Below are 57,671 nucleotides of genomic sequence, written 5' to 3'. Positions count from 1 at the left end.
CACCATTGAATACACCCTGATTGATCAGCTCAATGACCGGCCCGAGCACGCGCACGAACTGGTGCAGCTACTTAAAGACGTGCCGGTCAAGATTAACTTGATTCCGTTCAACCCCTTTTCTCTGTCGAACTACAAACGTGTCAGCAACAATAGCTTGCGCCGTTTCCAGACCATTTTGATCGACGCCGGTTTCACCACGACAGTGCGTACAACAAGGGGTGATGATATTGATGCGGCCTGCGGTCAGTTGGCGGGGCAGGTAAATGACCGAACCCGCCGAGCCGAGCGCTACAAGCTTGATGCGGCTGCAATGATGGCGTCAAACAGCGATGTGATACCGGTAAAACTGGTCCAAGATTAATAAAACAATAATAAGGAACATAAATGAACTATCTGCACCGATGTACGGTATTGCTGTTCGCTATCTTGCTTGCCGGCTGTGTATCGACCATTGATAACGGCCCCAAGCTCGACAAGCAAAAAGCGGTAGAGGCGAATGTCAAACTGGGCATGAACTACCTGCAGAAAAATGAGCGCGATCGGGCGCTTAGGGCTTTTTCTACCGCTCAGGACATGGATGCAAAATCGGCCGAAGCGATGGCCGGTATTGCCATGGTTCACCAGCTCAACGGCGAGACCGAGCTTGCCGACCAGAAATTCCGGCGGGCGATGAAGCTCAGAGCCGATTTTAGTATGTCGAGCATCGAACTTAGTTATTCGCGCTTTTTATTTGAAAACGGGCGCTGCGCCGACGCGCGTCCGTATCTTGAAAAAGCCAGCGCCGATATCACCTACCCGAGCCGGGGCAATGCACTTTATTTACTCGGGCTTTGCTCACTTGCTCTCGGCGATAGCAAGCGCGCACGCGGTGCCTTTGAACACGCCTTAAATATCAGCAAGAGCAATGCGCCGGCGGCGCTTGAACTGGCCGAAATGCAATTTGATGATGGCGAGTATTCAGAGGCCAAGCGCAATCTTGACTTATACAGTGCTTATGCTCAGGCGAGCGCACGAAGTCTGTGGCTGGGCATTCGCATCGAACGTATTTTTGGCAACAAAGACAAAGAGGCCAGCTACGCCCTGGCGCTTAAGAACTTACACCCGTATTCGCAGGAATACCTCGATTACAAAAACTCGTTGAAATAGGAACGCTTGCTGTGGAGTCGTCGCAAGATACTGAGATCCAGCACCACACTAGTTCGGGGCCCGGTCCCGGAGCCAAGTTAAAAGCACTGCGCGAGGCGCAGGGGCTGAGCCTCGACGAGGCGTGGCGCCAGAGCCGCATTCCCGAAAAAAAGCTGCCGTTGTTAGAGGCGGACGACTACGAGGCCATAGGCAACCCGGTATTTGTATCCGGTTACTTGCGCAGTTATGCCAAGCTGCTCGGCGCCGATGGTGCGGCTTTGGTCAATGAATTTCACGCCTTGCAACGCGCGGCTCAAAGTGACAATGAATCACTTGACGATGCTGTTGAGGCCGGCGGTGGCATGAATGTGCCGATGGTGATCGGTGCCGCCGCGGTGCTGTTTTTGGTGGTGTTGGTGTTTGTCTTGAGTTCGGGGGGTGAAGCTAAACACAAGCAGAAAAATCTGGCGCCGATTGAGGCCGATATTGCCGAGGCCGATATTGTAGAGGCTTTGGTGCTCGATCAGAGTAACCCGGTGCTGGCGCAAGACAGCCAGCTTGAGCCGGGCGCCGAGCTTGAGCAAACATCGGGGCCAGAGCGTGCCGAGCCAACTCAAAATGGCGATGCTTCTGAGCCTCGCTATCAGGGTGGCGGCGTTGGTGATGACGTCGGTGATGATGTTGGTGACAGGGCCGACAATCGTGCTGATAACAGTAGCAGTGACAGCGCCGAGTTATCGGCAGAGCAGCAGGCTGCGCCGCAGTTAGCGCCTCGGGGGCAAGTGTCTCAAGCCAGTAACACCGGCCCGGCTGCGCAGTCGGCGCCCGCAGAGCAAGGGGATAGCGCCAACGGCGCTTTGGCAGCAGAGCTTGCCGAGCAGGGCGCAGCGATGCAGCGACAGCTTGAGCTCAGTTTTACAGATGACTGCTGGGTAGAGGTAAAAGATGGCAGTGGGAAGTTGTTATTTGCAGATATTCAGCGCAGCGGCGATAATCTGCGCCTTTTTGGCCAGGCGCCACTGAACTTGATGCTCGGCAATGCGAGGGCAGTCTCACTGGTCGTTGACGGTGAGTCAGTTGATGTACCCGTGCGCAGCGGCCGGGATACGGCCCGTTTTACTCTGCCCTAAGTTTGAAAGCCAGGGTCTGAGCGGGGCGCGAGCTTGCGAGCGCAACCGGCAAGCGTGAACACCGGGCGCCAATGAACAGCGGGCGTCAATGAACAGCGGGCGCCAATATAGTTGCGCCGCTATTTAATGAATGGAGCCAGCCTGCGGTTGGCTAACTAGGTAAATCTTTGAAAAAAATACAGGCCATTACTGGCATGAAGGACCTGCTGCCCGGCGACAGCCCGGTGTGGCAGTATCTCGAGTCGAGCATTCGCAGTGTTTTATTGAGCTACGGCTATCGCGAAATGCGCTTTCCGCTTTTGGAGCAGACCGAACTGTTTAAGCGCGGCATCGGCGAGGCGACGGACATCGTCGAAAAAGAGATGTACACCTTTGAAGACAGAAACGGTGACATGTTGACCCTCAGGCCCGAGGGCACCGCCAGCTGTGTGCGCGCGTGTGAGCAGCATCAAATGCTGTTTGATCGCGGCACTTTGACTCAGAAGTTGTGGTACAGCGGGCCGATGTTCCGCCACGAAAAACCGCAAAAGGGGCGCTTGCGCCAGTTTCATCAATTTGGGGTTGAGGCCTTTGGTTTTGCCGGCCCCGATATCGATGCTGAGCTTCTGCAAATGACGGCCAGCCTGTGGCGCAAATTGGGGCTGCTTGAGCACGTTACGCTGCAAATAAATAGCCTCGGCAACGCCGATGCGCGCAAGGCGCATCGCCAGGCATTGATCAGCTATTTTGAGGCGCACAAAGACAAGCTCGACGAGGATAGCCAGCGCCGCCTGCACACTAATCCTCTGCGTATTTTTGACTCCAAGGTCGATAGCACGCGTGCGCTGTTTGCGCAGGCGCCGATGCTCAGCGACTTTCTCGATGACGACAGTCGCGAGCACTTTGCTGCACTTTTGAAACTTCTCGACCAACTCGGCGTCAATTACGAGGTCAATCCGCTGTTGGTGCGCGGGCTCGACTACTACAGCAAAACCGTTTTTGAGTGGGTGACCGACAAGCTCGGTGCCCAGGGTACGATATGTGGTGGCGGCCGCTACGACGGTTTAGTGGAGCAGTTAGGCGGCAAACAAACACCGGCCATTGGTTTTGGCATGGGCGTTGAGCGCCTGGTGCTAATGCTCACCGAGCTGGACTTGGTGCCGGCGCAGCTCGCCCAGCAGCTCGATGTCTATATTGTTGCCGTTGGCGATGTCAAAGCCGAAGCGATGAGTCTGGCCGACAAGCTGCGCGATCAGCACTCGGGTTTGCGTGTACAAGTACATTGTGGGGGTGGCAACTTTCGCGCCCAGATGAAAAAAGCCGACAAAAGCGGCGCCTCGGTAGCCTTGGTGCTCGGTGAGGACGAAGTCGCTCGCAATGAGGTCGGCATTAAATATCTGCGCGAAGAGCGCGAACAACAAACCGTGAGCACTGATGCGCTCGCGGCGGTTTTTAATCAGGAGTAATAACGTGGCTGATCATCTGACAGAAGAAGAACAAATTGAAGCGATCAAACGCTGGTGGGATAACAATTGGTTGAGTGTGGTGGTTCCGATCGTCGCCGCCGCACTGCTTTATACCGGTTGGAACTTTTACGGTGATCACAAAAAGGCGCAAGCTGAAAAAGCCTCGGATGAATACCAGGCTTTAATTGAGTTAATTCAGCCGGTTGGCGAAGCCGCTTTCAGTGATGAATTAAAAGCCGAGGCCGGAGCGCTGGCGGCAGACATTCAGAAGCAATACGCCGGCTCTATGTACGCCGATTTGGCGGCGATGGTGAGCGCGCGCATTGCTGTGCAAGACAACAATTACGCTGCCGCCAGTGAGGCTTTGCAAGCCGTTGTCGACAACGGCTCCAATGAGGCGGTGATCGCGGTAGCGAAGGCGCGTTTGGCGCGAGTAGAAATTGCCGCAGGTGATTACGACGCTGCGCTGGCACTGGTGGCGCCTAGCCAATCTGAATCGGTTCAAGCGCTGTACGCTGAAATACGTGGCGATGCCTATGTTGCCAAGGCCGAGCCGCAAAACGCACGCACGGCCTATCAGCAAGCGCTCGGAGCGCTGACGCCTCAGCAGTTTGCCCAGCGCGGCATTATTCAGTTTAAGCTCGACGGTCTGGCACCAGCTGAGTCCCTTGAGCCTGCTCTTCCCAGCGAAAGCGAAGGTTAATTAATGAAATTGCGTTCAGTTCTCGCCCTGTGTTTGCTCTTTGCCGTTGCGGCGTGCTCGTCAAATAAAAACAAAGATGAGCTCAAGCGTTCGGGCCTTGCCGATTTTGATGCGACGGTAAAAATCAAGCGCGACTGGGGCAAGGGTTTTGGTTCCGGTCGCGATAAGCGCGCGTCCAATTTGATGGCGGCACTTGACGAGCAACGCCTGTTTGTCGCCGATGCCAAGGGGCGCGTTTACGCCTACGATCTTGAACGCAAAAAAAATCTCTGGAAAAGCAATGTTGATAGCGACATTGCCGCCGGGGTGGGCCTTGGGCGGCAAAATGTTTACGTCGGTACCTTTAAAGGCGAGCTAATCGCTCTGGATGCCGAAACTGGCGAGCAAAAGTGGTTGGCTGAGACCTCCAGCGAGATTCTCAGTGTGCCCGCAACAAGCTCGACCGTTGTGGTTGCGCAAACCATCGACGGTCGCCTCTACGGCTTTTCGACACGCGATGGTAAGCAGCTGTGGCGTTACGATCACGCTGTGCCCGCTTTGACGCTGCGCGGAACGGCAAACCCTGTGGTGCAGCGCAATCAGGTGATTGCCGCTTTTGCCAACGGCCAGATTGTTGCGCTGAATGTGCGCGACGGAGCGCTGCTGTGGAGCGGTCGGGTCAGTTCACCCAAGGGGCGCCACGACCTTGAGAAAATGATTGATATAGACGGCAGCCCGATTATCGATGGCGGCATGGTCTACGCTGCGACCTATCAAGGCGCTCTGGCGAGCTTTAGTAAAGCTAAGGGTCAGGTGCTGTGGAAGCAGGATTTAAGCAGCTATCGCAATCTGGCGGTCGACGGTGCTCATGTTTATGCCGTTACCGATGAGAGCCATGTTGTCGCCTTTAACGCAGCCAATGGCAGCATACTCTGGACCAACGAGCAGATGCAGATGCGTGGTCTCGATTCACCTCTGCTGCTCGATAACTACGTATTGGTTATTGACGACGACGACTATTTGCATGTGCTTAACAAGGCCGACGGCAGTTTTGCCGGGCGCCGCAAGTTAAGTGGCGACGGTTTCAGTGCGCCGATGCTGTTTGTCGACGGTGGTTTTTTGGCCCTTAGCGATGATGGCAAGGTGTCGATCTACTCCCTTAAACCCTAGTTTTGTTGTTGCTTGAGCGCCGGTGCCAAGGCGCTCTACAATTTACCTCCATACTCATCAGCCTTTAGGCCTGCCATGTTAGCTACAGTCGCTCTGGTCGGACGCCCAAATGTGGGCAAGTCGACGCTGTTTAATCGCCTTACCAAAACCCGCGATGCGCTCGTGGCCAACCACGCCGGCCTGACCCGCGATCGCAAATACGGCGAGCTCGAAATTGGCGAGCGCCGCTACCTTGCCATCGATACCGGTGGTTTAAGTGGGGAAGAAGAGGGCATCGACCTTGAGATGGCCGGGCAAAGTTATCAGGCTATTGAAGAGGCCGACCTGGTTTTATTTTTGGTCGACTGTAAAGACGGCATTACCAGCGCCGATGAAGAGATCGCCGAGCACTTGCGTCGCAACAGTAAAAAAGTTGTGCTGGTTGCAAACAAGGTTGATGGTCAGAATGAAGATGTCGTGGTCAGCCAATTTTATGAGCTCGGTTTTAGCCATATCGTCGGCACAGCCGCAGCCCAGGGGCGCGGCTTAAAAAGCTTGCAGCAGGCCATCGTCGAAGCCCAGCCCGATACCGTCGTTGTTGATGAGGCCGTAAGCGAAGCGGCCGACCCGGCTTCAAAAGGCATTCGTATCGCCGTTGTCGGGCGGCCAAATGTCGGCAAAAGCACCCTGGTTAACCGCATGCTCGGTGAAGATCGCGTCGTGGTATTTGATATGCCGGGCACAACGCGCGACAGCGTTTATATTCCCTATGAACGAGAAGGCGAGGCCTATACCCTGATTGATACTGCGGGGGTTCGGCGCAGGAAAAACATCAAACTTTCGGTTGAGAAGTTTTCAATAGTTAAAACCCTGCAAGCCATTGATGACGCCAATGTTGTTATTTTGGTTGTCGATGCGCAAGAGGGCATCGTTGAGCAGGATTTGCACCTGCTTGGCCATGTTATTGATACCGGTAAGGCACTGGTGATAGCGCTAAATAAATGGGATGGGCTCGACAGCGAACATAAAGCTTATGTGAAAACCGAGCTTGAGCGTCGCCTGCGTTTTGTCGACTTTGCTGATATGCATTTTATTTCGGCATTGCATGGCACTGGCGTTGGACATTTATATCAGAGCATTAAACGAAGCTATCAAAGCGCGACTGAAAAATTTTCAACCAGCTTTTTAACCAAAGTGCTTGAGCATGCGGTAAGTGAGCACCAGCCTCCGCTGGTTCAGGGGCGGCGAATAAAGTTGCGCTATGCGCACAGCGGTGGCCACAATCCACCGATTATTGTGATTCACGGCAATCAGACGCGCAGCGTGCCCGGTCACTACCATCGTTATTTGGAGAAAACCTTTCGCCGGGCACTCGACTTACACGGCACACCTGTTCGCATCGAATTTAAAACCGCCGACAATCCCTTTGAAGGTAAAAAAGCAAAAATAAAAAGTAATCGCCAACAAAAATTGCGCGAACAAAGCCAGCAGAAAAAAGGCGGAAGAAATACCGCTCCGAATCGCGGCAAACGGTAGCGCTAGCTCTAAGGCCTGTTTGTTAAGGTTTAATGCAGTCTGGGTGTTAGATAGATATGGCCGTTTTTGTTCGTATATGTGTTGCCAGTATATTTTTCTCGGCTTTTTTTTCTAAACAAGCTGCTGTCGCGTCAACACTTGTTCCATTTACCAGCGATGGCTGCAGTGCCTTTCCCGATGGTACTTCCGAGCAGGAAAAGCTGTGGCTCGAATGTTGTACGGCCCATGATTTTGCCTATTGGCAAGGCGGCAGTTATCTGCAGCGCATAGAGGCGGATGTCGCTTTGCAACAGTGTGTATCCGGCTTAGGTGAGCACAGTGTTGCGCTTATTATGCTTGCCGGTGTACGCATTGGTGGTTCGCCATATTTTCCAACTCAATTTCGCTGGGGTTACGGTTGGCCCTATCCGCGCAATTACGGCCCGTTAACCGACGACGAACAAAAACAAGTGTTGCAGTTAAGCCCCGGTTTTTAGTTGTCCAGCCCCAATTTAAGGCCGCCTTTAGTTGTGCTTCCGATCCCTTCTGTTTCTCATACTTAAAAAAAATATCGCAAAATATTGCTTCTTTAGTTTGGGTTTCTGCCAACCGCCTGTCGGCATAGTGTTCATTAATTATACGTAAGTGACCGTATTAACATTTTCTAGTTCGGGGCAATTTTATACTTCGGCGCTCTGGGAGATGGAGAATTGAGATGCTTAATTACGTATTGGGGCGCAAATGTTTTTATTTGCTCAGCCTCGTTTTTTTAATATCTTGTGGCGGAGCGGTCGATGTTGATAGCCCGCTTGATGAAGATGAACAGTCTGGCGGTGGCGAGCAGACGCCGGCGCCGGTAATACCGGGGCAAAATAATAAACCTTTTGCGTTTTTTAAATTTGAGCTTGTTGATGGCCAATTGCAATTTGATGCGTCTGAGAGTTTTGATGTCGATGGCAATGAAATTACATATCGCTGGGGGGGCGATATTGATGGTGACTGGCAAAGCGCTTCACCAAGCATGCTATACGATGACAGCAAAACTTACCGTATAGAACTTACTGTTAGTGACGGTGAGCTCGAGCATTCCTATGTTGATGTTATTGATGAAAAAGCGGTGCTCGAAAGGGGAGATGTTGAACGGGGCAAGCAGGAGTATTCAAATCGCCAGTGTTTCGGCTGTCACGGAGATGATGGTGACGGTCTCAATAAACTGGACCCGAAGAAAAAGCTCTATCGCCATTCGGAAGCTGGCTTTGATGAAAGCTTGAGTACTTATACTGCTAAGCGTATGCCCGGCGGGTGTACTGGCCAGTGTGCACTGGATGTTAGTGCTTATATACGCAGCTGGAATGCGCAAGCTCAACTTGCGGCAAAACCTCAGCCTCTGCCTTCTGGCCAGCCAAGTGTAAATCCGGAGCCTCAGCCGACGCCAGATACGCAGCCGAGCACTCAGCCAACGGTTTTACCTACGGCTCAGCCAAGCGATGAGCCGGGTGGGCTGCCTCAGCCTGAGCCCAGCTCGGCACCAAAGGGCAATGCTGAAAAAGGTGCGCAACTTGCCGGCGGAGCTATGTGTGTGGGTTGCCATGCGGACAACAAAGACGGCAGCTTTGGCGGGCCTTACCCCTATACGCTTGCTGAGTTGAAGTATCCGAGCAATACAAACTATCGTGCCGATACAGTTGAGCAGCTGGCTCAGTATCTTGCTGAGACCATGCCAAAAGCTGGCGCAGAAGCTTGTATTGACGACTGCGCGCGCGATATTGCGGCCTATCTTTGGACTTATATTGAGGCTGCGCCTGAGCCTGTGCCAACGATGATGCCACCAGTATTACCAAGCCCGCTGCCGACAGCTCAGCCGACTGTCGCGCCGACGGCTCGTCCAACGGTTGCCCCGACGGCTAAGCCGACTGTAGCGCCGACATCTACACCGACGCCTACACCAACGCCGACGCCTACACCAACGCCGACGCCTACACCTACACCAACGCCGACGCCTACACCAACGCCGACGCCTACACCAACGCCTACACCAACGCCTACACCAACGCCGACGCCTACACCTACACCAACGCCGACGCCTACACCAACGCCGACGCCGACGCCTACACCAACGCCGACGCCTACACCAACGCCGACGCCGACGCCGACGCCGGAAGCCACGCCGGATGCAGTCAATGGTGAGATTTTAATGGGCAGTACTATGTGCTCAATCTGTCACCAGGATAATATGGATGGTACCTATGGCGGTTTCGCTGCATTTGATATGAACGACTTGAAGTACCCTGATAAGAGTATGTATTCCGCCGATAGTGAAGCTGACCTTGTTGTGTATATCGAGGAAACGATGCCTCAGGGCGGAGTGGCAAACTGTGTTGGCCAATGTGCTGAGGATATTGCAGCCTACTTGTGGAGCTATGTGGGCACTATGCCGGATCCCGAGCCAAATCCACTGCCATTTACCCCGGATGTTGCTCAAGGTGAGTTGGACTATCAGATGTATTGCTCTCACTGTCACGGCCCGAAGGGGGATGTGGGCAATGCTGGCAAGCAGATCGTTGGTGCGAATTGCACTTCCTGTAATCAAGGTGCGCTGGCGCTGTATGAGAAGATTTTAAATACCATGCCGCCGACCAACCCGGGTGCGTGTGGCGGTCAGTGTTCTGCGAATACAACCCAATATATTCTCGAAAAATTAAATTAGCGTAAAAAACGCGGTGTCTAACACTGCGTTTTTATCTGCTTAATTTGCAGTGGTGCATATTCGGGCAGAGATCGTTAGTTAATTTCTGAGCCGCTTTGGGTAATTAATTTACTGAGTTAATTCTCAATAACGTAGCTATCATATAAGGCGCTGAGTGGTCTTTGATTCAGCGCCTTTTTTGTGTCTGCCTTTCTTTGCCGTTTGTCGCGTTGATGTTATTCCGTACTTTGCTTGTTCTTGGCTTCATTTTTCCCGTCTTATATAGCTAGCTTGACCGCTAAAAAATTTTTATTTAAGTGAGTGTAAGCGACGAAACAATGGTTTTGTCTGGGCTCTGTGCTATCGGACAAAAATATCGGACAGGTGTTTTTTATATTTCAAGATCATTTTTATATATAAATTTATATGCGGCTTTAACAAAAAGCGATGGCCTCTTCTATTCGTGCCAGATAGTTTTGTGTAAGTAATATTTTAAATTTGCTCTTTTTTGTTCTCTGTATGCTCTTCTGTGTTTTTTATGCATTTTTGTTCCGTTTGCCTGTATTTAAAAGTCTTTTAGGTTAGAAAACGATTACATTCACATTTGCAATTTTTATTGCTAAGTAAACTGCGGCCCATTGGGAGATGGAGAGTTTGTTATGGGTCGTTATCGCTGGGGGCACTTGTGTTTTTACTTGTCCGCCCTTGTTTTTCTTATATCGTGTGGGGCCGGGCCTGAAGTTGCGAGTCCGGAGGATAATGTGCTGCCCGGAGCCGGGGCCTCATCGACGCCTCAACCTATTGTCAGCCCGAAGCCTTTGCCCAGCGGTTCGCCGGGTGGCCAGCCGACAGTTGCTCCTAGTGCGCAGCCGACCGTTCAGCCGACAACACAGCCAACGGTCGCGCCTACGTTTATGCCGACGTTTGCACCAAGCGCTGCCCCCAGTGCTCAACCGAGCCCGCTGCCATCGGCTAAGCCAAGCCCAGTACCAAGCCCAGTACCAAGCAGTGCTGCCAGCCCGTTACCGAGCCCTGAGCCCAGTGTTTTACCGAGCGTTGAGCCTTCCGTTGAGCCCAGTTCCGAGCCTGAGCCCGAGGCCGATCCGGTGAATGGCGAAATTTTAATGGGCAGCGCGATGTGCGGCAGCTGTCATATCGATAATCTCGATGGTACTTTTGCAGGTTTTGCCGACTTTGATGTTAATGATCTCAAATATCCGCAAGACACCAACTATACAGCGGACAGCGAAGCGAACTTAGCGCTTTATATCGAGGCGTTAATGCCTAAAGGCCCGGCGGAAAATTGTGTGGGACAGTGCGCTAAAGACATTGCTGCGTATTTGTGGAGCTATGTCGGGACTATGCCTGAGCCCGAGCCTTCTTCCAGCGCCGCGCCAACCCCGAAACCGAGCGCTATGCCAAGCCCAATGCCAAGTGATGAGCCGTTGCTCGGCAATTTAGTTCAGGGTGAAAAAGACTACGCACAGTTTTGTGAAGGTTGCCACGGCCCTGCGGGCGATGCCGGCAGCACTGAGGCCGAGAAAAATCTTTACAGTTTAATTGGCCAGTACTGCGAAACCTGTGCTGACGGCGACGCTGCATTGTTCGAAAAAATTGTCTCGACCATGCCGCCGGGCAATGAAGCGAATTGTAACGGCCAATGCGCCGCCGATACCGCCAAATTTATAATGGAGGTTTTTTACAAACCGAACCTTGAAGACGATGTCATTGTCAGTTGTGATGATGGCAGTATTAATGTCGGCGAAAGTGTGATGAAGCGTTTAAATAAGCGCGAGTACATTAACACTGTCGAGGACTTGCTTGGCTTAGATGCCGCTCTGTTTGCCGACTTAGTTCAGGGCGAGACCGGTACCGGCTTCGACACCGCTGAAAGTTCACACAATGTATCGTTAATTCATATTCAAGGTTTTCAAAGTGCGGCTGAAAAAATTGCTGCGGTTTATACCTCGGCCTTGCAGTTGAGCTCTGGGGCCGCTCTGGGTGGCGATCAATGTAATAGCACGGCGCAGTGTAAAACGAGCTTTGGCGACAGCGCTTTTGATTGCCAGAACAGCGCCTCGGCGAGCAGTGTCTGCCTGTGTGATACAGGCATTGGCTCTCAGCGCTGTGACGTGCTGTTCCCTCCGGCCGATACGGGCGATGGCGAGGCGCTATTTAACTGTTCCGCGTTTGATGATAATTGTGCAAGCAGTTTTATTGCCAAGTTAGGTGAGCGCGCATTTCGCCGGCCGATTAAAAGTGATGAGCTGAATTATTTAACGGCAATTTACCGCGATAACAAAGACGACCTTGGTTTTAAACCGGCTTTGCAGATGGTTGTTGAAGCAGTTCTGCAAGCGCCAGAGTTTTTATATCGCCCAGAACACGGCATCGCCGACAACAATAATGACGGGGTCTTGCAGCTGAGTTCATGGGAGGTTGCCAATCGCCTGTCGTATTTATTTTGGGGTACTGCACCCGATGCCACGCTGCGCGAGTTAGCGGCGATGGACAAACTTCGCGACCGTGCGGTGATAAAAACCCAGGCAGAGCGCCTGCTAAACGATCATAAAGCTAAAGCTGTTTTACACAACTATTTTACCGGCTGGATGGGGCTCGATAGCCTGCAGGGCTTAATGCGAAACGCCGAGGTGTATCCGGATTTTGACGAGGAGATACCGGGGCTTTTGTGGCAAGAGACTCAGTCATTTATTAATCATGTTTTTGATCAGCACGACGGTAGCTTTGATGAGCTAATGACGGCGAATTATTCCTTTGCAAATAACAAGCTCGCCTCGTTCTACGGAATTGATGCACCGGCAAGCAATGAATTTGCAATGGTCTACGACGGCACTAAAAAGAAAAATCACGGTATTTTAACGCACGCGAGTTTTATGGCGACTCACGCGCACGACGTCGAGTCTGCGCCAATACTTCGCGGTGCTTTTCTTTATGGCAAGGTAATGTGTAAGCCAATCTCGGCGCCGGCCGATAGTGATGCACTGCCCATTGAGCCGCCCCTGCCAGACCCTACAAAGTCGACGCGCGAGCGCTGGGTGGCGCAGACCAGTATTAATTCCGAGTGCAGCGCCTGCCACCGTTTAATTAATCCGCCGGGTTTTGTTTTTGAAAATTACGACGCCAGTGGTCGCTGGCGCGAGCAGGAAGTCACCAAAGACGATGCCACGGGTAAGAGTTATACCCACGCCATTGATGCAACTGCCGAGGTGCTTGGGGCAGGGGAGTTGTCGGGTTATTACCCGGGGCCTGCGGAGTTTGTCAGTGCGCTTGCTGCAAGTGAAACGGTGACGGCCTGTGCAGTGAAAAACTGGGGGCACTATAGCTACGGGCGTGTATTGGATAACAAAGCCTATGACAAGTGCTCAGTGGATCAGGCTTATAAAAGTTTTGTCGACAGTGGTAAAAGCATAAAGGCACTACTGGTCGCTTTTACTCAAACCGATGCTTTCCTCTATCGAACACAGGTGCAGTAACATGAAAAGAATGAGTCGACGTCGCCTGCTTGGCACCAGTGGTTTGGCTTTGGGTTTGCCTTGGCTGGAGTACTTTGCGCCAACACTTGCTCACGCAAACACCGGCCCCGGTTTTACCGCCGATGGCATGCCGCAGCGTTTATTTGTTGTATTTAATGGTTTGGGCTCTATGCGCAAAGCCTGGCTTGATGCCAGCGATCAAAATCGCGCCCCGGGTAGCTACAATCTCGAGCAAATAGGCTTTGGTGATATTTTAAAACCGCTTGAAAGTAAAAAGCGTTTGATGACGGTTATTAAAGGTGCAACTACGGCTTCGCGAGACAATACCCACGAATCCGCCGAAGTGGCCATTCTTACCGGGCAGCCCTATGTCGGGCCGGGCACAAATGAAAATCGACAGCAAAATGTGCAGTCGGTTGACGGTATCAGCCTCGACCGACATATTGCCAATACCATCGGTGCACAAACTGCATTTCGAACCATCAATACCACCGTGCAGGGCAACGACACCTACAAGGCGATTAGTCACAAAGGCAACTTTCAACCTGATTTTCCAATTCGCAATCCTTACCAGGCCTTTGATACCTATTTGGGGGGCAATGCAGGTAACGATATTCAGCAGCTAATGGCCCAGCGTCGCATTGAGGTGCTGGATCAGACTTATGAGCGCTATCAGCTTCTGAAGGGCAAGGTCGGCGCCGCCGATCAGCAGCGCTTAGATCAGCATTTAAATAGTTTGGCTGAACTGATTGACGGCATGAAAAAACTGCACAATGGCAGTGATATGGCCGGAGCTTGTGCGGCCCCGGGTTTGTTGCAGCGCCATGAACTCTTGCCCGAGCGCGGCGCCGATGCTCGCCACTTTACCGACGGTATCTACGCAAACTTTCGCAATAACACCACAACTACGTCACGTGCGGTTATTCGAACCCATATGGATATTGCGCTGCAGAGTTTGCAGTGTGGTTTATCGCGTGTATCTGTGTTTGATTCCGGTCATTTTCACGGTCACGGTAGTCAAAGCCACAATGCGCCTGAAAATCTTTATACCTACGACCTGTTAAATAAAAACAATCGCAGCGCCAATGAAAATAACGTTGTGGCAATCGTAAATTCCGGCGTTCGCACTGCCGAAAATTTAAACTACTTGGTGGATCGCCTAAGCTCAATCAGCGAAGGCAATGGCACAATGATGGATAATTCACTGATCTTGTGGATTTATTCTCACGCCGATGGCAATTCTCACGGCCGCGATGACTCAACCCAGGTGCTGATTGGCAATGCCGGTGGCAAGTTTGATATGGGGCGCTATATCAAACTGAATACGGCCGACAAGATTTATCACACTGAGTTGCTGACCTCGATTGCCAACTGTTACGGCCTGCAAGATCAGTCCTTTGGTGACAGCAAGTGGGCAGGTCGCGGCCGCTTTGCTGAGCTCGGGGTGCGTATTTAGCCACCCTAAATAAGGGTCGCTGGCATAGCTTTAACAATAAACTCCGCCGCTTTATGTGGCGGCGTGTTTGTTTGGCACTCGGCTTTTAGGCCTTGATTAACGGTATTTCATATACGTTTGTCGGGGATCTTGCTCTTATCCAAGTGTCTGGTAGATTATTTAGATGCTTGAAACTCCTTCTGATTAGCCCTTGAAAACTGTCGCGAACCTGCGATAATGCGCCTCCTTCGAGCCAGACTCGATTTCTGTGGTGGCCCAATTTGGTCCTCTCGCAACATGAAGCTGTAAACTCCGCCAGGTCCGGAAGGAAGCAACGGTAGCAGTTGAATTGTGTGCCGGGATGTGGCTGGATTGGGTCGCTTCCAAGCTTTGCCTGCAAGTCTTATCTCTAATTAAGCCCCTTTGCTTTTCAGTCCGTTCCCCCGCTTATAGTCACGCCTGCTTTTGTCAGACTTTGTGCGTATAATCCCCGTTTTTGCACTGCTGACAGGAATAGAGCCTGCCCATGAGTTATCAGGTCCTCGCGCGAAAATGGCGACCGCGCATCTTTAGTGAAATGGTCGGCCAGGAGCATGTGCTCAAGGCATTGATCAACGCGCTGGACCACAATCGCCTGCACCATGCCTACCTGTTTACCGGTACGCGCGGGGTTGGTAAAACCACGGTCGCACGAATTTTGGCGCGTTGTCTAAACTGCGAAACTGGTATTGGCAGTTCTCCGTGCGGTGTTTGTCAGACCTGTGTTGAAATAAACGAGGGGCGCTTTGTCGATTTGATTGAAGTCGATGCGGCGTCGCGCACCAAAGTTGAAGATACGCGTGAACTGCTCGATAACGTGCAATACGCACCGACCAGCGGCCGCTTTAAGATCTATCTGATTGACGAAGTGCACATGCTCTCAAACTCGAGCTTTAATGCACTTTTAAAAACCCTTGAAGAGCCACCCGAGCACGTTAAGTTTTTACTGGCGACGACAGACCCGCAAAAGTTGCCGGCGACAATATTGAGTCGCTGCCTGCAATTTAACCTGAAAAACATGAGCCCAGAGAAAATTGTGGCTCACCTGCAGAATATTCTCGCCGAAGAAATGGTGCCGTTTGACGCGGGCGCCCTTTGGCAGCTTGCGCGCGCGGCCGATGGTTCGATGCGCGACGCGCTGAGTCTGACCGATCAGGCCATCGCCTTTGGCAACGGCAAACTGCAAGATGCCGATGTAGCGGCCATGCTCGGCAGCATCGATCACAAGTTTACCCAGACCTTAGTTGAGGCCTTAATCAATGAAGACGGTGCTGCGTTGCTCGCTGCGGTGGCTCAATTTGCTGAGCACGCACCGGATTACAGCGCAGCACTGGCCGATTTACAGACGGTTTTGCACCGCATTGCCATCGCCCAGGCGCTGCCCGCAGCGCTCGATAACAGCTATGGCGACAGGGATTTAATGCTCAGTTTTGCCAGCCGTTTGGCCGCCGAAGACGTGCAGCTGTTTTATCAGACAGCACTTATGGGCCAGCGCGATTTACAGCACAGTGTTGTGCCGCGCACCGGCTTTGAAATGACCTTGCTGCGCATGTTGGCCTTCAAACCCCAAGGGCTTGTTGATGTGCCGACTCAGAACTTGAGCGCTGACGCAGCAAAAGTACTTGCCGATCAGCAGCCGGCAGCGCTTCAAACTAGCGCAGCCCAGCAAGCGTCAGCGCCATCTGTACCCGATGCAGCAGAGGCTGCGGCGACCGCAGCACCGTCACACAGTGGCGCGCCGGTGGCCAGTGACAGCGATATACCGCCGTGGCATCAATCGCAGCACTTAGCGCCTAGCGAGCCAGCGCCGAAGCCCAGCGGGGCAGCTGGACAAGAGACTGTAAGTCCGGAAGCGGTGCTGGAGGGCAGTGGCTCAAAAAAGCCTGAAGCCCTCACGGGCGAGCTTGCACAAGGAGGCACACCGGCAGCGCTCAACTCGACAGTGACGCCACTTCAGCCGGGCGCAGCGGCACAAACAGCTGCGCCGCAAGCACCCTTGGAAGAACCAAGCAAAGCGCCCTTAGCTTCGCTGGAAGAGTCTTCAGCGCAGGAGGAGTCTTCAGCGCAGGAGGAGCCTTCAGCGCATCAAGAGCCCTCAGCGTATGAACACAAGCCCTCAGCGTACGAACACAAGCCCTCAGTGCATCAGCAAAAGCCTGAGCTGCCAGAGCCAGAGTCGGCTAAGCAGCAACGGCAAAGCAGGCCCCCTGAGCCCTCCGCTCAAGCGCTCGCCCAGCCAAATGCGGATATAGCTGCCGCTCACGTGCAGCGCGCTGTGGCAGCGTTGTCTTCTACTGAGCAAAGCGGTGAGCACACAGCGCCGAGCGAACAGGTGGCGAAGGTTGCGTTGGCGGAATTTGGTTGCGATACCTGGATCAGTGTCTATCGCCAGTTGCCAATTGGCGGTGTGTTAAAAATGACGGCATCCAATCTGGTTTGCATGGGGCTTGAAGATGGTCGGGCGCTATTTTTACAGGATGAACTCTCCGGCGGGCTGTTAAATAAAGAGCATGCGCTGAGCCTTGGGCGTGCGCTCAGTGAATATTTTGGCGCTGAGATCAGCGTTGATATTGAAGCCGGTCAGCAACCAGAGCACATGGAAACACCTGCTCAGTGGCGACTTAGAAAACAGCAGGAGCGAAGAGCCAACGCACTGGCTTCTCTTAAGGCCGATGCAGTGGTAAAAACACTGGAACAACATTTTTCGGCAGTGATGGATGACAGCTCACTGCAAGTGATTGACGAATAACAGGAGCAAAGACAGGTGATGAAAGGTCTTGGTGACATGATGAAACAGGCCCAGCAAATGCAAGAGAACATGCAGAAAATGCAGCAGGAGCTGGCCAATGTAGAAGTGGAAGGGCAGGCCGGTGCCGGCTTGGTGAAAGTGGTCATGACTGGCCGCCACGATGTCAAACAGGTTAAGGTTGATCCGGATGTATTGAGCGAAGATGTGTCCATGCTCGAGGATTTACTTGCCGCCGCAGTGAACGACGCTGTGCGCCGTGTCGAAGAAAAAAATCAGGCGAGCCTCGCCGAGCTCACCGGCGGTATGAGCATGCCTCCTGGCTTTAAAATGCCGTTTTAACCCGGAGCTGGTTGCCGTTTAGATTTATGTTTTCGCCGTTAATTGATGAGCTCATTCGCTCGCTGAAAGTTTTGCCCGGGGTCGGACCCAAAAGCGCCCAGCGTATGGCTTTGCACCTGTTGGAGCACGAGCGCGAGGCGGCCTCAAGGCTCGCACTCGCCTTAAATAACTGTGTTGAAAAAGTGCAGCGCTGTCAGGGATGTCGAACCTTAAGCGAAGAGCCTTTGTGCTTTTTATGCAATAACCCGCGCCGCGACAAAAAGTTAATTTGTGTGGTGGAAAGCCCGGCAGATGTTTTGGCACTCGAGCAGAGTGCAAGCTTTGGCGGTCATTATTTTGTTCTGCACGGGCGCCTGTCACCGATAGATGGCATAGGCCCGGCGGACATTGGCTTAGATGTGTTGACTGCGCGCATGCGCGATGATGAGCTTGAAGAAATTATTGTCGCCACCAATCCGAGTATGGAAGGTGAGGCGACCGCTCACTACATTGCCGAAAAGGCCCGCGCAGCGGGTGTCAAAGTTAGCCGCATCGCCCACGGCGTGCCGATTGGCGGTGAGCTTGAATATATTGATGGCGGTACGCTTGCCCATGCACTTAGCTCGAGAAGGCAGCTCTGATGTCCGATAGTCTATTAAAACAGCCCGTGCACTGGGTCGATAGTGACGCCGAACTTGAGCGCCTGTGCGACAGCTGGCAAAACACCAAACTGCTGGCGCTTGATACTGAGTTTATCCGCACCTCGACCTATTATCCGATCGCCGGTTTACTGCAGCTCAACGATGGTCAGGCGACGTATTTAGTCGATCCAACATGCATAGATGATTGGTATCCACTGATCGAGCTGCTCGATGATAAACAGCGAATTATTGCTATGCATGCCTGCAGCGAAGACCTGGAGGTCCTTCAGCAGTGCCTCGGTTGTATACCGGCGCAAATTTTTGATACTCAGGTGGCCATTGCCTTTGCCGGCGGTGCTGCATCAATGGGTTATGCTGCGCTGGTTGAGCAGGAGCTCGGGCTTGCGCTGCCGAAAGCTGAAACGCGCTCGGACTGGCTGCAAAGGCCCTTAAGCAAAGCCCAATTGATGTACGCGGCACTCGATGTTGAATACTTGTTTGAGCTGGCGCAGTTGCTCTTTGCTCGGCTTGAGCAGCAGCACAAGCTCGACTGGGTGCTCGAAGACGCCCGTCGCCAATATCGTCAGTTTAAAGCGAACCAGCAGGGCCGCCAGGCCGTCGATCGCATTAAAAATTCCTGGAAACTGATACCGCGCAAGCTCGCTGCGCTGCAGCGCTTGGCCGATTGGCGGGAAAACCTTGCCCAGATGGACGATGTGCCGCGCAACCGGGTCATAAAAGAAGGCGCCTTGTACGAGCTGGCGCTGAGTATGCCCAAGCACATCAGTCAGTTGCGTAAGATCGAGGGCATCAGTGATCGCATCGTGCGCAAGCACGGCGAACATATCGTCGAGCTGATTGCCGGCGTCGAAGCGCTGCCTGACGATCAACTGCCCGAGCCGTTACCTAAGCCCTTGAATAAAAGTGAGCGTGAAAAATTGCAGGCGCTCAGGGCGTTTATCAATGCGCAGGCTGACAATTTAGCCGTGGCGCCGGAACTGATATTTCGCAAAAAAGACTGCGAGCGCATATTGCGCTTGGCCGCAGCTGAATCCTGGCAGCCGCTTGAGGCGATGTTACAGGGCTGGCGCGAACAGCAACTGGGTTCGGCCTTAAGACAATTTTTAAAAGAATTATGAAAAAACTTGTAGAAATATATCGCTGCAGTAAAAAAGAGGGTTTGTACCTCTATGTTAACCGAGGGCAAAAGCTTGAAGATTTGCCCGAAAGCTTGCTGCAAAGCCTTGGTAAAACCGAGCTGGCCATGAGCTTAAGCCTCGATAAACAGCGCAAGTTGGCGCAGGTAGACGTTGTCAAAGTGCTTGAAGCGCTCGAAGATGCGGGCTATTTTCTGCAGCTGCCGCCGTCGGTTTCTGTTGAAGAGCAGCTCGGCAGCAGCACGTAGGGCAAATATGGCAATGCGCGATCAATTCTGGCAGCACTACAGTCTCGATGAGCTGAGTCGGGAAGAGTGGGAGGCGCTCTGCGATGGCTGCGCGCTGTGTTGCCTGCACAAACTCGAAGATGAAGACAGCGGTGCAATTGCGGTGACGGATTTAAGCTGTCGTTATCTGGATCTTGATAGCTGCCGCTGCAGTGATTACCCGCGGCGTCATATCAACGTTCCCGACTGTGTGCCGTTTGATGTACAAAGTGCGCGCAGCTTTTACTGGCTGCCTGATACCTGTGCCTATCGGCGCTTAGCTCAGGGCAGGGCGCTGCCAGATTGGCACTGGCTGTTAAGCGGTGACAAAAACCTTGTGCACACGCTGCAAGTATCGGCGCAGAATCAGAGTATATCTGAGACTTTAGTGCCCGAAGATTTGTGGCAGGAGCGCGTTGTGCGCTGGGTAGAGAGCGACAGCGATCAAAAGGCTTGATCAACACGAGCAACAACGATGACAGAACATGAATATTTTTGGGCCTGGACGTATTACCTCGGTGCGGCCGGCGTGTTTTACCTGTGCTTTTGGTATGCCAGCCGCAAGTGGTGGCGCGATGTAAAGCATATAGCGCGCGCGCTGCTCGCGGCGGTGTTATTCACCCCCTGGTACAGCGACGGCGGTTATCACCTTCTGGCGCCGGCCTGGTTAAGCTCGGTGGCCGATATGTTACTCGAGCGCGATGGCGGTTTTTTCCGTGCCGGCACGCCGCTGCTGGCTGCACTGTGCCTGGCCATGCTTATCGCAACCGCGCTTGCGTTTATCAAACGCAAGAAAAAGCCCGAGCCTCGGCGCGGCGCAACCGAGCGCAAGGCTGCCTGATATTTCAGTGCGGGCCCCACTAAACCCCAGTGTTGTTCACTTAAGTGCAAGCTTTGCTCCTAGCATCTCGTTACATTATTAAGTGAACAGTGTTGCCCGCTAAGCCCCGCTACTTAAAGTCTTGCCTGTGTGTTTATCCGCTGTTAGCGCTGACTTGAGCTTTAAAGCAGCTCCGAACAAAGCCTGCTATAACTAATCAGTAGTTATAACTTCTTTTTATAGGTTCGCTTCTTCACGTTGGGGCGGGTTTTGTGATGTTTTGGGTGCTGCTTTGAACACTAGGACAAACACCGGAGTGCTGGCTCCAGCTCGAGTACCTGTTTTTCTTCTTTGCCTATGGCTTGCACTGTGTGCCGCTGCTGCGTCGGCGCAAGAGTCACAAGCGAGCGGTGCTGTTCAGGCCGACACTGACCCCGATGTACGCCTTGTGATTGATGTCAGTGGCAGCATGAAGCGCAACGATCCCAATAATCTGCGCCAACCGGCGGTTGAGCTTTTAGTCGAACTGTTGCCGGAACAAGCAAGCGCTGGTGTCTGGACCTTCGGCAAGTGGGTCAATATGTTGGTCAAACATCAAAAAGTCGACGACAAGTGGCGAGAGTCCGCGCGCAGCCTTGCCCCGAAAATTAATTCCGCTGGCCTTTATACCAATATCGGCGAAGCACTGGAAAAAGCCGCCTACGACATCAGCTACACCGATGCCGATAAAAACAAGCAAATTATATTATTGACCGATGGCATGGTTGATATCGATAAACAGTCGCAACTGAATCAAAAAGAGTGGCGGCGTATTGTCGATGAATTAATTCCGAAACTAAAAGCAGGTGGGTATCGCATCCACACCATTGCGCTGTCGAATAATGCCGATAGAGATTTAATGAATAAATTATCGGTGGCCACCGATGGTCTGGCTGAGCTGGCAGAAGACGCCGATCAATTAATGCAGATATTCCTTAAGGCTTTTGATGCTGCAGCGCCGGCCGAGCAGGTTGAACTCAGTGACAATCAGTTTGTTATTGACTCAAGTGTTGAAGAGTTTACGGCGCTGATTTTTCGCAAAAAAGCCAGCGGTACGGTTGCACTCGCGAGCCCAGATCAGCAGCGCTTGAGCGCCTCGACGAACGACAGTGATTTGCGCTGGCACCGGGCGCACAACTACGACCTTATCACCGTAAAGCGGCCACTCGAAGGCACTTGGTATATTGACGGAGAGATTGCCGAGCAGAGTCGCGTCACCGTAGTCAGCAACTTAAATCTGCGCTTAAAACCGCTGCCAACCAATATTATCAGTGGCGATAAACTCGCGCTGGAAGCTCTGTTGCAAGAAGACGGGCAAATTATTGCGAACCCGGATTTTTTGGCGTTAATGGATGTTGAAGCCGAATTAAGCGGCGGCCATAGTTTTGACAGCTTGGTTTCAGTGTGGAAGCAGGCTCTGAAACAAGATGGCGCCTACGGTCGCTATCGCGCTGCGCTACCGGAGCTTACTAACGAGGGCGTTTACGAGCTTAAAATCAGTGTTGATGGCAAGACCTTCCAGCGTCAGCTCAAGCATCAAATGACACTGCGCCGGCCCTTTAGCGCGGAATTAAGGCAGGCATTTGTCGATGGCAGCGTACGTTATTTATTGACGGTCAACGCGTTTCATTCCGAGCTTGATTACAACAGTGTCTCAATTGTCGCCAGTATTGCCGGGCCCAATAACAGCAACTTTACCCGCTCGCTGAGTTTTACTGAAGCCGATAACTGGCAAGCGGAATTTATGCCGGACCTGGAAGGCGACTATGTCGCCAAGTTACGAGTTAAGGCGCGCAGTAAAAACGGCGCGCAACTTGATAATGAATTACAAGCTCTTAAGTTTTCTTATTCCGCCGATTCGGGTTTAAGCCAGTCGGAAAAACCCTTTGCCGAGGCCAGCGTTGAAAACGAAGAGCCGGTTGAAGAGCTGGAAACTGCTGAACCTGTTGAGGCGCAAGAGTCGGTTGAGCCCGCGCAAGAGGACGCCGCCCAAACGGAGGGGCCTCCGGCGTGGATGCTTTATGCCGCACTCGGAGTCGGTAACTTATTGCTTCTTGGTCTTGGGTATTTTGCCTTTAGAAAAATAATGGGTGGGCCTAAAAAAGATATTCTCGATGAAATCGAAGCGGAAGAAAAAGCACTTGAAGAGCAAAGTGACGCCGCTGCGCTTGATGACGAGCCCGAGCCGGAAGAAGATGAGCCGCCGATGGAAGATCTCGATCCGGACGCTGCCGAGCCAGAGGCGGCGATGAGCATGGACAACGATGAGCAGCTGCTCGCCGAACCCGACTCAAGCACAGATGAGCCCGAGCCTGAAAATGCGCCTGCAGATGAGCCGGCGATGGACGATCTCGACGGCAGTGCTGACGAAGCCTTCGATGCTTTAGAAACTATGGCTGACGAGGCTGAGCAGGCCGAGGACAGCGCCGATTCCGATTTGGCCGCTGAGCTTGAGGGTTTTGACGAGCTCGATGATCTCGATGCGATGACCATGGAGCAAGAAATGACCGCGGAACAGGGCGCGGCCGAGGGCAGCGATGCGCAAAATCAGGCGGAGCAGAGTTCCGAGGAGGCCTCAGATGACGATATGGTGCAGGCCATGCTGGAAGCTCAGGGGCTGGATTTGGCAGAAGAAGAGCTCGACGATGCAATTTCGTCGCTTATTGACGACTTGGAAGATGACGACGATGAAAATAAATGAGTCAGTCGTTACACATTGAGCGTTTGCGATGGTGCTCTGCGGCGCAGGGCCTGCACCTATATCGTTTGATAGCAGGCGCTTAGCTTTTTTACCTTAATTTTCTTTGCTTTCAGTATCCCGGCTGGTGACGTAATCGACAGCGTCGTTGACGGCGTGGGCCACCTTGTCGACCATGTTTTCAATTTCGTCCGGCGTTAGAAAAAAAGTCATATCGACATCGTGGCGTACGTAGCGCGGCGGCAGGCGATTGAGCGCGACGCAGGCCACGTCGGCGAGGAAATCACTGTCGGAGTTTGCCCGGTCACTCGCGCGCAAAACTTGGTCGATAACCATTTGTTCAAAGTAGTTGTGAATGCTATCGCGCTGAGAAAGCGCTTCATAACGGCGGCGGCCGACACTGAGCAACATGGGGAGGCCCTTAAGATTTGAAAACGTGTTATTAGTTTAGACCTTAGTCTTAACGTGCCCTAGTTTTTTTGTTTTGTATTAAGTTTCGTATTTCAAAGCGCATAGGGTGCAAGGCCGCGTAGAGCGTGCGGCGAACGGGCAGGTGGCGGCCGAGGATTAAATCGCAGATAAGCCTCGCGGCCAGAGGGCTGTAGGCCAAGCCGCGCGAGCCAAAAGCCAGGGCGCAGTAGAGCCCGGGGTAGGGGGCGCCGAGTTCGGCGATATCGGCATTGGCTTTGTGCCGCAGTGCAGCAAAGCGTTCGAGGCTCAGTTTGATATTATTTACTGGCCCAAGCAAAGGCAGGTAGTCGGGGCTCGTTGTGCGAAAAGCCACCCGGCCCTGTAAATGTTTGTCGCTGCCGTCAAAGCCCGGTAAAAAACTGCTAAGTGCGTCTAAGTTTTTTTGGTGATCGTGCTGAGTTAATTCACAACTGGTATCGCTGAGTGAAAAAGTTGCTCCGGCGCAGTGTTGTGGTCCGCTGGGTGTTTGCTGAGCCGGCGTGAGATAACCTTCGCCGCAGATCACGGCCCTTAATGTTTTTAGTTGTTCGTCGCTGTCTAAAAAGCTCACTTGGCCGCGTATACGTTTTAACGTCAGGTGCTTAAGCTCTGGAAATTGCTGCGCCTCATAGGCGCTGGCGACAATAACGTGGCTTGCGAAAAATTCACGGTTTTGGCATATCACCCGCCAATTTGCGCCGCTTTGTTCAAGGCTGAGCGCCTCGCAGTTTTCGTGCACGTCGATAAGTGAGTGTTCTAATAATTGTCGGCACAGGCGAGGCGGGCTCAGCCAGCCGGATTGTTTTAACCACAGGCCACCTGTATTTAATTCGATGCCGCATTGGAGGCTCGCCTGTTGGCGATCGAGTAAAGCAAATTGCTCGCCGCGATAGTGCTTAATTAAATCTAGGTGGCGCTTGTGATTTTTGTTGTTGCTTAGGTGTAATACGCCACAGGCCTGTCCGCAGTTTTGATAATAATTGCCCTGCTGATAAAACTGATCGGCGTACATCTGCGCGGCGAGATTAAATTCACTGAGCGTGTCGTTGCCGAGGCCAAGACGGGTGTAAACCGCGCCGGCTGGGTTGCCCGACGCCTGGCTGGCGATGTGATTTTTTTCGAGTACGGTGCAGGGCAGGCCCTGTTCTGCGAGCCGCCTTGCAATCTGTGCACCGGCCATGCCCGCACCGATAATAAGCGCCCGAGCCTGTGTTGTGTTCGGCATTTTGCGCTCGGGTATTAACAACCAATTTGCCTGGCGGCTAGTTTTTAAGCGGCGTTTGTTTATTGCATGTGCCGCTGCTGTATTTGTTTGGTTGTGTTTTGAAGGATTGTTTAGATGGTTTTTTTTTGCGCTGTTGGCGCTGCTGCCCTGCATACTGTGATCGGCGTTTTCACAAGCTGTATCCCCCGTAAATGATGCGATCAGCATTTCCCGTTTTCGGCCGAAGCCGGGGATTTTTTGTATCGAAAAGCCGTGTGCTTTGAGGCCGCGTTTAACGGTGCCTGCGCAGGTGAACGTGGCGACGCTGGTACCGGCTTGACTATTGGCCTGCATCGCTTGAAAAAGCTCGCTTTGCCACATTTCGGGGTTTTTAGCCGGTGCAAAACCGTCGAGAAACCAGGCGTCTACCTTGTTTTGTCGCTCGCCAAAAGCCGGTCGTTTTTCGGCAAGTTCAGGCTGTGCTTGAATCAGCGTGCTAAGCTCGGGCCAGGCGTCATTGCTGTCGCCAAAATAAAGTAACAGCCGTATTGTTTTAATTGGCGCTGTGTTTTGTTGCTGTTTTTGATCGCTTGCGCCAGCGGCTTTTAGTTCAATGTTTTGCAAACCCTGCCACGGCTGCGGCGGATAGTTTTGTAGTAGCAGTGCGGCGAGTTCGGCGAGCTGTGGCCAGGCGCCAAGCGCGCGTTTTAAGGCTTCCGGGCTCAGCGGATATTTTTCAACGCTGATGTAGGTCAGCTCGGCATTTTGGGTATCGCACTGATTCCAAAGCTGCCAGGTAGCGAGAAAGTTTAAGCCGGTGCCAAAGCCTGTTTCTGCGATGCAAAAAGTATTGCCGCTTAACTGTTGCCAGCGCGCCTGGAGTTGATTGCCCCTTAAAAACACATAGCGGCTTTCATCCAGGCCGTTGTCTTTGGAGAAGTAGACATCGTCAAATTCACTGCTGCTTGGCTCATTATTGGCATCCCAGGTGAGTTCGGCGCAGCGGGTTTTTTGAGGTGCTTTATTTGAACTGTCAGTCACGAGTTTGCTCAATGCGTAAAGTAAATAGCTTGGTTAGAGAGCGTGTTGTGTGGCCGCTCGGCGCTTTAAGCGCTGTTTGGTGAGGGCTAAAGCGCGCCTGTAGCTTTATTTATCAAAGCTTGACAGCAGCGTTTGAGTCCACTGTTTAATGCGCTGCTCTGTGAGTTCAAATTCATTTTCTTCGTCGAGGGCGAGGCCAACAAACATGCTGCCGTCTTGCGTTAACGCTTTGCTCTGTTCAAATTCATAGCCCTCTGCGGGCCAGTATGCAACGGCGGTCGCGCCAAGGCCGACGATTTTATCGTGCAGATAACCCAGGGCGTCCTGGAACCACTGCGGATAGCCAACTTGGTCACCCAGGCCAAATAAGCCGATGCGCTTGCCGCTAAGATCCAGTTCGTCGAGCTCGTCCCAGCAGTTTTCCCAGTCCTCTTGCAGCTCGCCGTAGTCCCAGGTTGGAATGCCTAGAATAAGTAAGTCGTAAGCGAGCATCGTCTCGATATTTTCGTCGGCAATATTAAATAGCTCGACACGGTCGGCGCCGATCGCCGCCTGGATTTTTTCCGCAGCCATTTCGGTGTAGCAGGTCGAGCTGCCGTAAAATAGAGCAATGCTTTTAGTCACGCAGCCGAGCCCTCCGAAAGTTGATTGAGCAGCTGATCGAGCCAGTTTTGAAGCTGCTGTGCTCGGTCCTCGTCGCCTTGTGCGTCGAGCACAAGCAATTCACCGCTGCGCTGGGCACCTAGCTTTTGCAGGCTTTCGTCGAGGCGAAAACCCGCCGCAGCAAAGTTGGGGTAGTTGCTGTCGCCGAGGCATATAAGGTGGTAGGGTTTTTCACGGAGGTTTGGGGGGCTCAGGCGCAGATCTTCGTCGAGGCTGCGGATATTTGCCGGCAGATCACCCATACCGGTGGTTGAACTGATAATAATTAAATGCCGGTCGAGCTCGCTTGCCAGTTGGCCGCGCTGATAGTTCAGCTCGAGCAAAACATCGTGACCACACTCAGCTAGCTTTTCGCTCATCGCGGTTGCAAGCTGTTCAGCCGTGCCCATCACGGAGCCGACAATAAGGTAAAAACTGGCCATATACCCTCGAAAATAAAAAAGCCATGTATAGTAGTGGCTTCGAATGTTTAGGTCTAATTGTTTGCTTGTTGCGCGACAAGCAGCGTTGCATAAGTGGGAGTTTCGGTGAGTGATATGAGTCAGGCGCGGCCTGCGTTGGGGATTTACGAACACTATAAAGGCCAGCGCTATCAACTGCTTGGTTTTTGTCGGCACAGTGAAAGCGAAGAGGAGCTGGCGCTGTACCGCTGCCTCTACGGCAATTTTGATTTATGGGTGCGCCCGCTGACAATGTTTACTGAGTACATTGAGCGAGACGGCCAGTGCTTGGCCCGTTTTCGTTTTGTTGAAGCCGCTGAGCCCAGCCTGTGAGCTACGCGTGAGCAAAAAGATACATGAAGCGGATCAGCAGGCTGTTACGCAAGCGCAGCTGCTTGAGCAGGATCAGCGTTTTATGAGCCGGGCACTGGAGCTTGCCAAAGAAGCGGCCGAGCTTGGCGAGGTGCCGGTTGGCGCGCTTGTTGTGCGCGATGGTCAGATTCTAGCGGAGGCCGGCAACAGGCCGATCTCTGACTGCGATGCCAGTGCCCACGCTGAGGTGTTGGCGATACGTAAAGCCTGCCGGGCAACAAAAAATTATCGCCTGCCCGGTGCCACGCTCTATGTCACCATCGAGCCCTGTGCGATGTGCCTGGGCACTTTGGTTCACGCGCGTATTGAGCGCCTGGTGTACGGTGCAGCTGAGCCCAAAGCCGGGGTTGTGCACAGCAATACCGGCCTGCTGCAAGATGCTTGTTTTAATCATCAGTTTAGTGTCGAAGCTGGGGTGATGGCTGAGCAGTGCAGCGAGGTGATTTCGCACTTTTTTAAGCGCAGGCGGGAGCAAATTAAAGCTCTAAAGCGGGCGTCGACAGCGTGCGCACAGCATCGGTCACCGCCGGGCTGACCTTTGAATAGTTGATTTCTTCGTCGAGTTTAGCCAGTTGGCGCTGCTCGTTTACTTTCTCGTGCCAGGCGATGATATTGTAGAAATTGCGGATATTTTGCACGTAGTCGACCGCTTCCCAGCCGCGGGCGTAGCCGTGCTTGGTGTATTTATAGTATTTGGCCTTGGCCAGTAGCGGCAGGTAGCGACGCACGTCGGACCACTTATCTGGGTTGGCGCCGTGGCCCTCGGTTAATTTGCGCGCATCTTCAAGGTGGCCCATGCCGATGTTGTAGGCCGCCAGTGCCAACCAGCTGCGGTCGGGTTCGGCGATGCGCTCGGGAATGCGCTTGTGAATGGAGCGAAAGTAGCGCGCACCGCCGCCAATGGATTGTTTAGCGTTGGCGCGGTTTTTCACTCCAACTTGCTTGGCCGTGTCCATGGTCAGCATCATAAAACCTTTGACGCCGGTATAGGAGACCGCTTTGGGGTTCCAGTGACTCTCTTGGTAGCTAAGTGCCGCCAGCAGTTGCCAGTCGAGTTCTTGTTCTTGCGCGGCTTCTTGCAGGTGTGCCTTCCACTTAGGCAGGCGCGATTGCATGCGTTTGGTGAACAGCAGGGAGCCGGCAAAGTCAATTTTTTCAACGTGGCCGTAAAAGACCTCGGTCAGGTCTTCGATCATCGTTTGGGTTTGCGCTTCGGCAAAAAACTTCTCGGCCTGTTTAATCAAACTGCGGTCGACTTTTTTGGCAAAAGCCCAGGCCAGGGGTTGGGCTTCGCTGATATCAAAGGCGCGGCGAGCTTTGGGGTAGAGTGCGGCGTTGATGTCATAGGCATTGGAGTCGACCACGGTGTAGTCAATTTCGCCGAGCTGCACAAGCTCCATAAGCTCCATCATTTCTAAGTCGTGGCGCACTTCCCACTCGAGCTCGGGGTGCTGGAGTTTGAGCTTGTGCAGGTTCTCTTCATGCGAGCTGTCGGCAATGACAACTAAGCGGCCGTCTTGCAGGTCGGCGAAGGTTTTCGGGCGCTTGCTGCCGCTGCGATACAGCAGAACCTGAGTAACGGAGGCGTAAGACGGGGCAAAATCGACGTGATTTTCACGCGCGGGGGTTACCGTCAAACCGGCTGCGGCAAATTGCCCGGGCGAGCGGTCGAGGTTCGCGAGCATGGTGCCCAGGTCGTATTCATCAACCAGTTCGAGCTCAAGGCCCAGATAGTCGGCAAACGCTGAGGCAAGCAGGTATTCAAAGCCCGAGTAGCCGTTGGCGGCTTCAAAGTAGGTGGTCGGCCCGTTGCGCGACACCATGGTCAGCTTGCCTTTGGCCATGACTCGCTCGAGCTCGTTGGGCTCTCTGTCGTTTTGAAGGCCGGCACTGACTACAACCAGAATGGCGCTAAACAAGCACAGCTTGACCAGACGCAAAGTCGCCGCGGCCAGTTTATGTGCTTGTTTTTTTGTCATTAACGTCTTCCGTCTGCTCAAAAGTTGCGCGATTTTACACGTGCTTAATGTGATCGGCCACTCATTTTATTGTTCTTGGCTAAGGATTTTAGTGTCTTGGCACGAATTTTCACGCGATTTTCATATTGAAAATATCTATGAGGAAGATGAAAGCACCGGCAAGCTCAAGTACAATGCCGCCCATCTCTCCAACAGCTGTTATTGCCTTTATTGTTATCGCCCTATTAATAGGAACTAGTTAGGAACCTCCATGCTGATACTTCGCGGCTCTTCCGCTCTTTCTGAATTCCGTCTGACCAAACTTAAGCAACGCATCAAAGAGGCTGGCATAGGCTTAACCTCGATACAAGCGGAGTTTGTTCATTTTGTGGATGTAAGCGAATCCTTGAGTGACGAGCAGCTGGCGGTGTTAAAGCAGTTACTGCACTACGGCCCCAAAGCCGAGGCCGTTAAGCACGAAGGCCAGCAACTGTGCGTGATTCCGCGTTTTGGCACGATTAGCCCGTGGTCCTCAAAGGCCACCGATATCGCCTTAAACGCCGGCCTGGATAGCGTTAAGCGCATTGAGCGCGGCGTGAGTTACTACGTAGAAGGCTGCGCGGACAGCGGTGCTCTGAAGGCGCTGTTGCACGACCGTATGGTCGAGCTTGTATTGGACAACGAACAGCAGGCCGAGCAAATCTTTGTTCAGCAGCAACCCAAAGAGCACGGCAGTGTCGCGGTTGTCGCGCGCGGCCGCGAAGCCTTGGTTGAGGCCAATGTCAGCCTTGGCCTTGCGCTGGCGGAAGACGAAATCGACTACCTGACAGAGAGCTTCAGCGATTTGGGGCGCGACCCGAGTGATGTGGAGCTAATGATGTTTGCGCAGGCAAACTCTGAGCACTGTCGCCACAAGATCTTTAATGCCAGCTGGACCTTAGACGGCGCCGAGCAGCCGCGTTCGCTGTTTAAGATGATCAAAAACACCTACGAAAAGGGCGGTGAAGATGTGCTTTCGGCCTATGCCGACAACGCCTCGGTTGTGCGCGGCCCGGAGGCGGGGCGCTTTTACCCCGATCCGCAAAGCCAGGCTTACGCTTATGTCAACGAGCCTGTGCACCTGCTGATGAAAGTTGAGACGCACAACCATCCAACTGCCATTGCGCCGTTCCCAGGTGCTGGCACCGGTGCCGGTGGTGAAATTCGCGATGAGGGTGCCGTAGGCAAGGGCTCTAAACCGAAGGTTGGTTTGACCGGTTTTACCGTCAGTAACTTGCAGATTCCGGGTTATCGCCTGCCGTGGGAGCAGGATTACGGCAAACCCGAGCGCATTGTTACCGCACTCGATATTATGATTGACGGGCCCATTGGTGGCGCTGCGTTTAACAATGAGTTTGGCCGCCCGAATATTTGCGGTTATTTCCGAACCTTTGAGCAGGATTTCAGCGGCGAGCGCCGCGGCTATCACAAACCCATTATGCTCGCCGGTGGTTATGGCAATATCAAAGAAGAGCATATTGATCAAAACGAATTCGACGCCGGCCACAAGCTGGTTGTGCTCGGCGGCCCGGCGATGCTGATTGGCCTCGGTGGCGGCGCCGCCTCGTCGATGACCAGCGGTTCCTCGTCGGAGGATCTCGATTTTGCTTCGGTGCAGCGACAAAACCCTGAAATGGAGCGCCGCTGTCAGGAGGTTATCGACCAGTGCTGGCAGCGCGGCCCGCAGAACCCCATCGCGTTTATTCACGATGTTGGCGCCGGCGGTTTGAGCAACGCCTTTCCCGAGCTTGCCAAAGACGGCGGCTGTGGCGCGCTGTTTGAATTGCGCAACGTGCCCAATGACGAGCCGGGTATGAGCCCACTCGAGATCTGGTGCAACGAAAGCCAGGAGCGCTACGTTATGGCCGTGGCGCCAGAAAACCTGGCCGAGTTCGAGGCCATCTGTCAGCGCGAGCGCTGCCCGTACGCCGTGGTTGGCACGGCTTTGGATGAGCAGCGCCTGGTGTTAAACGACACCCACTTCGATGCCAAGCCGGTCGATCTGCCGATGAGCATCCTATTTGGCAAAGCGCCAAAAATGCACCGCAGCGCCGAGAAGCGAAACTACGATGTCAGCGCGTTTAATTACGCTGAGCTGCCGCTGGCTGAGGCCATCGAGCGCGTTATTCAGCATCCGGCGGTGGCCAGCAAAATGTTTCTGATCAGCATTGGTGATCGCTCGGTCACCGGCATGGTTGCCCGCGATCAGTTGGTGGGCCCGTGGCAGGTGCCAGTGGCCGACAACGCGGTGACAACTGTCGCCTACGATACCTACGCCGGTGAAGCGATGAGCATGGGTGAGCGCACGCCACTGGCGCTGCTCGACGCGCCGGCATCCGGGCGTATGGCCATCGGCGAAGCGCTGACCAATATCGCTTCAACCCGCATCGGCGATATTAAAGACATCAAACTCAGTGCCAACTGGATGTGTGCCGCCGGCCACCCGGGTGAAGATGAAAAACTCTATCGCACTGTTGAAACCGTTGGTATGGAACTGTGCCCAGAACTGGGCCTGACCATTCCTGTCGGCAAAGACTCGATGAGTATGCGCACCGCCTGGCAGCAAGACGGCGACGATAAAGCTGTGACCGCGCCGCTGTCGCTGGTTATTTCGGCATTTAGCCCAGTGTTAGATGTGCGCAAGACCATCACCCCTGAACTGGATGCCGGTGCCGACAGTCGCCTGCTGCTGATTGATCTCGGCCGCGGTAAAAACCGTATCGGCGCATCCATTTTTGCCCAGTGCTACGAAAACATGGGTGAGCAGGGGCCGGATCTCGACAACGCCACCGAATTCAAAGCGTTTTTTAACGCGCTGCAGCAGTGTTTGCAGGATGAATTGTTGTTGGCCTATCACGATCGCAGTGACGGCGGTTTATTGGCAACCCTGGCAGAGATGGCATTTGCCGGCCACTGCGGTGTGCAGCTTGATATTGAAGGCCTTGGCAGCGACGCCCATGCAGCGCTGTTTAACGAAGAGCTCGGCGCCGTTGTTCAAGTTAAAAACAACGAGCTTGGCAGAGTTGAAGAGATCTTTGCAGGTTTTGGCATCGCCGATTTGCTGGTTGATATCGGTGCCCCGCGCAGCGATGAAAGTTTTGTTGTGCAGGCCGGAAACAGCAGCTTGTATCAGAGCACGCGCAGCAGCCTGCAGGAGCTGTGGAGCAAAAATAGCTTCCACGTGCAGAGCCTGCGCGACAACCCGCTGTGTGCCGAGCAAGAGTTCGACCGCATTCGCCACAGCGATCCGGGTTTGAGTGTCAAACTCAGCTACGACGTCAACGACGACATTGCCGCGCCTTATATCGCCAAGGGTGTGCGCCCGCGTGTGGCTGTATTGCGCGAACAGGGCGTCAACGGCCATGTTGAGATGGCCGCGGCTTTTGATCGGGCGGGATTTGAGGCCGTCGATGTGCATATGAGCGACATTATTGCCGGGCGCCGTAGCCTCGAGGGCTTTAAAGGCCTGGCTGCGGCCGGCGGTTTCTCTTACGGTGATGTGCTTGGGGCCGGTGAGGGCTGGGCTAAAACGATCTTGTTTAACGGTCGCGCTCGCGATGAGTTTCAGGACTTTTTCCACCGCCTCGACACCTTTAGCCTCGGTGTGTGTAACGGCTGTCAGATGATGAGCAACTTAAAAAGCCTGATTCCCGGCGCTGAGCACTGGCCGCATTTTGTGCGCAACCTCAGCGAGCAATTTGAAGCGCGCTTTTCACTGGTGCGTATTGAAGACAGCCCGTCGGTGCTGTTTAACGGCATGGTTGGCTCGCACCTACCTGTCGCAGTGGCGCACGGTGAAGGCCGCGCTGAGTTCCGCGATGAGGCGCATTTGGCCGAGGTTGAAAAGGGCGCGACGGTGGCGATGCGCTACCTCAATAACGATTTGAGCATCGCCGAAACGTATCCGGCCAACCCCAATGGCTCGCCTGCGGGTATTACCAGTATTTCCAGCAACGACGGTCGCGCGACGATAATGATGCCGCACCCCGAGCGTATTTTCCGCGCGGTGTGCAACAGCTGGGCGCCGGCTGACTGGCAAGAGGATAGCGGCTGGATGCGCCTGTTCCGAAATGCCCGCGTTTTTGTTGATTAAGCTTTTGTTGACGAGATTCTGCTGGGCTATGGCGGGGCCGGGTTTAATACCCTGTGCCGGGGGCTGGTATTGATGCAGCCGGCCCTGTCTTTTCTCGGTGTTGGCGATGCCAGTCAGCAGGGGCTTGGCCACGCTTCGGCCTGTGTTGAGCTCGGCGATCGGCGCCTATTGATCGATTTGGGCCCCGGGGTGCTGCAGGCTTATATGGAGTCGTATGCGGCGCTGCCTGAAGCGCTGTTTATTACTCACTGCCACCTGGATCATATCGCTGATTTTGAAAAGCTGTTTATTAAAGCCTGGTTTGCCAAACTTGAACACGGCGCGGCATTCGAGCGGCCGCTGTTGTTTGTATCAGTGGCCATTGTTGCGCTGTTGCACGAGCGCGTAGCAAATTATCCGGGTGCCTTGGCTGAGGGCGGGGTTAATTTCTGGCAGGCTTTTCAGTTAATACCGGTTGCGCGAAGTTTTGAGTTTGGCGGCTGTGAATTTCAGCTTGTGCCCGCGCGCCACCACAAACCGGGTACGGCCTATGGCTTGTATTTACCCGGGCACTTTTTTTATACGGGCGATACCCGGCCCATTCCAGAAGTACTCGAACACACGATTGATGAGCACTGCTTGGTGTTTCACGATTGCAGTGTGCAGGGCAATCCATCGCACTCGGGCATTGATGATTTAAAGCGCGAATATTCTCAAGCTTTGTTGCAGAGGTTGTGGTGTTATCACTATAACAGCCCAGCTCAGCGCCAGGCTTTTAACGATGCCGGTTTAAAAAGTGTGCAGCCGGGGCAGCGCTTTACAGCTCTTGGTTTAAGCGGTCAAAGTGGCTAAATAAATCGTCGGGCAATTCCATTGCTTTTATTGCTGCGAGGGCTTTTTTGGGCTTTTGTTTGTAGATGCTCGCGTACAGCTCGGCGGCGTAATCGGCTTGGTAAAGCACGTGGGCAAAAGCACTTATATGTTCGCCTTCTTTAATGCGGCATTGATCGGCCAGAGCGTGCACAAGCTCATCTTCTAATTGCCAGTCTTTAGCTATCCAGTAAGTCAGCGCCGCTCCCATTTTTTTTAGCGCCGGCACAAAGGCATTGTACGCTGGGCTGACGTTTTCATTATTTAATTTAAATTGTTTGCTCAGCTCGCTAAATAAAGTGATTTTACCGATATCGTGCACAAGGCCGAGCACATAGACTTTAAATGCCTCAATTTTTCGGTGCTCGGCAATGCGCTCGCAGGCGACCGCACAACACAGGCTATGCTGCCAAATACGCTGGCCGCTCTGGCTAAAATAAGCACTCTCTCTTTGCAAAATCGGCTGCATAACCGCGGCGGATAAAACGCTGCGCAAACCGCGAATGCCGAGTTTGACAACGGCTTGTTCGATCTCGGCAATGCGCCGGCCGATGGGGTTAAAATACGCCGAGTTAGCCAACTTTAGCACGGCACTGGCCATAACCGGGTCTTTGTCGATGATGTCGACATAGTCTTTGGCGGAGCTGTCGGGGTCTCTTAGGCTTTTTAATAAACGCGGAATCACGTGGGGCAGGCGCGGCACGGCCTTGTCGCGCAGCTCTTGTTTTTGCAGGTTTTTCAGCGTGACATCAACAACAAGTTTTTGTGGCAGGCTCAGCTGCGCGCTGTCTTTTTGAAAAAGGTGGCGATAAAACGCTTCGCGGCTAACGGCCAGAGAAATATGTGCGTTGTCGTTTACTTGCCACTGATCTTGAGATTTGTGCTGCTGAAATACCTTGCTTAGGCTAAAGCCCATAAAGCCTTCCTTCTGCGGAGTCGGTCTGGCTTTAGTGTAGTTGTCTCAACTTGGCTTTGCTTGCAGCTTGGCCTGGATAAACTGGCTGTGGCCGAGGTGCAGCAAATCGGCAATGCGGCGAATGATATGCTCTTCGTATTTATCTAGCTGACCGTCGGCGTAGGCGATTTTCCACATATCGACCAACAGGCTAAATTTTTTTTCGTTAGAGCGGTGTTCGTTAATTAGGCGGGTAAATTGATGCAGCGAGGTTGCATCTTTGCGTTCGGCCTGCGCGTGCTGTTGCAGCTCGAGGCTCTCTTCAGTGCTGAGTTGGTAGCGTCGCTTCAGGGTTTCTACGAGCTTTTGCTGTTCCTGCTTGTCGAAATGGCCGTCGATACTGGCCACCTCGACAAGCAAGGCTGCACAGGCGAGCTGGATGGCATGCTCGTCCGGTACAGGGTCGGCGCCGTCGGCAAACAGGGCTTTGAGCGCCGTAAACATCTTAGGCCTTTTGGGCTTTCAGGTAGTTTTCGAGGTTGATCTGATCGGCAACAAAACCGCGAATACCTTCGCTGAGTTTTTCAGTGGCCATCTGATCTTCATTAAATGAAAAGCGGAACGCCGCTTCGTTTTCAAGCAGCTTTTCAGTATTCATGGTGATGTTCTCAGGGCTCAGAATACGCTCAAGGCTGCCGGTGTCGGCTTCGAGCTCGCCGAGCAGCTGAGGGCTGATAGTCAGGCGGTCACAGCCGGCCAGTGCTTCGAGCTCGCCGGTGTTGCGGAAGCTCGCGCCCATAACAACGGTGTTGTAGCCGTGCTGTTTGTAGTAGTTGTAGATCTTGGTGACTGACTGAACGCCCGGGTCTTCAAACTTGTCGTATTCGGTTTTGCCGGTGGCTTTTTTGTACCAGTCGAGGATACGGCCAACAAACGGAGAGATCAGAAACGCGCCGGCGTCGGCACAGGCAGCGGCCTGGCTGAAGCTAAACAGCAGAGTCAGGTTACAGTTGATGCCTTCTTTTTCGAGAACTTCAGCGGCTTTAATGCCTTCCCAGGTAGAGGCCAGCTTGATCAGAACACGGTCTTTGCTGATGCCTGCGGCTTCGTACAGGCCGATCAGTTTGTGGGCTTTTTCGATCGAGGCTTTGGTGTCGAAAGACAGTCGCGCATCAACTTCAGTAGAAATGCGGCCGGGAACAACGGTCAGGATCTCGGCGCCGATGGCAACGGCCAGCTTGTCAGAGGCATCTTCAACATTGTCGGAAGTCGCCAGAGCGTCTTGAACAAGGCCAGAATACTGTTCCATCTGTGCAGCTTTATAAAGCAGGGAAGGGTTGGTGGTTGCGTCGAGCGGCTTAAATTTCTTGATCGCTTCGATGTCGCCGGTATCGGCAACGACGTCTGAAAACTGCTTCAGTTGTTCCAGTTTATTGCTCATGGTTTTCCCCATAGTGTTGGTGCGCTTTATTGCAAGGAAATAGGCGGCTGCACAAGAGGCTTCCTTTAAACCGCCGAAAAAATCGCGCGCATTATAGCAATAAGTACTGCAGCTTTGTTACGCCCTATGGTTTTTAGGCTTATAAGCGTGGCTTCTATCTAAGTTTACGCTGCGTTTGCGGCGGTTTTACTGAGAATGCTTCAGCTGCGCACCTGTGCGAATGCCGCGCGCAGGGTATCGGCATTGGCATCGGCCTTGGGCGCGTGCTCGCTGAGGTAGCGGCGAAACAGGCGGCCACCGGGCTGGCCTGCAAAAAGTCCGAGCACATGGCGGCTCATATGGTGCAGGCGCGCGCCTTCGGCAATTTGCCGCTCGCAGTAATCGGCGTAGGCTTCGGCAACCTCAATACGGCTTTTAATTGCCGCACTGCTGCCAAATAGCGCCTGGTCGACATTGGCCATCAGGTAGGGGTTGCTGTAAGCCTCGCGCCCAACCATAACGCCGTCCAAATCTCTTAATAAGTTCGAGCATTGCTCGATAGTGTTCAGGCCGCCGTTGATAACAATATTCAGCTGCGGCAGCTCTTGTTTCAAACGCACAACGGCAGCGTAATCAAGCGGCGGGATTTCGCGGTTTTCTTTTGGGCTTAGGCCTTTAAGCCAGGCTTTGCGCGCGTGCACAATAAACGTACGACAGCCGGCGTCGGCGACGGTAACAACAAAGTGTTTTAGCGCATCGTAGTCTTCCATATCGTCGACGCCGATGCGGTGTTTGACGGTGACGGGAATAGCACAGCGTTGTTGCATGGCGGCAAAACACTCGGCTACCAGTTCGGGCTCTTTCATCAGCACCGCGCCTATCTTGCCTTTTTGCACCCGGTCACTCGGGCAGCCGCAGTTTAGGTTTACCTCGTCATAGCCCCACTGTTCGGCAATGGCGGAACATTCGGCCAGTTCTTGTGGGTCAGAGCCACCGAGCTGCAAAGCAAGTGGGTGCTCTTCTTGATTGAAGTTTAAAAAACGCTGCCGGTCACCGTGCAGAATCGCTCCGGTGACCACCATTTCACTGTAAAGCCGCGCCTGCTTGCTCATCAGCCGCCAAAGATAGCGGCAGTGACGGTCAGACCAATCCATCATCGGGGCGAGGCAGAAGCGCCAGGGGTTCGATAGTGTTTGCTCACTTGTTGCGGATCTTGAGTCGCTCACCTGGGGGCCTTTTGTAACGGTGTGGTGCGCTGACTTGCTGCTCGCTGTGAGCGCTAAAGCACACGCCTGTTAATTGGAGCGTAATTGTAAGAGTTGTAATGCTCAGAGCAAGGGCTTGCGTGCGGTTCTGTTTTTAATTGATCGGGGCAGAGCGTGTTTGGCTGTATTTATTGCTCGTATTCGACATTGTGCTGATGCGCGCTTTTTTTCTTTCAGCAGTTAGCCTGGGTTTGAGCATCTGTCTTTCGTCAGCTTATCGGTAATCACTGTAAAAACTGTGAACCCTGTCTCTCTAGTCCTTGGCCCTCGCTCGCTATTATGCATGCGTTGTATACGTTTACATTTCCGGGTTTGTGGCCGGATTTCCTTTCTTAGAGATGATAGGGACTTAGACCTGATGTTTTTGACTTCCATGCGCAAGCTTGTATTGCTTGCAGCATCCGTAGTGCTGTACGCCTGTGGCGGCGGGGTAGAGGTTGACAGCAATGCCAACCAAGCGCCGACAGCTGATTTTGAATATCGCATTGAAGGCGACAACCTTGTTTTGGACGCGTCCAAGTCGTTTGACTTTGACTCTGCGCAGCTGAGTTACAGTTGGTACGTCAATGACGAGCTGCTCGGGGCGGGGCGCACGTGGCGTCTGGCTTTTGATGAATCTCTATCGTACGAAGTTGAGCTTATTGTCAGCGATGGTCGTAGCAGCAGCTCAAAGACACTTTTTGTCAACGGTCACGGTTTTGGCGATTTGACTGGTGATGTTGAGCGCGGTCGTCAGCTTTATGAAAATGACCCAGGCTTGACCTGTATGGGCTGCCACGGTAGAGATGGGCAAGCCGAGTCGTCGCCAATTGACGCTAAAAAAACCGAGTATTTTCATACGAAGGACCCCGGCAAAGCGTATACCCTAAAAGCCTATCTGCAGCGCTGGATGCCACCTTCAACTGCGCCAAATGGCTGTGATGCCCAGTGTGCTGAAGATCTTGAAGCGTATATTCGCAGCTGGGTACTTGCCCCGGGGCAGCAGCCAAGCCCTGTGCCCACGGTGAGCCCAACGGCTAATCCTATTCCGAGTTTTGACCCTAATCCCAATCCAAGCCCAAATCCCGAGCCCTCTGCTATGCCTACGGCGATGCCAACTGTGCCACCTCTGCCATCGCCGGGGCCAAGCGCAATGCCCAGCAGTGCGCCTCAGCCCTCTGCCCAGCCAACGGTTGCACCCACTGCGGAGCCCGAACCTTCTCAGGCGCCGACCCAGGCACCGACGATGATGCCAACGGCAGAGCCCGAGCCGTCCGTTGTACCGAGCAGCGCACCAGAGCCGAGTCCGCTTCCGTCAAGCCAGCCGCCCGTCGTTGGTGATATTGAGCGCGGTGAGGCTCTGTATTTTGATGCGACAATGAACTGCTCGGTTTGTCACGGTGACGATGGCCAGTCGACGGCGTTTAAAGCCATTGATGCCTCGCGCGCTGTGTATACCTATTCAAAAGATTCCGTTCCAGGTAAAACATACAGTCTTGAGGCTTATTTAGAAGCTTGGATGCCTGCACCGGGTCAGTGTGATGCTCAGTGTGCGGCCGATTTGGCGGTTTATATTCGCTCGTGGTCTAGCGATGCTGAGCCTAGCCCCATGCCTAGCTCGGTGCCGAGTTTACTGCCCTCGCCAATGCCGACTACGACGCCACCTGCGGGCGACTTTAACGGTGATGTCGCTGCCGGTAAAGCTATCTTAAAAGACACCAGTGGCCAGTGTTTCACTTGCCATCAGGATGCAAATGAAGACGGTTATTTTGAAGCCGGCGCTGTCAGTATTCGCATTGATGTGAATAAATTTGCCTACCCGACAAATGCCAAATACGACGGTATGAATTATACCGGCAATAGTGTTGAGGACTTGGCCCGTTATATATCTGAGCAAATGCCGCTCAACCCCGCTTCCTGTGTCGACGAGTGTGCCGACGATGTCGCCGCTTACCTTTGGTCTTTGCGAGGCCAGTCGGTTGATACTGGGCCGACAGAGTGTTCGCTTGACGATCCGGTTTTATACGGCCGCCGCGCGCTTAAATTTTTAACCAGCTTTGAGTATCACAACTCGCTGCAGTCGCTGTTTGAGTCGCCGCTGCCTCACGATTATTCGACCTCAGCGAAAATTGCGGTTGATGACGAGATTGGCAGCTTGCCGAACCACGGTTTCTCTGCAATTGGTGAAATTCGTGTGAACTCCTATGACGCCAATGCCAAAGAGATTGCCGACTGGGCTGTTGATACCGGCGGTGTGCTGCCGTTCCAGTGTACGACAGCCAGTAGTTGTGCCAAAAACTTTATCGAAGACTTTGCGTATTACGCGTTCCGCAGGCCGCTGAGCGAAGACGAGAAAGCTGAATACACCGCAATGATCAGCGAAGCGACTAAGCTTGAAATAGGCTTGAAGTGGGCGATTCGCTCTGCGCTGATGTCACCTCAATTTTTGTATCGCACTGAGTTGGGCGAAAGCTCTGCCGCTACCTTAGAAAAACTTAATTCGGAGCCGGATAAGGTTATTTATGAGCCCGCGTCCGAGCCGATTGTTGTGCAAGGTAATAGCCCCGCTAACTCGGGTTATCAGTTCACCGGCAATGATTTAATTATTGTTACCGTTACAGCGACGCCAAAAATCGATTACAGCACCTTCCCGCAAACTGAGACGGACATTTATCCCGCTATTTATTTCGGCGGTGGCGGAGTGACCACGGATCCTCAGCCCATTGGTGGCCCTGGGCCGGAAGAGTTAACTTTCCACGTTAAAGATGTGACCGGGCCTGTGTATTACATGGCTGCGCAAGCGGTAGCGGAAATTAACGGCGAAGAGTTTGGCGGGCAGTTTACTGTGCAAGAAGTCAAAGTTGCGCCGGCGCAAATAAAGGAGATCCCCGAAACCTTTAAAGAGAAAGTGGCTGATGCCGACAGCGACGCTTATGTTTTGGATGACTTTGAATACGCTTCAGCGCTGTCGTATATGCTGACAGCTTCGGCACCAGATAAAGCTTTGATGAAGGCGGCCTTGGTCGGCGATCTAAATAATCCAGAAGAAGTTGAAAAACACGTCGATCGTTTGATTGACTCTGATCTTGGGCGTGAACAGGTTGCTCGTTTTGCGGCGCTGTGGTTTGGCACCGATCGCGTTAGAACGGTAAACCGTTTTGGCAACGACAGCTTTACACCAGAAGTCAAAGCGGCGATGGCCGAAGAAATTCGTCAGCTTTTCTCTCACGCTTTTTACGATGACTCGGTTGCTTATACCGATTTATTTGATGCCGAATTCACCTTTGTGAATAAGGTGTTGGCCGACTTTTATGGTATCGCCGGTGTCACTGGCGAGGCCTTTGAAAAAGTCTCAACGGTCGGTACTGAGCGCGGTGGTTTAATTGCATCGGGTGGTTTTATGGCGCTTTATGCCCACGATGATCGCAGCTCTCCGATTCAGCGTGCTGTGCACGTGCGTCAAGACATGCTTTGTCAGCAAATCCCATCGCCGGGTGAGCTAGACGACGGTGACGATCGAACTGCAGCTGCCGAGCTTGCTCAGCAGAAAGAAGAGACAGGTAATTTAACCACCACGGAGTTTTACGATATTCAAACGAATGTGCCGGGCACAGGTTGCGCGGTTTGCCACAACGCAGTGATTAACCCGTTGTTTGCGATCGACAACTTTGACAATGTCGGTCTTGTGCGCAAAACCGTCGATGATTTTTATGTGCAGACCGGTCTCGGTATTCACGGCAACGACGGTATTAAAATTGACGTGGTCAACAATGGCGGTCACTTGTACTCAGCAAATGTTGTCGGCGCGATTGATACAACAAAAGCCGATGAAGAAAAAGCCAATGGTGAAGGCATAGCATTTAAAGGTGCAAAAGCGCTGTCAAAAGCTTTGGTGGAAAATGATTTACCCGGTGTCGATGCCTGCTTAATTCAAAAAACCTATCGCTACGCGTTGGGCGCGCCATTGGCGCCTTCAGATGTCGATACGCGTTTTGAAAAATCCATAAACGGTTCTGAAGCTGGGCAGATGCTCTGTGTTCAGGATGATCTAAAACGAGCGCTTGGCAGTGCCAAGAGCCCGAAAGCGATGCTTAAGCAGCTTAGTCTCTCTGACGTGCTTCGTTTCCGACGCTAAAAAAGCGAATTTAATTTTAGGAAGTAACCATGAACAAAGAATTAAAAGAGTTTTTGCAGCACGAAGAGCACGAGCACAAGGCCTTGCATGAGCTGCAGCGACAAGAAGTTGCAAAGGGTATGCGCCTGCGCGAGTTCTTTTTCAAGAAAAATGAAAAAGCCATGCGCGCACGCGGTGATAATTTTCGCAAAAGCCGCCGTCAGTTTTTAGAGTTTATGGGCAAGACGGGTGTCTCTGCGTCGATGCTAAGAGCCTTTCCGGCAATTGCAGGGGTACTGGCGGCTCGCACTGCGCATGCAAACGACGAGGCAAAACGTGCGGTCTTTTGTTATATCAACTCCGGTGCGCCGGACGGGTACTGGTTGCCAAAATCGGCGAATGAAATGAACCTGGTAACCGAGCCGTATGCTGCAGTTGCCAGTATTTGTAATTTTCGTGAAATTGATGCGGTGGTTCCCGGTCACGGCCGCGCGACCACAGCACTTGGGGCGCGCTCTTATGGTCAGCCGACCAGCGATACGATTGCTGCTCCGGTTTTAAGTGCCAGCACGCCATTTTCAAATGTGTTTTTGGGCAGTGCGCCCGATGGTCAGGATATTAGTGCTTTTGGCAAACCTAAGTCTGACCCGCAAGTGGCTTTAAACGATTATTTTAGTGCCGGTGGCGGCGATAACGATGGCCCGGATACGACCTATTTAAAAGCTTATCAGGCACAAGTTCGGGCGGTGGAGCAGCTGAAAAACAAGTTGTCGATGGATGAGCGCGATCGTTTAAATGAACACGCGGCGGCTTTGGAGAAAATCGAAAAGCGCATCACTGATATTCTTAACGGTGCGACGGTTGACCCGGCAAGCTGTAAACCGGTGATTGCCGATGCCAGTCACTATATGAACGGTGATATCGTAAAAATGCTTGAGCACGGCAAGGTGCAGGTCGATATTATTATTGCCGCGCTGTCTTGTGGCCTGACTAACTTGGCGACCTTGCAGCTCGGTGCCGAGTCCGGTACGTGGAAGACGCACGGTGTTGATCACTATCGCGGTTTTACCGGTGATTCGCACGGCTCGGTACACGCGGGTTATACCAATGATGCCGGTGTGCCAATTTCGTATGTCGAGTGTCACCGTTATTTGAGCCAGGTGCCTGTGTATTTTATTGAGCAGCTAATGAGCGTTAGTGGTCCAGACGGTAAGCCTTTGATTGAAACAACGGTTTTTGCGCAGACTACCTGTATGGGCAATGGTATGAGCCACGCAACGCCTAATGCGCCGTTTATTTTAGCGACTAAACGCCCGGAATTTAAAAACTCGTTTTCAGCGGCCAATATGTCCGCGTCCGGAACAACTTATGATTTTAACGAAACAATATTAAAGGGGCTGGGTGTGCCTGGGGACTTTGCTTCAAACAATACACTTGATTTATTAAGTTAATTCTTTAGGTTTTTAAGTTTGTTTTTTTGAGTCGCCAATAAAAACGTTTTCAATCTTTTGAGTTGGCGGCTTCACAACGCTTGTGTGTTGACCTCAAGCAGGGCTCTGTGCTTGAGGTCTTTTCTTTCCGCTGGCTAATTTTCCCGCTGTTTGTCGGTACATTTGATATATATCGCTTATTTCCTTGTTGTTAAATTTAAACTTACGTTTAGCTTCAAACGTGCACTTTGCTTTTGAGAGTGAGCTGTTAGCAGTGCAGTTGTGTGCTGTGGTTTTGTTGTTGTCATTACGGCTAAGTGCTTAAGTGCTTGGGCTGGCCTAGTCGATGCAGGGCGCCAAGGTGTCTGTTAAATCATCAGCTCGGTAACACCGCCACATAACTTTCTTAAGCCTTGTTACTGAACTTCTCAGTCTTAAGTTTAAGTATCGCTTATATGTCAATAAGTGTTGTTTTTATGCTTGGCGGCTCTGTTTTAACGGTATATAGTCCAGCGCCATAACAACAAGCTCGTTGTCAGCGAGCGAATAGAAAATCAAAAAGGTGTTAAAACACCTGCGTCAAAAGGCTGCGACGGTTTAGCGTCGCCGGTGCTCGATAAAAAATAAAATTAATAATCATCGTGCATTGAAGGAGCTAATCAACTAGGGAACTAAGTGTTACTTGGCTCGGTGAGCACACCGGCTCTGTTTAGCGCTTAACGGGTTAAAAATTTAGCTGTTGTTCAGTCGTAGCGGACGTTTAGCTGTACTCCGATCTTACTGATGCTAATTGCTTTCAAATAATAACGATTGGAGTGATTAATGCGATTTTTACGTAACCCGATTTGGCTCGGGGCTGCACTGCTGTGTTGCGCAAACACAAGTCTCGCTGCCGCGTCTCAACCCTGGGAGGGCAGTTTTCACCACTACGGCGATAGCTATTACGATATCGACGGCGAACTGGTTGTCGAAGAATACCCCGAACCGTGGCAAGTGCCCGGCAATGGTTTGAGCCCCTGGGATCCAGCGGATGCCATTGTTCGAACAACACCGGCCCACGAGGATTTACCTCTATCTGATCTCGACAACAACGGAGGCTGGACCTTGATGCCCGAGCTCAGTGATGAGTTCAGTGCGAATACTTTTGACGAATACCATCTCGACGGCAAAGAAGCCGGCAAGTGGTTGCCGAACAACCATGTGTGGGGTGGGCGGCCGCCGGCAATTTTTGCGCCTAAAAATGTCAAAGTTGAAAATGACAAATTGCATTTAAGTACCAAGCTCGACCCAGAGGTTTACGCTCACGGTTTTTGGGATAACTGGTATACGGGCTGGAGCACGGCAAGTGTGCAGAACGTTAACCCGGTGCGCTACGGCTACTTTGAAGTCAAATCCCGCGTCGGCATAGGCTCATCTGGTTTCTGGCTCTACGGTGAGAGTTTGGAAGAGACCGACTACCTCGCCCACACGGGTAATGCCCCGGGCCATATCAAAAATAAACTTGAGATCGACGTATACGAGCAAGCTGGGCGCCGCCCGGGCTGGGCACCGTATTACAACATGAATACTTGGGCCTTTATTCATCAGGGGCAGGACCTTGAATACAGTGACCCGAACAGCGGTGGCACCTGGCCTGCTCAGCAAAATGGTGGGCACTGGTATGCCGGTATCGACTTTGCTGCCGACTTTCATGTCTATGGCCTGTATTGGGGGCCTGACTACATTATTTGGTATTTCGACGGCCAGCCGATTCGCAAAATGAAGAATCGCTATTTCCATACACCGCTGTATTTATTGCTCGATACCGAAACCATGCCGGACTGGTTTGGTTTGCCTACGGTTGAAGAAACAGCGTTTGCGCATGAGATTGAGTACGTGCGCGTGTGGACCAACGACGCCACCGAACAAAACTGGCGCGGCCGCTACTTTATGGATCCGACCATACGCACAGGTGACGGTTTAAATAATAAGGCCGGCGAAAACCGGGTCGCTGATTTCTATGGTGGCAGCGCAGCTTATCGCGCAGAGTGGGGCAATCCGGTGCGTGGTTCAGCGGGCCCTGTAGCGCTGACCGACATTCGTGCGCAAGCGTCTCACATTACCGTATTTAGTGATACTGGCGCAGTATTGGTGCCCGAGTTTGTGCCGGCAAACGCCAGCGACAAACAAATGAATTGGCACTCGTCAGATGAGATCATCGCCACTATTAACAGCTCTGGTGTTATCACCGCACACAAAGCGGGTTCGGTGATATTTACTGGTACACACAAAGCGCTGCCGGGGCAGAGTATTGAGGTGGAAGCGACTGTGATCATGGTCGACTATCGCTGGGATGTACCTTTAACCAGCTTTATCAACACCGGTAAGGTGGGCGCCGATATCGAAGGTGACCCGGCCTGGGGTTGGGCCATCGGCAATGCCGCGATTGTTTACAACACGGTTGGCGACTGGGGTGAATTCAGTATTGATTTTGGTGACGGCGGCCAGTATTTCGCGGCCTTAAGTGTTGGTTCAACCGAATCGAGTATCGGTGCCGAAATCTACGTAGATGGCGCTTTGGCAAGCTCCGGCGCGCTGGCGAGCTCCGGTGACTGGAATACGATGTTGACCTCGGATCTGGGCGGCGTGTTTGACGTGGCTCCGGGTGTGCACACGGTACGCGTGCAAAGTGCGGGCGATTCAGCGTGGCAGTGGAACGGCTCGATCTTGCACTTTACCAAAGTAAAAGGGGATGTAAGTTTGCCGAGCCCGTCGCCCTCTGCTGAGCCAAGCGCCTCGCCCAGTATGCCAGTTGTTTTGCCGAGTGCGTCGCCGAGCGCGAGCCCGCTCCCGAGCCCATCATCGAGCCCGGCTCCAAGCCCAAGTGCAGCGCCGAGCCCGTCGCCGAGTCCCTCTGCGTCGCCATCGCCCAGCCCTGTGCCAAGCCCTAGCCCGAGTCAGCAGCCCGGAGATACGGAAACAGTAAGTTTTGTGTTGCAGCTTGAAGATTTTGATTCGACCGGCGGCGCTTATGGCGGCTTCGAGACCTATTCGGTCAATGGCTCCGGCGCGATCAACTTTAATCAGCGCGGAGACTGGGCTGAGTACCGAGTCAATGTTGAGCGCGGCATGAGCGCGGCGGCCTGTTCGCTAACGGCCTACGTTGCAACAACACAAGATGCTGCCGCGATCGAAGTTCAGGTCGACGGTGAGGTCATTGCTCACACGGTGGTACCAAACAGCGGTGACTGGGACGCGTTTCAGGCTTTGAGTCTCGGCAGTTACTGCCTGCCCGCCGGTGAGCACGTGATTCGCGTCACCGGTGCCGGCAACAGCCCCAGCACCTGGGAGTGGAACGGTGACAAGTTGGTCTTTACCGGCATGTATATACCGAGCCCGGGATCGCCCAGCCCATCGCCGCTGCCAACGCCCAGTGCATCGCCATCAAGCTCACCCGAAGCCGAGTTGATTGTACTTGAGGCGGAAGATTTTAGCGCCACCGGCGGTGACTATGCGGGTTTCCAGACCTATTCGGTAAACGGTCAGGGGGCAATCAACTACAACCAGCGCGGTGACTGGGTTGAATACAGCGTGAACGTCGGTGCTGAGGGTTACTACCGCTTTGACGCTTATGTCAGCACGCCAGAGCAGGGCGCCTCGCTGCAGCTCAGTGTCAATGGTGTTGTCAGTCAGAGCCTGCCTGTCGCCAGTAACGGCAGCTGGGATCAATTTGAGCTGACTTCAAGTTCTGAGCCGCAGTGGCTCAGCGCTGGACAAAACCTTATTCGTATCACCAGTAACGGCTCGACGGCAAACGCTTGGGAATGGAATGCCGAGCGCTTTGAGTTTGTTCCACTGCAATAAGCTGACAAAAAAAGTAACGCTTCTTATACGAATGTGAACGGCGCCTCGCGGCGCCGCTTCACTTTTGGTTATAAATGGCGCCACTATGTAGATTTACAAGCAATACACAATAACGAAGCCCTCGCGGCATACATCAGAAGGTACAGATATGAAAAAACTCTTGTTAAGTTCGCTCGTTGCTTTCAGCACTGGCGCTTATGCAGCGGATTGGGACGGAATTCCCGTGCCTGCCGACGCCGGCCCCGGTATGAAGTGGGAGCTGCAAAGCTTGTCTGACGACTTTAACTACGACGCTCCGGCCATCGGCAAGAGCGAAGCGTTTTGGCATCGCTGGAATGAAAACTTTATTAATGCTTGGTTGGGCCCCGGTTATACCGAGTTCTATGCGCCTAACTCGTCGGTTGAAAATGGCCAGCTGGTACTCAGGGCAACCCGCAAGCCCGGCACGTCGCAGATGGTGCAAACGGGTGCCATTCACTCCAAAGAGCAGGTTCAGTACCCGATTTACATGGAAGCCAGGATCAAGGGCACCAACGCCACCCTTGCCAACGCCTTCTGGTTGTTAAGTTCAGATTCCACTCAAGAAATCGACGTGATGGAAGCCTATGGCTCCGATCGCCCGGATCAGGTGTGGTTTGATGAGCGCATGCATGTGAGCCATCACGTGTTTATCCGCGAGCCGTTTCAGGATTATCAGCCCAAAGATGCCGGCAGTTGGTATGCCGACGGGCAGGGCACACGCTGGCGCAACGACTTTCACGTCTATGGTTGCTACTGGGTCGATCCGTGGACTTTACACTACTACATTGATGGCAAGCTTGTGCGCACAACCACAGGTGTCGACATGATCGACCCGCTCGGTTACACCGGTGGTCAGGGTTTGAACAAGCCGATGCAGGTTATTTTTGATGTTGAAGACCAAGACTGGCGCTCGCACAACGGTGTTCAAGCAACGGATGCAGAGCTTGCCGACCCGAATAAAAACCGCTTCCAGGTTGACTGGGTACGCTTTTACAAACCTGTCGCCGACAACAGCGGTGGCCAGCCTAGCCCGTCGCCTTCGCCATCGATTGCACCGAGCCCAAGCCCGTCGCCCAGCGAAGGTACCGTGGTAGAGCTCGCTCATTTTATTAGCACTGATAAAAATGGCGCTGCGATAGACGGCGACAGCGTTGTTGGTTTTAACCCCAATGGCGCCGACAACGTTAACTACAACACCGTCGGTGACTATGCCGATTACCAGGTTGTGTTGGCCGAAGACGGTGAATATCGCATTGATCTTGTAGCGGCGTCGCCGATGACAGGTGGTATCAGTGCCGATGTCAGTGTTGACGGTGTTTATGTTGGCAATATTGCGCTTGCGAGCACTGGCGGTTGGGAGTCGTATCAGCGCTTTAGTTTGGCCGATACGCTGGTGATCGGTTCCGGTGTACACAGTGTGCGCATTGAAAGTGCCGGCAGCAGTGCCTGGCAGTGGAATGGTGATGAAATCGCATTTGTTAAAGTCGCCGATGCGACGCCTGCGCCGAGCCCATCTCCTAGCCCGTCTCCGAGCCCATCGCCAAGTCAGGTGCCAAGCCCAGAGCCTTCACCGAGTGTTAGCCCTGGCCCAGGTGCTGGCGAGCCTATTTTGATTGAAGGTGAAAGCTTTTATCAAACAGGCGGCACTCAGGAAGGGTTTACCACTCGTACCTTCTGGGGAAGCACGACGTTTGCCGATCACGTCTTAACTGGCGGTTGGGCGGACTACAAAGTCAGTTTTGCCGAAGCCGGCAACTACGATCTGAGCTTTGTTGCATCGAGCAATGAGAGCGCTGATTCAAATGCGAAGGTGTACATTGACGGTGTTGAAGTTGCCGAAACGGCCGTGTACGGCAGCGACTTAAACAACTTTGTTGAGCACAATATTGCAAGCGGTTTGGCGATAAGCGCAGGCGAGCATACTGTTCGTATTGAAGCGACAGGCTCCAACCTGAAGTGGCACTTTTTCTTAGATAGTTTTACGTTTGAGAAAAATTAATCAACGGCCCGGTATTGAAAGGGCTTGAGCTAAAAAAAACCGGCGCTTTAGGGCGCCGGTTTTTTTATGCTGTGAATTTAATTGAAGGCTTAGCAGCCGCGAGAAATACGCACTTGCGACTGTGCTAACAGGGTTTATTGATAAACGTAGCGCCCGCGCAAATTCATCAGGTTGTTGTGGTCGTCGACAGCGGTAAACAGCGCTTCAAATTTTTCATTGATGATTACCCCGGTCTCATCGCCGTTTTCTGAGCTGTAGCGCGCACCGTTGATCACTGCTTCGAGTTCTTTTTTAACCGAGCCCATCTTGGCAAATATTGCCTCGGTGCTTTTTTTATCTTTAAAAATACGTTCTTTCTTGGTCAGTTTCATGTAGTTATCACACTCGCCAAGCCAGTCTTGTCGCTGATCGAGCATTTTCACAATATTTTTAATCGGGCCTTTGTAGCGTGTGTCAAAGTGTTTGCTTGAGTACGACTGCAAGCTGCGCATGTCTATTGTCATAAAGTCGTTGCGCAGACCTTCGCAGTATTTCCACGATAAGTAGCCGGGGAAGTCGAGATTTTGTTGGTTTTTCAGTTGGTCGCGCTTACAACTTTCATCGCAGGGCTGGGCTTGGGCAAAGCAGGTAAAAAACACACTAAGTACTACCAGGCTTTTTATATATTGCATAGAAACAACCTTTGTCGTGTATCAGATTTATTAGAATTATTCGGTACATCTGTGACTTATTTAACGTTTCAGAATAAAGGCTGTCAAGCAAATAGCTGAGAAATAAGCCTGGCGCCGGGAAAAGCCGACGGAATGCATTTTTTAATTTACTTTGCCTAAGGTAACAGCAAAAAACCGTGCTTTTGGGAATAAGTGTGGCTTAGCTTGGGCTAAGAGGGGGGAGGGCTCGGCGAGTGCCAAGCCGCTAGATATTCGCTTTAGAGGTCAAAAACGCTAATAAGAGGTTTGTTGACGGCCAGGTAAATCATGCCGGCAAAGCAGCCAAGCGCCAGTGCAATCGTCAGTTTACGCAACGGCTTTCGGTGCATCGCCAACCAGCCGAAGACAATGTAGGCCAGCAGCAGAAATAGTTTTAGGCTCAGCCATCCCGGCATAGCGCTTTGATAATTCAAAAGCAAAAGCATGCCGAGGCCCGTCAGTGCGAGCAGCGTATCGACGGCATGGGGCAGGATCTTAACCAGGCGGCGCTTTAACAGGTGGCTGTGTTTGTTAAGCCAGCTTAAGCGAATGCAGAACAGGCCCAAACTTAAAAGCACAAGCCATACGTGAAGGTGTTTGAGTAAGACAAACAGGGTAGACATCGTTGACAGGCTTCCGCTTAACTCAGGGCTTTTTCGATAAGGCTGCGAATAGCCTCATTGTACTTGAGCTGAAGTGCGGCTGCGTGCCCCTTTTCGCTCATTTTTGCCCAGGTCTTCTGGATGATGTCGATGTATTTGGCTTCGTCGTACTGATATTTTGCGGCAAAAGCGTCGATGTAGTGCTGGAGAAAAACCAAGCAGCTGACGTCTTCGAGGCACTGCACGTCGGCGTCGCGTTTAATGCCAACTTTACGCAGAATAACTTTGACGCGCTCTTGCGCATCGCTGTCATAACCACTCTCAGCCATTAATTCGGCACAGCGGGCGGCGTGCAGGGCGGCGAGTTCGGTGCGCCACTTCATATAGCCGGCGCGGCCTTCGGGGTAGTCGCTGCGGGCCGAGCGCCAGCGTTCAAGGTGCTGGGCGCGCACGGCAATTTTTACCAACTCGCCGGCATCGGGCGCAAACTGCTCCAGCATGGCGCTCATGCGCTGACTGTAGAGCAGCTCTTTGGCAATGTCATTGCCGTTGTCATCTTGTTCAATATTGGGGTCGAGGCTGTTGGCAGCATCGATAAGCGCAATACAGCGCTGAGTTTGTTCGCTCATTAATCTTTACAGCTGTTTAACGAACTCGAGCGCAGGGCGTCAAAGTCGTTAATTTGAATGTGTTTTTTATCGAGCGAGATAATACCGGATTTATTCAGTCGGGTAAAAATACGGCTGACGGTTTCGATGGTCAGGCCGAGATAGTTGCCTATATCTGAGCGGCTCATAGGCAGGTGGAATTCTTTTGCACTGAGGCCGCGGTTCTGGTTGCGTGTGGCGATCGATAACAGCAGGGCAGACAGGCGCTCTTCGGCGCTGTTTTTACTGAGCATGGTGATCAGCTGTTGCTCTTCGGCGATTTCTTTACTCATCAGCTGGAAAAAACGGCGCTGCAGGTTTGGAATCTTAACGCTGAGTTCTTCGAGGCGGGTAAACGGAATTTCACAAATGGCCGAGGTCTCAAGTGCGATGGCCGAGTTACTGTGCACATTGGAGGCCAAACCGTCGATGCCGATAATTTCCCCGGGGAGGTGAAAGCCGGTGATTTGTTCGATGCCATCTTCGGTGATTTTGACGGTTTTGACTGCACCAGAGCGCACCGCGTAAACCGACTTAAATGCGTCGCCGGCGTGGTAGAGGTGGTCTTTTTTCTGCAGCGGGCGGCCGCGCTGAATGATGCCATCGAGCTTGTCGATGTCCTCGATCTCAAGACTGATCGGCAGGCAGATGCCAGCAAGTCGGCAGTCCGCACAGTTGGTTTGAGGAAGGTTCGAGCAGGAGGACGATGAGGCAAGCTGTACAGTCATAATGCTTTGGGCACCATTAGCATGAGGTGTAAATAGTCAATTAGAACGATTTTAGCGATTTACGCGTCGCTATGAAAGCTACTTTGATGCAAAGGTAAGATCTTGCGCGAAAGCTCGCTAATGTAGCGCTCAATATCATTGTAGTTGCTAAGCCGCAGCGAGCCGAATTTGCTGCTGGCGCCGGGGCCGAGGCTCAGGTGATCCGTGCGCACGTCGATTAAATCGTCTTCAAATAGATAGTTTTGTTGTTCCAGGTCTTTTTCTCTTAGGCGGTAACTGGATGCGCCGATGTAGATATAGTCGGGTTGGTAGCGCTGGCGCAGGATACGTATGCTTTCGCGCAGATTTTCCATGCCGTCACCGTGCTGAATTTGCACGCCAACGCGGGCGAATTTGTAGGTTCGCGCCTCGGCAATTGGCTCTTCGAGCATCTGCAGCTGGCCGGCCTGAGCGTTTTCAATTACAAATTGGCAGTGCTCAAACTTCAAGCCGCGCAGCAGAGCCAGCACTTCCGTCTGCGCTGAGTCGGGCGAGAGCACGATGCGATACAGGGCTTTGCTGATATCAAAGTCGCTGGCTACGCGGTGAATTAAACCGGTGATATCAAACGGGTGCAGGCTTTCGTCGCTGTAGTGCAGCTCCAGGCAACCGATGCGCCGTGGGCCGAGGGCCTTGCGCCACAGTTTGAGCTCCTGCTGCAGGAAGTCGCCGACTTCACCGTGTGTGCTTAGCTGCTCTAAACCCTGGGTACCGTCGAGAGTGATGGCGAGCGCTTTGTTGGCTCTGAGTTCGAGTTTATGGCGCAAGTTGGCATCGCACACGCAGCTTTTGTCGCGGCTTTGCAGGGGAATGACTACGGCTGGATTGGTCTGGCTTCTCATATGCGGCAGTCTACGAGTGGCCCGAATTGCCGCCTTGATCCTGATCAAGGCCAGAACAGCCTTGCTTGAAGCGTGTGGGTCGAATTTATACGCTCGGTGCTTTTTTCAGCGCACGGTGCTGCTCAAGCGCGGCTGCCTGTTTACAGCCTGAACATATTTACAGCCTGAACATATGGGGCACAAGTTCGCAGGCGCGACCGCTGACCTTTTCACTAAACCACGGGCTTTGGCTGTTCTCCAGGTTGAGCTCAACCGTTTCGGCGCCGGCGGCCGCGGCAGCACTGACAAAACCGGCGGCCGGGTAGACCTGGCCGCTGGTGCCAATGGCAACAAATAAATCGCAGTTGTGCAGGCGCTTTTCAATGTCGGCCATGTGGTAGGGCACTTCTCCAAACCAGACGATGTCCGGGCGCACACAGCCGCGCTTGCCGCACTCGGGGCAGCTTGAGCTCAGTTCCATCGCTTCACTCCAGGCAAAGCGTTTGTTGCACGCTGTACACAGGCCTTTCAACAGCTCGCCGTGCATGTGGATGACCTCGCTTGCGCCGGCGCGCTCGAGCAGGTCGTCGACGTTCTGGGTGACTAAGCTGATTTTCTTGGGGTGGCGGCGCTGAAAATCGGCAAGTGCCCGGTGGGCTGCATTGGCCTTAACATCTTTAAGCTGGGTGCGGCGGGCGTTGTAAAAGCGCAGCACAGTTTGCGCGTCGCGGGCGTAGGCTTCGGGGGTGCACACATCCTCGACACGGTGCCCTTCCCAGAGGCCGTCGGCGTCGCGGAAGGTACGCAGGCCGGATTCGGCGCTTAGGCCCGCTCCGCTTAAAACCACAATATTGTTAAAGTCGCGTGCCAGGATCATATCTATACCTGTATAACTCGCTCGGCTAGGCGCGCCGTATAGCAGAGCCTAGTTGATGTAGCGCATAATCAAAGCATAGCGCAGGGCATCGTCGCTTATGCCGAGTTCGGCTTCAATTTGCTGCAGGTCGAAATGCACAATATGGCCGGAACCCGGTGCCGCGTCGATGCTTTCGCCGTGTTTATTTTTCATCGATGTCAGGGTGAAGTTTTGATTGCCCTCGGGGCTTATCAGTTGCAGCTGATCACCGAGTTCAAAGCGGTTTTTCACATCGATGCGCAAGGTGTTGTGCTGGCGATCAAAATCTAACACCTCACCGACAAATTGTTGATTGGGGTTGGCAGAGGTGCCTTCTTCGTAGTTCTGGTATTCGTCGGGCACATGGCGGCGGTAAAAACCTTCGGTGTAGCCGCGATTGGCGAGGTGGTCGAGCTCGGCCATCCAGTTCATATCAAAGTGCTCGCCGCGCTCGGCGGCGTCGATGGCGGCGCGATAGATTTGCGCCGTGCGCGCCACGTAGTAGTGGCTTTTGGTGCGGCCTTCAATTTTCAGGCTTTCAACGCCAATTTCAACCAGGCGCTGTACGTGCTGCACGGCGCGCAGGTCTTTGCTGTTCATAATATAGGTGCCGTGCTCGTCTTCGTAGGCGGGCATGTATTCGCCCGGGCGATTTTTTTCCTGCAGCAAAACCGGCGCGGGTTCTTCGTCGGGAGTCCACACGGCGGTGTCGCTGCTGGCAATGAGATCGCCGGTTTCGGTTTCTTTGGCCTCGTGAACATTGTATTGCCAGCGGCAGCTGTTGGTGCAGGCGCCCTGGTTAGAGTCGCGGTGAGTCATATAACCGCTGAGCAGGCAGCGACCACTGTAGGCGATGCACAGCGCACCGTGAACAAAAACTTCGAGTTCGGTATCCGGGCACTGCTGGCGAATTTCGGCAATCTCATCAATGCTCAGCTCGCGCGAGAGAATAACGCGCTTAATGCCATTGTTGGCCCAGAATTTAACGGTGGCATAGTTAACGGCGTTGGCCTGAACACTTAAATGAACTTCCTGTTCGGGCCACTGCTCGCGCACCAGCATAATCAAACCCGGATCACTCATAATCAGAGCATCGGGGGCCATCGCGATCACAGGTTCCAGGTCGCGAAGGTAAGAGCGCACCTTGTCGTTGTGTGGGCTTAAGTTCGACGCGAGATAAAACTTTTTGCCGATGCTGTGCGCTTCTTTAATGGCGGCGCCGATATTCTCTATTTTATTAAATTCGTTGTTGCGCACACGCAGGCTGTAGCGCGGTTGGCCGGCGTAAACGGCATCAGAGCCGTAGGCAAAGGCGTAGCGCATGCTCTTGAGGGTGCCGGCGGGGGAGAGGAGTTCGGTGGCCATAGGGGCGTTACTGCTGCTGGTGAAAAGGCGGCTATTTTAGGGCTTTTTTAAGCGTTTGCCGAGACCCGCCTAGTTGCTGAGCAACTGAACAAGATAGCGCTTGGGCCAGAGTTTGCCCGTTAGCCAAAATGCCCGGCGCTGTTTGTCCCAGGCGATGCCATTTAATACGGCTTCTCTATTGTGCGATTGCTGCGCCGGTGTCAGTGCCGACATATCCCAGCGCTCAATCGCTTCTGCGCGCTCGACATCGATTTGATAAATGTGCGGATCGTGCCAGACATTGGCCCACAAGTAGCCGTTAACCCACTCGAGCTCATTGATGTTTGGCAGGGCTTTGCCTCGATACTGCACGGCGATTTTTTTTACGGTAGCGAAGCTCGCCGGGTCGAGAAAATATAGGTGGTGACTGCCGTCGCTGGCGATAAGGTGCTCGCCGTTGCTACTTAAACCCCAGCCTTCGCGGTTGTAGTGATAGCGTTCGAGCAATTTAAGTTCTTTGCTGAACTTAAATGCTTGCCGTTGTTTCCAGCTGAGCAGGTAGAGCTGGCCCCGGTGTTCAGTCAGGCCTTCGGCAAATATTGAGCGCGGTAGTTGAACCTGCTTTTGTCTGTTGCCCTGTAGCGGGCTTGCGCTCAGATAGGATTGACCATAGCCGCCGCAACTTGAAAAAAAAATACCATCAATCAGGGTAAAACCCTGGGTAAAGCAATGTTGATCGGAGCGCTGTTGATCAATCAGTTGCCAGTTGTGATCCGTTTTGCCGGTGCGTTCGCTCGCACTGGCAAGGCTGCTCGCAGCGGCAACAACAATAGCAATAAAAACCTTTCTGAACATAAATGAGCGGTGCATCCGCAGTGGGCTTTTTAATTCGGGGCAGTATAGCGCCATTTGTTTTTGTTGATAGGGTGCAGCGGGCCCGCCGTTTGTTTTTGTCCGATTTTCGGCGCGTTTTCGAAACTTCTATTGGCGCTTAAAGTCGTAAATATAGAGCCTTATATATCGCATTACGATATGAGTGCAGTTACTTAGATGGCCTGGTTGCTAAGCACAAAAAGGCGCGATGGTGCTTTGATGTTAGTCAATGCTTGTATAAAAATCTGGCGCTAGTATTTAACTAAACGAAGGTGTTTTGTTGGCGCTTTGTGAGGTTTTTGTAGGCGGTTTAGGCGGCGTGTTTCTGTTTTTTAATTCCAGCTTTGCGTCAAAGCTGTTTAGCTCAAAAAAGGAGCGCAATATGAATAGAGCGGCATTAGATCTGAGTCGGTACGGCATTCGTGGTGTGACAGATATTGTCTATAACCCGAGTTATGAAAAACTGTTTGAAGAAGAAACAAAAGCCGAGCTTGAAGGTTATGAGCGTGGTGTTGTTACAGAAAGCGGCGCCGTTGCTGTTCGCACCGGTGAGTTCACTGGCCGATCGCCCAAAGATAAATACATCGTATTAGATGATGTCAGTCGTGAACATCTGTGGTGGGATACGGACAAAGCGCACAACGACAACCACCCCATTAGCCCCGAGACCTGGGCCGAGTTAAAACAGCTGGTGACCGACGAGTTAAGTGAGAAGCGCCTGTTTATTGTCGATGCATTTTGCGGAACACACGCCAGTACTCGGCTAAAAGTGCGCTTTATTGTCGAGGTCGCGTGGCAGGCCCACTTTGTGAAAAATATGTTTATTCGGCCGACAGAAAAAGAGCTTGCAGAATTTGGTGAGCCGGATTTTGTTGTGATGAATGGCTCTAAAGCCAGCAATGCCAATTGGCAGCGCCAGGGTTTAAATTCCGATGTGTTTGTTGCATTTAATATGAGTGAAAAAATGCAGATTATCGGCGGCACCTGGTATGGCGGCGAGATGAAAAAAGGCATGTTCAGCATGATGAACTACTATTTACCTTTGCATCATATGGCGTCGATGCACTGCGCTGCGAATATGGGTGAACAAGGTGATGTTGCGATATTTTTTGGTTTAAGTGGCACCGGTAAAACAACCTTAAGTACGGACCCCAAGCGCAGGTTGATCGGCGACGACGAACACGGCTGGGACGACGACGGCATCTTTAATTTTGAAGGTGGTTGTTATGCAAAAACCATCAAGCTCGATAAAGAAAGCGAGCCGGATATTTTTCATGCAATTAAGCGTGATGCACTGCTAGAGAACGTGGTTGTCGACGAGCACGGCAACATCGACTACGACGATGGCAGCATTACTGAAAACACGCGCGTTAGCTACCCCATTTACCATATCGAGAATATTGTTAAACCGGTTAGTTGCGGTGGCCACGCCAACAAAGTGATTTTTTTAACGGCCGATGCCTTTGGGGTTTTACCCCCGGTGAGCAAGCTTGATCACGAGCAAACAAAATATCACTTCCTAAGTGGCTTTACCGCCAAACTCGCCGGGACCGAGCGCGGTATCACCGAG

Annotated in this window: 45 protein-coding genes and 1 other RNA gene (2 of these 46 cut by a window edge); 29 read left to right on the top strand and 17 right to left on the bottom strand. The window is 52.9% G+C overall.

Features of this window, described 5'->3' with window-relative positions; genetic code table 11:
• The 20 genes from rlmN to CFK45_RS00420 all read left to right on the top strand — a co-directional run.
• Window positions 1-361, top strand: partial view of a dual-specificity RNA methyltransferase RlmN gene (gene rlmN, locus CFK45_RS00515; protein ID WP_239923488.1) — the final stretch only. 818 nt of this gene lie to the left of the window's left edge; 361 of the gene's 1,179 nt are visible here — the last part of the coding sequence; the start codon falls outside the window, past its left edge; the stop codon is at window positions 359-361.
• A 23-nt stretch (window positions 362-384) separates the two neighbouring features.
• On the top strand, window positions 385-1,146 hold the full coding sequence (gene pilW, locus CFK45_RS00510) for a type IV pilus biogenesis/stability protein PilW (RefSeq protein WP_096084448.1): 762 nt from the start codon (window positions 385-387) through the stop codon (window positions 1,144-1,146).
• A gap of 11 nt (window positions 1,147-1,157) precedes the next feature.
• Window positions 1,158-2,255 carry a RodZ domain-containing protein gene (locus CFK45_RS00505; protein ID WP_096084447.1) on the top strand — a complete coding sequence of 366 codons (1,098 nt, stop codon included), beginning with the start codon at window positions 1,158-1,160 and terminating at the stop codon, window positions 2,253-2,255.
• A 167-nt stretch (window positions 2,256-2,422) separates the two neighbouring features.
• Window positions 2,423-3,700 carry a histidine--tRNA ligase gene (hisS, locus tag CFK45_RS00500; RefSeq protein WP_096084446.1) on the top strand — a complete coding sequence of 426 codons (1,278 nt, stop codon included), beginning with the start codon at window positions 2,423-2,425 and terminating at the stop codon, window positions 3,698-3,700.
• Window positions 3,701-3,704: 4 nt separating this feature from the next.
• Complete coding sequence (locus CFK45_RS00495; RefSeq protein WP_096084445.1) at window positions 3,705-4,403, top strand: YfgM family protein; 699 nt, start codon at window positions 3,705-3,707, stop codon at window positions 4,401-4,403.
• Between the two features lie 3 nt (window positions 4,404-4,406).
• Complete coding sequence (gene bamB / locus CFK45_RS00490) at window positions 4,407-5,552, top strand: outer membrane protein assembly factor BamB (protein WP_096084444.1); 1,146 nt, start codon at window positions 4,407-4,409, stop codon at window positions 5,550-5,552.
• 75 nt (window positions 5,553-5,627) lie between these two features.
• On the top strand, window positions 5,628-7,067 hold the full coding sequence (gene der, locus CFK45_RS00485) for a ribosome biogenesis GTPase Der (protein ID WP_096084443.1): 1,440 nt from the start codon (window positions 5,628-5,630) through the stop codon (window positions 7,065-7,067).
• Window positions 7,068-7,123: 56 nt separating this feature from the next.
• Entirely contained in the window at window positions 7,124-7,543 is a 420-nt protein-coding gene (locus CFK45_RS00480) for an FAD-binding oxidoreductase (protein WP_239923486.1), read from the top strand.
• 218 nt (window positions 7,544-7,761) lie between these two features.
• Window positions 7,762-9,753 carry a c-type cytochrome gene (locus CFK45_RS18220; RefSeq protein ID WP_143247439.1) on the top strand — a complete coding sequence of 664 codons (1,992 nt, stop codon included), beginning with the start codon at window positions 7,762-7,764 and terminating at the stop codon, window positions 9,751-9,753.
• Between the two features lie 740 nt (window positions 9,754-10,493).
• The gene (locus tag CFK45_RS00470) at window positions 10,494-13,226 is read left to right on the top strand and encodes a DUF1592 domain-containing protein (protein ID WP_158224562.1); all 2,733 of its coding nucleotides are present in this window, start codon (window positions 10,494-10,496) and stop codon (window positions 13,224-13,226) included.
• 1 nt (window position 13,227) lies between these two features.
• Window positions 13,228-14,682, top strand: a complete 1,455-nt coding sequence (locus tag CFK45_RS00465; RefSeq protein WP_158224561.1) for a DUF1552 domain-containing protein — start codon at window positions 13,228-13,230, stop codon at window positions 14,680-14,682.
• 258 nt (window positions 14,683-14,940) lie between these two features.
• An RNA gene (gene ffs / locus CFK45_RS00460) (signal recognition particle sRNA small type) lies at window positions 14,941-15,037 on the top strand.
• Window positions 15,038-15,187: 150 nt separating this feature from the next.
• A complete protein-coding gene (gene dnaX, locus CFK45_RS00455) occupies window positions 15,188-17,449 on the top strand; it encodes a DNA polymerase III subunit gamma/tau (protein WP_096084440.1) in 2,262 nt (753 codons plus the stop codon).
• Between the two features lie 18 nt (window positions 17,450-17,467).
• Window positions 17,468-17,788 carry a YbaB/EbfC family nucleoid-associated protein gene (locus tag CFK45_RS00450; RefSeq protein WP_096084439.1) on the top strand — a complete coding sequence of 107 codons (321 nt, stop codon included), beginning with the start codon at window positions 17,468-17,470 and terminating at the stop codon, window positions 17,786-17,788.
• Between the two features lie 26 nt (window positions 17,789-17,814).
• A complete protein-coding gene (gene recR, locus CFK45_RS00445; RefSeq protein WP_096084438.1) occupies window positions 17,815-18,408 on the top strand; it encodes a recombination mediator RecR in 594 nt (197 codons plus the stop codon).
• Entirely contained in the window at window positions 18,408-19,547 is a 1,140-nt protein-coding gene (gene rnd / locus CFK45_RS00440) for a ribonuclease D (protein WP_096084437.1), read from the top strand. The genes recR and rnd overlap by 1 nt, the downstream gene beginning before the upstream one ends.
• Window positions 19,544-19,813 carry a YcgL domain-containing protein gene (locus CFK45_RS00435; protein WP_096084436.1) on the top strand — a complete coding sequence of 90 codons (270 nt, stop codon included), beginning with the start codon at window positions 19,544-19,546 and terminating at the stop codon, window positions 19,811-19,813. Before rnd ends, CFK45_RS00435 begins: the two co-directional genes overlap by 4 nt.
• 7 nt (window positions 19,814-19,820) lie before the next feature.
• The gene (locus CFK45_RS00430) at window positions 19,821-20,288 is read left to right on the top strand and encodes a YcgN family cysteine cluster protein (RefSeq protein WP_239923485.1); all 468 of its coding nucleotides are present in this window, start codon (window positions 19,821-19,823) and stop codon (window positions 20,286-20,288) included.
• A gap of 18 nt (window positions 20,289-20,306) precedes the next feature.
• Window positions 20,307-20,672 (top strand): hypothetical protein, encoded by a 366-nt coding sequence (locus tag CFK45_RS00425; protein ID WP_096084435.1) that lies wholly within the window; start codon window positions 20,307-20,309, stop codon window positions 20,670-20,672.
• 271 nt (window positions 20,673-20,943) lie between these two features.
• Window positions 20,944-23,391: a VWA domain-containing protein gene (locus CFK45_RS00420; RefSeq protein ID WP_143247438.1), complete on the top strand. Its 2,448-nt coding sequence runs from the start codon at window positions 20,944-20,946 to the stop codon at window positions 23,389-23,391.
• A gap of 93 nt (window positions 23,392-23,484) precedes the next feature.
• Here CFK45_RS00420 and CFK45_RS00415 read toward each other — a convergent pair whose 3' ends face one another.
• The 4 genes from CFK45_RS00415 to CFK45_RS00400 form a co-directional block, all read right to left on the bottom strand.
• Entirely contained in the window at window positions 23,485-23,799 is a 315-nt protein-coding gene (locus CFK45_RS00415; protein ID WP_096084433.1) for a late competence development ComFB family protein, read from the bottom strand.
• A gap of 49 nt (window positions 23,800-23,848) precedes the next feature.
• The gene (mnmC1, locus tag CFK45_RS00410; protein WP_158224560.1) at window positions 23,849-26,083 is read right to left on the bottom strand and encodes an FAD-dependent 5-carboxymethylaminomethyl-2-thiouridine(34) oxidoreductase MnmC1; all 2,235 of its coding nucleotides are present in this window, start codon (window positions 26,081-26,083) and stop codon (window positions 23,849-23,851) included.
• 105 nt (window positions 26,084-26,188) lie between these two features.
• Window positions 26,189-26,707, bottom strand: a complete 519-nt coding sequence (gene fldB / locus CFK45_RS00405; protein ID WP_096084431.1) for a flavodoxin FldB — start codon at window positions 26,705-26,707, stop codon at window positions 26,189-26,191.
• Entirely contained in the window at window positions 26,704-27,168 is a 465-nt protein-coding gene (locus CFK45_RS00400; protein ID WP_096084430.1) for a flavodoxin domain-containing protein, read from the bottom strand. The genes fldB and CFK45_RS00400 overlap by 4 nt, the downstream gene beginning before the upstream one ends.
• Window positions 27,169-27,282: 114 nt before the next feature.
• Here CFK45_RS00400 and CFK45_RS00395 point away from each other — a divergent pair, with 114 nt between their 5' ends.
• Together CFK45_RS00395 and tadA are read left to right on the top strand one after the other, a co-directional pair.
• Entirely contained in the window at window positions 27,283-27,519 is a 237-nt protein-coding gene (locus tag CFK45_RS00395; protein WP_096084429.1) for a DUF1653 domain-containing protein, read from the top strand.
• Between the two features lie 7 nt (window positions 27,520-27,526).
• The gene (gene tadA, locus CFK45_RS00390; RefSeq protein ID WP_479686144.1) at window positions 27,527-28,093 is read left to right on the top strand and encodes a tRNA adenosine(34) deaminase TadA; all 567 of its coding nucleotides are present in this window, start codon (window positions 27,527-27,529) and stop codon (window positions 28,091-28,093) included.
• On the opposite strand, the gene mltF is transcribed toward tadA, so the two are convergent.
• Entirely contained in the window at window positions 28,035-29,537 is a 1,503-nt protein-coding gene (mltF, locus tag CFK45_RS00385; RefSeq protein WP_096084428.1) for a membrane-bound lytic murein transglycosylase MltF, read from the bottom strand. The two genes, tadA and mltF, sit on opposite strands and share 59 nt — an antisense overlap.
• A gap of 250 nt (window positions 29,538-29,787) precedes the next feature.
• Here mltF and purL point away from each other — a divergent pair, with 250 nt between their 5' ends.
• Both purL and CFK45_RS00375 read left to right on the top strand, forming a co-directional pair.
• On the top strand, window positions 29,788-33,648 hold the full coding sequence (gene purL / locus CFK45_RS00380; RefSeq protein WP_096084427.1) for a phosphoribosylformylglycinamidine synthase: 3,861 nt from the start codon (window positions 29,788-29,790) through the stop codon (window positions 33,646-33,648).
• 72 nt (window positions 33,649-33,720) lie between these two features.
• A complete protein-coding gene (locus tag CFK45_RS00375; protein WP_096084426.1) occupies window positions 33,721-34,479 on the top strand; it encodes an MBL fold metallo-hydrolase in 759 nt (252 codons plus the stop codon).
• Here CFK45_RS00375 and CFK45_RS00370 read toward each other — a convergent pair.
• The 4 genes from CFK45_RS00370 to dusA form a co-directional block, all read right to left on the bottom strand.
• Complete coding sequence (locus CFK45_RS00370; protein WP_096084425.1) at window positions 34,445-35,413, bottom strand: HDOD domain-containing protein; 969 nt, start codon at window positions 35,411-35,413, stop codon at window positions 34,445-34,447. The two genes, CFK45_RS00375 and CFK45_RS00370, sit on opposite strands and share 35 nt — an antisense overlap.
• A 45-nt stretch (window positions 35,414-35,458) precedes the next feature.
• Window positions 35,459-35,896 carry a tellurite resistance TerB family protein gene (locus CFK45_RS00365; protein ID WP_096084424.1) on the bottom strand — a complete coding sequence of 146 codons (438 nt, stop codon included), beginning with the start codon at window positions 35,894-35,896 and terminating at the stop codon, window positions 35,459-35,461.
• A gap of 1 nt (window position 35,897) precedes the next feature.
• Window positions 35,898-36,833 carry a transaldolase gene (tal, locus tag CFK45_RS00360; RefSeq protein WP_096084423.1) on the bottom strand — a complete coding sequence of 312 codons (936 nt, stop codon included), beginning with the start codon at window positions 36,831-36,833 and terminating at the stop codon, window positions 35,898-35,900.
• 200 nt (window positions 36,834-37,033) lie between these two features.
• Window positions 37,034-38,038 (bottom strand): tRNA dihydrouridine(20/20a) synthase DusA, encoded by a 1,005-nt coding sequence (gene dusA, locus CFK45_RS00355; RefSeq protein ID WP_275655658.1) that lies wholly within the window; start codon window positions 38,036-38,038, stop codon window positions 37,034-37,036.
• 397 nt (window positions 38,039-38,435) lie between these two features.
• Here dusA and CFK45_RS00350 point away from each other — a divergent pair, with 397 nt between their 5' ends.
• The 4 genes from CFK45_RS00350 (at window position 38,436) to CFK45_RS00335 (ending at window position 49,463) form a co-directional block, all read left to right on the top strand.
• Window positions 38,436-42,191 (top strand): DUF1592 domain-containing protein, encoded by a 3,756-nt coding sequence (locus CFK45_RS00350; protein WP_158224559.1) that lies wholly within the window; start codon window positions 38,436-38,438, stop codon window positions 42,189-42,191.
• A gap of 29 nt (window positions 42,192-42,220) precedes the next feature.
• Complete coding sequence (locus tag CFK45_RS00345; protein WP_096084420.1) at window positions 42,221-43,621, top strand: DUF1552 domain-containing protein; 1,401 nt, start codon at window positions 42,221-42,223, stop codon at window positions 43,619-43,621.
• 801 nt (window positions 43,622-44,422) lie between these two features.
• A complete protein-coding gene (locus CFK45_RS00340) occupies window positions 44,423-47,443 on the top strand; it encodes a carbohydrate-binding protein (protein ID WP_096084419.1) in 3,021 nt (1,006 codons plus the stop codon).
• A gap of 148 nt (window positions 47,444-47,591) precedes the next feature.
• On the top strand, window positions 47,592-49,463 hold the full coding sequence (locus CFK45_RS00335; protein WP_096084418.1) for a carbohydrate-binding protein: 1,872 nt from the start codon (window positions 47,592-47,594) through the stop codon (window positions 49,461-49,463).
• A 134-nt stretch (window positions 49,464-49,597) separates the two neighbouring features.
• Here CFK45_RS00335 and CFK45_RS00330 read toward each other — a convergent pair whose 3' ends face one another.
• From CFK45_RS00330 to CFK45_RS00295, 8 genes are all read right to left on the bottom strand, one after another.
• On the bottom strand, window positions 49,598-50,134 hold the full coding sequence (locus tag CFK45_RS00330) for a hypothetical protein (protein WP_096084417.1): 537 nt from the start codon (window positions 50,132-50,134) through the stop codon (window positions 49,598-49,600).
• Between the two features lie 257 nt (window positions 50,135-50,391).
• Window positions 50,392-50,775 carry a SirB2 family protein gene (locus CFK45_RS00325; protein WP_096084416.1) on the bottom strand — a complete coding sequence of 128 codons (384 nt, stop codon included), beginning with the start codon at window positions 50,773-50,775 and terminating at the stop codon, window positions 50,392-50,394.
• A gap of 17 nt (window positions 50,776-50,792) precedes the next feature.
• Complete coding sequence (locus CFK45_RS00320; protein WP_096084415.1) at window positions 50,793-51,383, bottom strand: DUF4202 domain-containing protein; 591 nt, start codon at window positions 51,381-51,383, stop codon at window positions 50,793-50,795.
• Window positions 51,383-52,129 carry a fumarate/nitrate reduction transcriptional regulator Fnr gene (gene fnr / locus CFK45_RS00315; RefSeq protein WP_096084414.1) on the bottom strand — a complete coding sequence of 249 codons (747 nt, stop codon included), beginning with the start codon at window positions 52,127-52,129 and terminating at the stop codon, window positions 51,383-51,385. The genes CFK45_RS00320 and fnr overlap by 1 nt, the downstream gene beginning before the upstream one ends.
• A gap of 59 nt (window positions 52,130-52,188) precedes the next feature.
• Complete coding sequence (locus tag CFK45_RS00310; protein WP_143247436.1) at window positions 52,189-53,010, bottom strand: hypothetical protein; 822 nt, start codon at window positions 53,008-53,010, stop codon at window positions 52,189-52,191.
• A 157-nt stretch (window positions 53,011-53,167) separates the two neighbouring features.
• The gene (locus tag CFK45_RS00305; RefSeq protein WP_096084412.1) at window positions 53,168-53,866 is read right to left on the bottom strand and encodes an NAD-dependent deacylase; all 699 of its coding nucleotides are present in this window, start codon (window positions 53,864-53,866) and stop codon (window positions 53,168-53,170) included.
• A 48-nt stretch (window positions 53,867-53,914) separates the two neighbouring features.
• Complete coding sequence (gene trhP / locus CFK45_RS00300; RefSeq protein ID WP_096084411.1) at window positions 53,915-55,249, bottom strand: prephenate-dependent tRNA uridine(34) hydroxylase TrhP; 1,335 nt, start codon at window positions 55,247-55,249, stop codon at window positions 53,915-53,917.
• 69 nt (window positions 55,250-55,318) lie between these two features.
• Window positions 55,319-56,083: a glutaminyl-peptide cyclotransferase gene (locus tag CFK45_RS00295; RefSeq protein ID WP_158224558.1), complete on the bottom strand. Its 765-nt coding sequence runs from the start codon at window positions 56,081-56,083 to the stop codon at window positions 55,319-55,321.
• A gap of 400 nt (window positions 56,084-56,483) precedes the next feature.
• Here CFK45_RS00295 and pckA point away from each other — a divergent pair, with 400 nt between their 5' ends.
• A protein-coding gene (gene pckA, locus CFK45_RS00290; protein ID WP_096084869.1) for a phosphoenolpyruvate carboxykinase (ATP) crosses the window boundary here: on the top strand, window positions 56,484-57,671 show its 5' portion. Its footprint extends 429 nt past the window's final position; 1,188 of the gene's 1,617 nt are visible here — the first part of the coding sequence; it begins with the start codon at window positions 56,484-56,486; the stop codon falls past the right edge of the window.

This window comes from Agaribacterium haliotis, assembly GCF_002312815.1.
GTDB classification, from domain to species: domain Bacteria; phylum Pseudomonadota; class Gammaproteobacteria; order Pseudomonadales; family Cellvibrionaceae; genus Agaribacterium; species Agaribacterium haliotis.
This window is presented reverse-complemented; position numbering and strand designations above follow the sequence as displayed.

Excerpts from the sequence above, each read along its gene's own strand:
- pilW (WP_096084448.1), top strand. The coding sequence starts at position 385 with ATGAACTATCTGCACCGATGTACGGTATTGCTGTTCGCTATCTTGCTT.
- bamB (WP_096084444.1), top strand. The coding sequence starts at position 4,407 with ATGAAATTGCGTTCAGTTCTCGCCCTGTGTTTGCTCTTTGCCGTTGCG.
- der (WP_096084443.1), top strand. The coding sequence starts at position 5,628 with ATGTTAGCTACAGTCGCTCTGGTCGGACGCCCAAATGTGGGCAAGTCG.
- CFK45_RS00480 (WP_239923486.1), top strand. The coding sequence starts at position 7,124 with ATGGCCGTTTTTGTTCGTATATGTGTTGCCAGTATATTTTTCTCGGCT.
- CFK45_RS18220 (WP_143247439.1), top strand. The coding sequence starts at position 7,762 with ATGCTTAATTACGTATTGGGGCGCAAATGTTTTTATTTGCTCAGCCTC.
- CFK45_RS00465 (WP_158224561.1), top strand. The coding sequence starts at position 13,228 with ATGAAAAGAATGAGTCGACGTCGCCTGCTTGGCACCAGTGGTTTGGCT.
- dnaX (WP_096084440.1), top strand. The coding sequence starts at position 15,188 with ATGAGTTATCAGGTCCTCGCGCGAAAATGGCGACCGCGCATCTTTAGT.
- CFK45_RS00450 (WP_096084439.1), top strand. The coding sequence starts at position 17,468 with ATGAAAGGTCTTGGTGACATGATGAAACAGGCCCAGCAAATGCAAGAG.
- recR (WP_096084438.1), top strand. The coding sequence starts at position 17,815 with ATGTTTTCGCCGTTAATTGATGAGCTCATTCGCTCGCTGAAAGTTTTG.
- rnd (WP_096084437.1), top strand. The coding sequence starts at position 18,408 with ATGTCCGATAGTCTATTAAAACAGCCCGTGCACTGGGTCGATAGTGAC.
- CFK45_RS00435 (WP_096084436.1), top strand. The coding sequence starts at position 19,544 with ATGAAAAAACTTGTAGAAATATATCGCTGCAGTAAAAAAGAGGGTTTG.
- CFK45_RS00430 (WP_239923485.1), top strand. The coding sequence starts at position 19,821 with ATGGCAATGCGCGATCAATTCTGGCAGCACTACAGTCTCGATGAGCTG.
- CFK45_RS00425 (WP_096084435.1), top strand. The coding sequence starts at position 20,307 with ATGACAGAACATGAATATTTTTGGGCCTGGACGTATTACCTCGGTGCG.
- CFK45_RS00415 (WP_096084433.1), bottom strand. The coding sequence starts at position 23,799 with ATGTTGCTCAGTGTCGGCCGCCGCCGTTATGAAGCGCTTTCTCAGCGC.
- CFK45_RS00400 (WP_096084430.1), bottom strand. The coding sequence starts at position 27,168 with ATGGCCAGTTTTTACCTTATTGTCGGCTCCGTGATGGGCACGGCTGAA.
- CFK45_RS00395 (WP_096084429.1), top strand. The coding sequence starts at position 27,283 with ATGAGTCAGGCGCGGCCTGCGTTGGGGATTTACGAACACTATAAAGGC.
- mltF (WP_096084428.1), bottom strand. The coding sequence starts at position 29,537 with ATGACAAAAAAACAAGCACATAAACTGGCCGCGGCGACTTTGCGTCTG.
- purL (WP_096084427.1), top strand. The coding sequence starts at position 29,788 with ATGCTGATACTTCGCGGCTCTTCCGCTCTTTCTGAATTCCGTCTGACC.
- CFK45_RS00375 (WP_096084426.1), top strand. The coding sequence starts at position 33,721 with ATGCAGCCGGCCCTGTCTTTTCTCGGTGTTGGCGATGCCAGTCAGCAG.
- CFK45_RS00370 (WP_096084425.1), bottom strand. The coding sequence starts at position 35,413 with ATGGGCTTTAGCCTAAGCAAGGTATTTCAGCAGCACAAATCTCAAGAT.
- CFK45_RS00365 (WP_096084424.1), bottom strand. The coding sequence starts at position 35,896 with ATGTTTACGGCGCTCAAAGCCCTGTTTGCCGACGGCGCCGACCCTGTA.
- tal (WP_096084423.1), bottom strand. The coding sequence starts at position 36,833 with ATGAGCAATAAACTGGAACAACTGAAGCAGTTTTCAGACGTCGTTGCC.
- CFK45_RS00350 (WP_158224559.1), top strand. The coding sequence starts at position 38,436 with ATGTTTTTGACTTCCATGCGCAAGCTTGTATTGCTTGCAGCATCCGTA.
- CFK45_RS00345 (WP_096084420.1), top strand. The coding sequence starts at position 42,221 with ATGAACAAAGAATTAAAAGAGTTTTTGCAGCACGAAGAGCACGAGCAC.
- CFK45_RS00340 (WP_096084419.1), top strand. The coding sequence starts at position 44,423 with ATGCGATTTTTACGTAACCCGATTTGGCTCGGGGCTGCACTGCTGTGT.
- CFK45_RS00335 (WP_096084418.1), top strand. The coding sequence starts at position 47,592 with ATGAAAAAACTCTTGTTAAGTTCGCTCGTTGCTTTCAGCACTGGCGCT.
- CFK45_RS00330 (WP_096084417.1), bottom strand. The coding sequence starts at position 50,134 with ATGCAATATATAAAAAGCCTGGTAGTACTTAGTGTGTTTTTTACCTGC.
- CFK45_RS00325 (WP_096084416.1), bottom strand. The coding sequence starts at position 50,775 with ATGTCTACCCTGTTTGTCTTACTCAAACACCTTCACGTATGGCTTGTG.
- CFK45_RS00320 (WP_096084415.1), bottom strand. The coding sequence starts at position 51,383 with ATGAGCGAACAAACTCAGCGCTGTATTGCGCTTATCGATGCTGCCAAC.
- fnr (WP_096084414.1), bottom strand. The coding sequence starts at position 52,129 with ATGACTGTACAGCTTGCCTCATCGTCCTCCTGCTCGAACCTTCCTCAA.
- CFK45_RS00310 (WP_143247436.1), bottom strand. The coding sequence starts at position 53,010 with ATGAGAAGCCAGACCAATCCAGCCGTAGTCATTCCCCTGCAAAGCCGC.
- CFK45_RS00305 (WP_096084412.1), bottom strand. The coding sequence starts at position 53,866 with ATGATCCTGGCACGCGACTTTAACAATATTGTGGTTTTAAGCGGAGCG.
- trhP (WP_096084411.1), bottom strand. The coding sequence starts at position 55,249 with ATGGCCACCGAACTCCTCTCCCCCGCCGGCACCCTCAAGAGCATGCGC.
- CFK45_RS00295 (WP_158224558.1), bottom strand. The coding sequence starts at position 56,083 with ATGTTCAGAAAGGTTTTTATTGCTATTGTTGTTGCCGCTGCGAGCAGC.